The 57,060-nt window shown below is 66.4% G+C and carries 48 protein-coding genes, 1 tRNA gene and 1 riboswitch (2 of these 50 only partly in view); of the genes, 22 read left to right on the top strand and 27 right to left on the bottom strand.

Annotation, left to right across the window (positions count from 1 at the left end; all coding sequences use genetic code 11):
* The 7 genes from AC3A56_RS11685 to AC3A56_RS11655 form a co-directional block, all read left to right on the top strand.
* On the top strand, positions 1-729 hold the 3' end of the coding sequence (locus AC3A56_RS11685) for a M48 family metalloprotease (protein ID WP_200946162.1). It extends 891 nt beyond the left edge of the window; 729 of the gene's 1,620 nt are visible here — the last part of the coding sequence; the start codon falls outside the window, past its left edge; the stop codon is at positions 727-729.
* Positions 730-802: 73 nt separating this feature from the next.
* A complete protein-coding gene (phoB, locus tag AC3A56_RS11680) occupies positions 803-1,492 on the top strand; it encodes a phosphate regulon transcriptional regulator PhoB (protein ID WP_056716704.1) in 690 nt (229 codons plus the stop codon).
* Between the two features lie 84 nt (positions 1,493-1,576).
* Positions 1,577-2,824: a phosphate regulon sensor histidine kinase PhoR gene (gene phoR / locus AC3A56_RS11675; protein WP_487770440.1), complete on the top strand. Its 1,248-nt coding sequence runs from the start codon at positions 1,577-1,579 to the stop codon at positions 2,822-2,824.
* A 54-nt stretch (positions 2,825-2,878) separates the two neighbouring features.
* On the top strand, positions 2,879-4,972 hold the full coding sequence (gene ppk1, locus AC3A56_RS11670; RefSeq protein WP_204109035.1) for a polyphosphate kinase 1: 2,094 nt from the start codon (positions 2,879-2,881) through the stop codon (positions 4,970-4,972).
* 78 nt (positions 4,973-5,050) lie between these two features.
* Positions 5,051-6,568: a Ppx/GppA phosphatase family protein gene (locus AC3A56_RS11665; protein WP_487770439.1), complete on the top strand. Its 1,518-nt coding sequence runs from the start codon at positions 5,051-5,053 to the stop codon at positions 6,566-6,568.
* Between the two features lie 63 nt (positions 6,569-6,631).
* Complete coding sequence (locus AC3A56_RS11660; RefSeq protein WP_487770438.1) at positions 6,632-7,363, top strand: peptidylprolyl isomerase; 732 nt, start codon at positions 6,632-6,634, stop codon at positions 7,361-7,363.
* A gap of 6 nt (positions 7,364-7,369) precedes the next feature.
* The gene (locus tag AC3A56_RS11655; RefSeq protein WP_487770437.1) at positions 7,370-8,101 is read left to right on the top strand and encodes a UDP-2,3-diacylglucosamine diphosphatase; all 732 of its coding nucleotides are present in this window, start codon (positions 7,370-7,372) and stop codon (positions 8,099-8,101) included.
* A 1,073-nt stretch (positions 8,102-9,174) separates the two neighbouring features.
* On the opposite strand, the gene AC3A56_RS11650 is transcribed toward AC3A56_RS11655, so the two are convergent.
* From AC3A56_RS11650 to AC3A56_RS11625, 6 genes are all read right to left on the bottom strand, one after another.
* A tRNA-Ser gene (locus AC3A56_RS11650) sits at positions 9,175-9,267 on the bottom strand.
* A 79-nt stretch (positions 9,268-9,346) separates the two neighbouring features.
* Positions 9,347-9,550 (bottom strand): carbon storage regulator CsrA, encoded by a 204-nt coding sequence (csrA, locus tag AC3A56_RS11645; RefSeq protein ID WP_056716714.1) that lies wholly within the window; start codon positions 9,548-9,550, stop codon positions 9,347-9,349.
* A 271-nt stretch (positions 9,551-9,821) separates the two neighbouring features.
* On the bottom strand, positions 9,822-12,446 hold the full coding sequence (alaS, locus tag AC3A56_RS11640; protein ID WP_487770436.1) for an alanine--tRNA ligase: 2,625 nt from the start codon (positions 12,444-12,446) through the stop codon (positions 9,822-9,824).
* Between the two features lie 84 nt (positions 12,447-12,530).
* Positions 12,531-13,034, bottom strand: coding sequence for a regulatory protein RecX (locus AC3A56_RS11635; protein WP_487770435.1), 504 nt, complete (start codon positions 13,032-13,034; stop codon positions 12,531-12,533).
* A 235-nt stretch (positions 13,035-13,269) separates the two neighbouring features.
* Positions 13,270-14,307 (bottom strand): recombinase RecA, encoded by a 1,038-nt coding sequence (gene recA, locus AC3A56_RS11630; RefSeq protein WP_007806195.1) that lies wholly within the window; start codon positions 14,305-14,307, stop codon positions 13,270-13,272.
* A 145-nt stretch (positions 14,308-14,452) separates the two neighbouring features.
* Positions 14,453-14,962, bottom strand: a complete 510-nt coding sequence (locus AC3A56_RS11625) for a CinA family protein (protein ID WP_082542815.1) — start codon at positions 14,960-14,962, stop codon at positions 14,453-14,455.
* An 87-nt stretch (positions 14,963-15,049) separates the two neighbouring features.
* Here AC3A56_RS11625 and mutS point away from each other — a divergent pair, with 87 nt between their 5' ends.
* Positions 15,050-17,641 carry a DNA mismatch repair protein MutS gene (gene mutS, locus AC3A56_RS11620; RefSeq protein WP_487770434.1) on the top strand — a complete coding sequence of 864 codons (2,592 nt, stop codon included), beginning with the start codon at positions 15,050-15,052 and terminating at the stop codon, positions 17,639-17,641.
* Positions 17,642-17,764: 123 nt separating this feature from the next.
* Here mutS and AC3A56_RS11615 read toward each other — a convergent pair whose 3' ends face one another.
* Positions 17,765-18,949 (bottom strand): trans-sulfuration enzyme family protein, encoded by a 1,185-nt coding sequence (locus tag AC3A56_RS11615; protein ID WP_487770433.1) that lies wholly within the window; start codon positions 18,947-18,949, stop codon positions 17,765-17,767.
* Between the two features lie 93 nt (positions 18,950-19,042).
* Here AC3A56_RS11615 and AC3A56_RS11610 point away from each other — a divergent pair, with 93 nt between their 5' ends.
* The gene (locus AC3A56_RS11610) at positions 19,043-19,519 is read left to right on the top strand and encodes an Lrp/AsnC family transcriptional regulator (protein ID WP_204109057.1); all 477 of its coding nucleotides are present in this window, start codon (positions 19,043-19,045) and stop codon (positions 19,517-19,519) included.
* Between the two features lie 72 nt (positions 19,520-19,591).
* Here AC3A56_RS11610 and AC3A56_RS11605 read toward each other — a convergent pair whose 3' ends face one another.
* The 4 genes from AC3A56_RS11605 to AC3A56_RS11590 form a co-directional block, all read right to left on the bottom strand.
* On the bottom strand, positions 19,592-20,248 hold the full coding sequence (locus tag AC3A56_RS11605) for a response regulator (RefSeq protein ID WP_056716726.1): 657 nt from the start codon (positions 20,246-20,248) through the stop codon (positions 19,592-19,594).
* 195 nt (positions 20,249-20,443) lie between these two features.
* Entirely contained in the window at positions 20,444-20,851 is a 408-nt protein-coding gene (locus AC3A56_RS11600; protein WP_487770432.1) for an RNA-binding S4 domain-containing protein, read from the bottom strand.
* A gap of 20 nt (positions 20,852-20,871) precedes the next feature.
* Entirely contained in the window at positions 20,872-21,462 is a 591-nt protein-coding gene (locus tag AC3A56_RS11595) for a response regulator (RefSeq protein WP_056716731.1), read from the bottom strand.
* A 66-nt stretch (positions 21,463-21,528) separates the two neighbouring features.
* The gene (locus AC3A56_RS11590; protein WP_487770555.1) at positions 21,529-22,422 is read right to left on the bottom strand and encodes an AEC family transporter; all 894 of its coding nucleotides are present in this window, start codon (positions 22,420-22,422) and stop codon (positions 21,529-21,531) included.
* Between the two features lie 132 nt (positions 22,423-22,554).
* Between AC3A56_RS11590 and AC3A56_RS11585 the strand changes: the two genes are divergently transcribed.
* From AC3A56_RS11585 to AC3A56_RS11570, 4 genes are all read left to right on the top strand, one after another.
* Positions 22,555-23,691: a phosphotransferase enzyme family protein gene (locus AC3A56_RS11585; RefSeq protein ID WP_487770554.1), complete on the top strand. Its 1,137-nt coding sequence runs from the start codon at positions 22,555-22,557 to the stop codon at positions 23,689-23,691.
* A 153-nt stretch (positions 23,692-23,844) separates the two neighbouring features.
* Positions 23,845-23,940, top strand: a riboswitch (TPP riboswitch).
* 55 nt (positions 23,941-23,995) lie between these two features.
* Positions 23,996-26,179: a TonB-dependent siderophore receptor gene (locus AC3A56_RS11580; RefSeq protein ID WP_487770431.1), complete on the top strand. Its 2,184-nt coding sequence runs from the start codon at positions 23,996-23,998 to the stop codon at positions 26,177-26,179.
* A gap of 2 nt (positions 26,180-26,181) precedes the next feature.
* Positions 26,182-26,763 (top strand): nicotinamide riboside transporter PnuC, encoded by a 582-nt coding sequence (gene pnuC, locus AC3A56_RS11575; RefSeq protein ID WP_487770430.1) that lies wholly within the window; start codon positions 26,182-26,184, stop codon positions 26,761-26,763.
* Positions 26,764-27,038: 275 nt separating this feature from the next.
* A complete protein-coding gene (locus AC3A56_RS11570; RefSeq protein WP_200946224.1) occupies positions 27,039-27,668 on the top strand; it encodes a DUF4124 domain-containing protein in 630 nt (209 codons plus the stop codon).
* Between the two features lie 51 nt (positions 27,669-27,719).
* Here AC3A56_RS11570 and AC3A56_RS11565 read toward each other — a convergent pair whose 3' ends face one another.
* The 7 genes from AC3A56_RS11565 to AC3A56_RS11535 form a co-directional block, all read right to left on the bottom strand.
* Positions 27,720-28,412: a histidine phosphatase family protein gene (locus AC3A56_RS11565; RefSeq protein ID WP_487770429.1), complete on the bottom strand. Its 693-nt coding sequence runs from the start codon at positions 28,410-28,412 to the stop codon at positions 27,720-27,722.
* A 106-nt stretch (positions 28,413-28,518) separates the two neighbouring features.
* Entirely contained in the window at positions 28,519-30,150 is a 1,632-nt protein-coding gene (locus AC3A56_RS11560; RefSeq protein ID WP_487770428.1) for a serine hydrolase, read from the bottom strand.
* A 1-nt stretch (position 30,151) separates the two neighbouring features.
* Complete coding sequence (locus AC3A56_RS11555) at positions 30,152-31,060, bottom strand: MurR/RpiR family transcriptional regulator (RefSeq protein ID WP_487770427.1); 909 nt, start codon at positions 31,058-31,060, stop codon at positions 30,152-30,154.
* A gap of 10 nt (positions 31,061-31,070) precedes the next feature.
* On the bottom strand, positions 31,071-32,381 hold the full coding sequence (locus AC3A56_RS11550; RefSeq protein WP_487770426.1) for a peptide MFS transporter: 1,311 nt from the start codon (positions 32,379-32,381) through the stop codon (positions 31,071-31,073).
* A 36-nt stretch (positions 32,382-32,417) separates the two neighbouring features.
* Entirely contained in the window at positions 32,418-33,440 is a 1,023-nt protein-coding gene (locus AC3A56_RS11545; protein WP_487770425.1) for a dipeptide epimerase, read from the bottom strand.
* A gap of 40 nt (positions 33,441-33,480) precedes the next feature.
* Positions 33,481-35,508, bottom strand: a complete 2,028-nt coding sequence (locus tag AC3A56_RS11540; RefSeq protein ID WP_056716745.1) for a serine hydrolase domain-containing protein — start codon at positions 35,506-35,508, stop codon at positions 33,481-33,483.
* A gap of 37 nt (positions 35,509-35,545) precedes the next feature.
* Positions 35,546-37,879: a TonB-dependent receptor gene (locus AC3A56_RS11535; RefSeq protein ID WP_487770424.1), complete on the bottom strand. Its 2,334-nt coding sequence runs from the start codon at positions 37,877-37,879 to the stop codon at positions 35,546-35,548.
* Between the two features lie 223 nt (positions 37,880-38,102).
* Here AC3A56_RS11535 and AC3A56_RS11530 point away from each other — a divergent pair, with 223 nt between their 5' ends.
* Both AC3A56_RS11530 and AC3A56_RS11525 read left to right on the top strand, forming a co-directional pair.
* Complete coding sequence (locus AC3A56_RS11530) at positions 38,103-38,555, top strand: MarR family winged helix-turn-helix transcriptional regulator (protein WP_487770423.1); 453 nt, start codon at positions 38,103-38,105, stop codon at positions 38,553-38,555.
* 64 nt (positions 38,556-38,619) lie between these two features.
* Positions 38,620-39,180: an isochorismatase family protein gene (locus AC3A56_RS11525; RefSeq protein ID WP_487770422.1), complete on the top strand. Its 561-nt coding sequence runs from the start codon at positions 38,620-38,622 to the stop codon at positions 39,178-39,180.
* A gap of 85 nt (positions 39,181-39,265) precedes the next feature.
* Here AC3A56_RS11525 and AC3A56_RS11520 read toward each other — a convergent pair whose 3' ends face one another.
* Positions 39,266-40,072: an isocitrate lyase/PEP mutase family protein gene (locus AC3A56_RS11520; RefSeq protein WP_487770421.1), complete on the bottom strand. Its 807-nt coding sequence runs from the start codon at positions 40,070-40,072 to the stop codon at positions 39,266-39,268.
* A 156-nt stretch (positions 40,073-40,228) separates the two neighbouring features.
* Here AC3A56_RS11520 and AC3A56_RS11515 point away from each other — a divergent pair, with 156 nt between their 5' ends.
* Together AC3A56_RS11515 and AC3A56_RS11510 are read left to right on the top strand one after the other, a co-directional pair.
* A complete protein-coding gene (locus AC3A56_RS11515) occupies positions 40,229-41,149 on the top strand; it encodes an alpha/beta hydrolase family protein (RefSeq protein WP_487770420.1) in 921 nt (306 codons plus the stop codon).
* A gap of 80 nt (positions 41,150-41,229) precedes the next feature.
* Positions 41,230-42,690, top strand: coding sequence for a serine hydrolase domain-containing protein (locus AC3A56_RS11510; protein ID WP_056716761.1), 1,461 nt, complete (start codon positions 41,230-41,232; stop codon positions 42,688-42,690).
* A 51-nt stretch (positions 42,691-42,741) separates the two neighbouring features.
* Here the strand turns inward: AC3A56_RS11510 and AC3A56_RS11505 are convergent, their stop codons facing one another.
* The gene (locus tag AC3A56_RS11505; protein WP_487770419.1) at positions 42,742-43,611 is read right to left on the bottom strand and encodes an aldo/keto reductase family oxidoreductase; all 870 of its coding nucleotides are present in this window, start codon (positions 43,609-43,611) and stop codon (positions 42,742-42,744) included.
* 103 nt (positions 43,612-43,714) lie between these two features.
* Here AC3A56_RS11505 and AC3A56_RS11500 point away from each other — a divergent pair, with 103 nt between their 5' ends.
* Positions 43,715-44,611 carry a LysR family transcriptional regulator gene (locus AC3A56_RS11500; protein WP_056767491.1) on the top strand — a complete coding sequence of 299 codons (897 nt, stop codon included), beginning with the start codon at positions 43,715-43,717 and terminating at the stop codon, positions 44,609-44,611.
* 128 nt (positions 44,612-44,739) lie between these two features.
* Here AC3A56_RS11500 and AC3A56_RS11495 read toward each other — a convergent pair whose 3' ends face one another.
* Positions 44,740-46,212: an amidohydrolase family protein gene (locus tag AC3A56_RS11495; protein WP_487770418.1), complete on the bottom strand. Its 1,473-nt coding sequence runs from the start codon at positions 46,210-46,212 to the stop codon at positions 44,740-44,742.
* A gap of 274 nt (positions 46,213-46,486) precedes the next feature.
* Here AC3A56_RS11495 and AC3A56_RS11490 point away from each other — a divergent pair, with 274 nt between their 5' ends.
* Positions 46,487-46,774, top strand: coding sequence for a hypothetical protein (locus tag AC3A56_RS11490; RefSeq protein ID WP_487770417.1), 288 nt, complete (start codon positions 46,487-46,489; stop codon positions 46,772-46,774).
* A 117-nt stretch (positions 46,775-46,891) separates the two neighbouring features.
* A complete protein-coding gene (locus AC3A56_RS11485) occupies positions 46,892-47,746 on the top strand; it encodes a protein NO VEIN domain-containing protein (protein WP_200950237.1) in 855 nt (284 codons plus the stop codon).
* A 457-nt stretch (positions 47,747-48,203) separates the two neighbouring features.
* Here the strand turns inward: AC3A56_RS11485 and AC3A56_RS11480 are convergent, their stop codons facing one another.
* Positions 48,204-48,893, bottom strand: coding sequence for a hypothetical protein (locus AC3A56_RS11480; protein ID WP_487770416.1), 690 nt, complete (start codon positions 48,891-48,893; stop codon positions 48,204-48,206).
* 203 nt (positions 48,894-49,096) lie between these two features.
* On the opposite strand from AC3A56_RS11480, the gene AC3A56_RS11475 reads away from it, so the two are divergent.
* Together AC3A56_RS11475 and AC3A56_RS11470 are read left to right on the top strand one after the other, a co-directional pair.
* Positions 49,097-49,939 (top strand): HNH endonuclease, encoded by an 843-nt coding sequence (locus AC3A56_RS11475; RefSeq protein WP_487770415.1) that lies wholly within the window; start codon positions 49,097-49,099, stop codon positions 49,937-49,939.
* Positions 49,940-49,990: 51 nt separating this feature from the next.
* On the top strand, positions 49,991-51,127 hold the full coding sequence (locus tag AC3A56_RS11470) for a DUF3800 domain-containing protein (RefSeq protein WP_487770414.1): 1,137 nt from the start codon (positions 49,991-49,993) through the stop codon (positions 51,125-51,127).
* A gap of 293 nt (positions 51,128-51,420) precedes the next feature.
* Here the strand turns inward: AC3A56_RS11470 and AC3A56_RS11465 are convergent, their stop codons facing one another.
* From AC3A56_RS11465 to htpG, 5 genes are all read right to left on the bottom strand, one after another.
* Positions 51,421-51,741, bottom strand: coding sequence for a helix-turn-helix domain-containing protein (locus tag AC3A56_RS11465; protein WP_487770413.1), 321 nt, complete (start codon positions 51,739-51,741; stop codon positions 51,421-51,423).
* 272 nt (positions 51,742-52,013) lie between these two features.
* Positions 52,014-53,111 carry a S41 family peptidase gene (locus AC3A56_RS11460; RefSeq protein ID WP_487770412.1) on the bottom strand — a complete coding sequence of 366 codons (1,098 nt, stop codon included), beginning with the start codon at positions 53,109-53,111 and terminating at the stop codon, positions 52,014-52,016.
* Between the two features lie 79 nt (positions 53,112-53,190).
* Positions 53,191-53,856: a response regulator gene (locus tag AC3A56_RS11455; RefSeq protein WP_487770411.1), complete on the bottom strand. Its 666-nt coding sequence runs from the start codon at positions 53,854-53,856 to the stop codon at positions 53,191-53,193.
* Positions 53,856-55,373: an ATP-binding protein gene (locus AC3A56_RS11450; RefSeq protein WP_487770410.1), complete on the bottom strand. Its 1,518-nt coding sequence runs from the start codon at positions 55,371-55,373 to the stop codon at positions 53,856-53,858. Before AC3A56_RS11450 ends, AC3A56_RS11455 begins: the two co-directional genes overlap by 1 nt.
* Before the next feature lie 13 nt (positions 55,374-55,386).
* Positions 55,387-57,060 carry the 3' portion of a molecular chaperone HtpG gene (gene htpG / locus AC3A56_RS11445; protein WP_487770409.1) on the bottom strand. Its footprint extends 195 nt past the window's final position, so the window shows 1,674 of its 1,869 coding nt (coding positions 196-1,869); the start codon falls outside the window, past its right edge; its stop codon occupies positions 55,387-55,389.

The raw sequence follows: 57,060 nt of genomic DNA, 5'->3' as shown, positions 1-57,060 counted from the left end.
CCCACCACCCTGCTCGCTGCCCATCGCGCAGGCGATCTGGACACCTACGCGCTGATGCGCGAACGCGCCCGCGTGCTGGCCGGCGACGCCACGCGGCTGGCCACGTATTACGCGTCCAGCCTGCAGACGCGACGCGATTTCGACACCCCGGCAAATCACTACGGTTACGCGCTGGCGCTGACGCGCAGCGGCCGCGGCGCGCTGGCCATGGGACAATTGCAGCCACTGCTGGACAACCACCCGGGGAACCTGCTGCTGAAGCTGGCCGTGGCCGATGCCCGCCTGCAGGCCGGCCAGCGGGCCGCCGCGCTGGCCATCTACTCGGAACTCAACACCCAGTCCCCGCGCAACCGTGCGGTCGCGCTGGCGTATGCCCATGCGCTCACCGCCGGCGGCGACAAGGACCAGGCCCGGCTCGCCGCCGGCAAGTTGCGGCCGCTGCTGGACAATGCCAGCGAACCGGAGATCTACAGCACCTACGCCCGCGCCAGCGACAAGGCTGGCGACAGCGTGCGCGCCGGCGAAGCCTACGCCGACGCGAGCTATTACTCGGGCCGACCGTACGACGCCATGGAGCAGCTCAAGCGGCTGCTCAAGCGCGACGACCTGGACTACTACGCCCGCGTGCGCATCCAGGCGCGGATCACCGAGCTGACGCCGCTGGTGCTGGAACTGCACAAGCGCAAGATCAGGACCGCGGACAGTCCCGGCGATGATTCGCGGCAATAAGTGCCGCACTGTCATCGCCGCGTAACATGGATTCGCTGCAATACTTTCGTCATCCGCCACGGCAGACCACCGCGTGCACAAACGCATCCTCATCGTTGAAGACGAAACCTCGATTCGCGAAATGATCGCCTTTGCCCTGCGCAAGGCCGGCATGGAAACCATGCAGGCGGTCGACGCCCGCGCCGCCCAGCTGGCATTGTCCGAACAGGTGCCGGACCTGATCCTGCTGGACTGGATGCTGCCTGGCATGAGCGGGTTGGAACTGGCGCGGCGCCTGCGCAAGGAAGAGCTCAGCCGCGAAATCCCGATCATCATGCTGACCGCACGCGGCGAGGAAATGGACCGCGTCAACGGCCTGGAGGCCGGCGTCGACGACTACGTGGTGAAGCCGTTCTCCACCCGCGAGCTGGTCGCCCGGATCAAGGCCGTCCTGCGGCGCAGCCAGGGCGATGACGGCACGGGCGTGATCGAACTGGGCGGTCTGCGCATCGACGGGGCCGCACACCGGGTGTTCGCCGGCGAGGAGCCGGTGGCGATCGGCCCCACCGAGTATCGGCTGCTGTATTTCTTCATGACCCATGCCGAGCGGGTCTACTCGCGTGCGCAATTGCTGGACCACGTCTGGGGCGGCAGCGTCTACGTGGAAGAGCGCACCGTCGACGTGCATATCCGCCGGCTGCGCAAGACGCTGGAGCCCTGGAAGCTGGATGAACTGGTGCAGACGGTGCGCGGCACCGGCTACCGCTTTTCCACCAGCATCTGAACGGCACCGCCTCGCTTGCGTCGCCAGGATCTTTTGCCGATGCTGGCGGTCGCCGCATACGCCCCCGGATGACCCCGTTCCCGCATGCCTGACTGGAAACTCCCCACGTTCCTCGCCTCGATCCTGTGCGCCGGGGCGGCACTGGGCTGGCTGGCCGGAAGTTCCGCCTGGGTCGGGCTGGCCATCGCCGCCATCCTCGGAGTCGTCTTGCTGCTGACCCGGCTCCGTCATCTGCAGCAGGCCATGATGGCCGCACCCGCTGCCGCCGGCGCCACTCACGATGACCGACTCATGACCCGCGCGCACCAGCTTGCCGCGAACCTGCGCGACCTTCGCCGGGCCGCGGACCACCTGCCGGATGCGGTGGTGCTGCTCGACCGTCACCAGCAGGTGCGCTGGTTCAACCACGCCGCGGGCAACCTGCTGGGACTGGATCGGGCGGGGGATCGCGGCCAGTCGCTGACCGAGCGACTGGCCGGCTCCGAACTGGCCGACTGGCTGCGCGACGGGGCGCAAGACCAGCTCGACGACGTCGCCGCCCCCGGCAACAAGGCGAGCCAGCTCAACGTCACCCTGCTGCCGTTCGGCAAGCATCAGCAATTGCTGCTGGCGAACGACATCACCCACCTGAAGCGACTGGAACAGGTGCGCCGGGATTTCGTCTCCAATGTTTCCCACGAGCTGCGCACGCCGTTGACGGTGATCCACGGCTATCTCGAATTGCTGGACCCCGAAGACGTGCCCGAGCTGGCGCCGGTGCTCACCGAGATGCGGGCGCAGTCGAAACGGATGGGCCAGATCGTCGAGGACCTGCTGACCCTGTCGCGACTGGAGACCCAGCACGAGGTGGTCGACGAACGCGTGCCGATGGCCGCCCTGCTGGCCACCGTGCGCAAGGAAGCCGAGGCGCTCAGCCAGGGCCGCCACCAGATCAGCCTGGAATCCACCGCCAACGCGGACCTGTTCGGTTCACCGAAGGACCTGCACAGCGCCTTGTCGAACCTGGTCAGCAACGCGGTGCGCTATACGCCCAACGGCGGCAGCATCGCGATCCGCTGGCGGCGCGAACCCGGCGGCGCGGTGTATTCGGTCAGCGATACCGGCTTCGGCATCCCCGCCAGCCACCTGGCCCGGCTGACCGAACGGTTCTACCGGGTGTCCTCCAGCCGGTCGCGCGACAGCGGCGGCACCGGACTGGGGCTGTCGATCGTCAAGCACGTGCTGAACCTGCACCAGGCACGCTTGCAGATCGAAAGCGAAGCCGGTGCGGGTTCCACCTTTTCCTGCCACTTCGGCGATGCACGGTTGCTGGCTCCCGACGCCGGCGAGTGAAGCCGCTGCCACGGGCGCGATGTATTTGGCGCACGTCATGGGCCAGAATGAAGCATGCCCACACCACCGAGTTGCCCATCGCCCGATACCGGTCCCGGTGCACCGGAGTTGTATCTCAGCCGCGAGCTGGCCGCGCTGGAATTCAATTTCCGGGTACTGGCGATGGCGCGCGACCCCAGCGTGCCGCTGCTCGAGCGCCTGCGCTACCTGAGCATCGTGGCGAGCAACCTCGACGAGTTCTTCGAGGTGCGGGTGGCGATGCTCAAGCACCACCACGCGTACGGTTCGGCCGCACCGGGTCCCGACGGGGTCAGCTCCGGCGACCTGCTGGCGCAGATCCGCAGTCGCGTGCTCGACCTGGTCGCCGAGCAGTACGCAACCTGGCAGGAACAGATCGGTCCCCAGCTGGATGCCGAGCAGATCCACATCCTCACCCGAAAACGCTGGAACCCGCGCCAGCGGCGCTGGCTGCAGGGCTATTTCGAGCATGAGGTGCTGCCGGTGCTGTCGCCGCTGGGACTGGACCCGGCGCATCCGTTCCCGCGCATCCTCAACAAGACGCTGAACATCGCGGTGGTGCTGAAGGGGCGCGACGCCTTCGGCCACGAGGGGCACATGGCGCTGGTGCGGGCACCGCGTTCGCTGCCCCGGATCATCCGCGTGCCGGCCGAGGTCAGCGGCCCGGGCGAGCACTTCGTGTTCCTGGCCGAGCTGCTGCAGGCCTTCGTCGACCTGATGTTTCCCGGCCTCAGGGTGGTCGGCTCGTACCAGTTCCGGGTGACCCGCAACAGCGAGCTGATCGTCGAGGAGGCCGAGGTGGAGAACCTCGCGCTGGCCCTCAGCGAGGAGCTGGTCGGGCGCGGCTACGCGCGGCCGGTGCGGCTGGAGATCGCCAACGATTGCCCGAAGGCGATCACCGCGATGCTGATCGAGAACTTCCAGCTTGAAGAGACCGACGTCTACCGCTGCGACGGCCCGGTCAACATCATCCGCGCCGGCCTGATCTACGACTGGCTGGACCGGCCGGAGCTGAAGTTCCCGCGCTTCAATCCGCAGCTGCCCTCGGCGCTCGAGAGCAACCGCAACAAGTTCGACCTGATCGGCCAGCACGACGTGCTGTTGCACCATCCGTACCAGAGCTTCGCCGCGGTGATCGACCTGCTGCGCCAGGCCACCGCCGACCCGCAGGTGCTGGCGATCAAGCAGACCCTGTACCGCGCCGGCGAGGACACGCCGCTGGTCGACCTGCTGGTCGAGGCGGCCCGCCACGGCAAGGACGTCACCGTGGTGATCGAGCTGCGCGCGCGCTTCGACGAGGAGGCCAACATCCGCCTGGCCACGCGGCTGCAGGAAGCCGGCGTGCAGGTGGTCTATGGCGTGGTCGGCTACAAGACCCACGCCAAGATGATGCTGATCGTGCGCCGCGAGGGCGAGGCGCTGCGCCGCTACGTGCACCTGTCCACCGGCAACTACCACCAGGCCAACAGCCGGATGTACACCGACATCGGGCTGATGACGGCCAACCCCGAGATCGGCGAGGACATGCACAAGGTCTTCCAGCAGCTGTCCGGCCTGGGACCCATCATCGACCTGAAGCGCCTGCTGCATTCGCCGTTCACGCTGTATCCGAAAGTGCTGGAGAAGATCGAGCGCGAAACCGCCCACGCGACCGCGGGTCGACCGGCGCGCATCGTGGCCAAGCTCAACGCGCTCAATGAAGCGCGGGTGATCTCTGCGCTGTACCGGGCCTCGCAGGCCGGCGTGGAGATCGACCTGATCGTGCGCGGCGCGTGCACCCTGCGCCCCGGCCTGCCCGGCATCTCCGAGCGCATCCGGGTGCGCTCGATTGTGGGACGTTTCCTCGAGCACAGCCGGGTGTACTGGTTTGCCAACGATGGCGACGCGGAGATCTATTGCGCCAGCGCGGACTGGATGGAGCGCAACCTGATGCGGCGTATCGAGGTGGCCTTCCCGATCCTGGACCCGGACCTGGCGGCGCGCGTGTTCGAGGAAACCCTGGCCAACGGCCTGGCCGACAACACCCAGGCCTGGCTGCTGGGCAGCGATGGTCGCTATGTCCGAGCCACTCCCGGCGAGCACCCGCCGTACAGCGCCCAGCAGGGCCTGCTCGAACGCTACTGCAAGTGAGCCGATCGCCATGAACCGATGCAAGCCTTTCACGCGCGCGTGCGAGAATCCGTCCTTTGCCATCGCGGGAGCCCCGGCGTGAGCCCAGCCGAACAGACACCGATCCGCGATGGCGAACTCATCGCCGCGATCGACATGGGTTCCAACAGCTTCCACATGGTGGTCGCGCGGATGGAACATGGCGAGCCGCGCGTGATCGATCGCCTGCGCGACACCGTGCGGATGGCCGCCGGCCTGCGCGCCGACGGCAGCCTGGACGCCGAACGACGCGCACGCGCGATCGCCTGCCTGGCCCGCTTCGGCCAGCGCATCGCCGGCCTGCCGTCGATACGGGTGCGCGCGGTGGCCACCAACACGGTACGCCGGCTCGCCTCGCCGCAGACCTTCCTGACCTCGGCCGAGGCCGCGCTCGGCCATCCGATCGAAGTGGTCTCCGGGCGCGAGGAAGGCCGCCTGATCTTCCTCGGCGCCGCCCACGACCTGCCCGTTTCGCGCGAGCCGCGACTGGTCATCGACGTCGGCGGTGGCAGCACCGAGTTCATCATCGGCCGGGGCCTGGCTCCGCTGCACACCGAGAGCGTGCAGGCCGGCTGCATCGCCTCGACCCTGCGTTTCTTCCCGGGCGGCAAGATCAACCGCAAGCGCTGGCAGCGCGCGGTGAGCGAGATCGGCGTGCTGCTGCAGCAGTTCGCCGAGGACTACCGCGAATCCGGCTGGCAGGATGCCTACGGCTCCTCCGGCACGGCCAAGTCGATCGGCTCGGTCGTGCAGGAAATGAAATTCTGCGACGACGGCATCACCTCCGCCTCGCTGGCCTCGCTGCGCGACGTGCTGATCGAACACGGCCAGATCAACACGCTCAAGCTGCCGGGCCTGGTCGAGGACCGCGCGCCCGTGCTCGCCGGCGGCGTGGTGATCATGGAAGCGGCGTTTGCCGCGCTGGGCATCGACCGGCTGCGCGTGTGCGAAAGCTCGATGCGCGAAGGGCTGCTGTGGGACTTGCTGGGCCGCGCCGGCGGCAGCGATCCGCGTACTGCCAGCATCGAGGCACTGGCCAATCGCTATGGCGTGGATCGCGCCCAGGCACGCCGGGTCGAATCGACCGCACTGATGCTGTTCGATCAGGTGGCGCGCAGCTGGAAGCTGGACGCCGATGCGCGCGAGTGGCTTTCCTGGGCCGCGCGCGTGCATGAGATCGGCCTGGCCATCGCGCACAGCCAGCACCACCATCATGGCGCCTACATCCTGCGGCACGCCGACTTGGCCGGCTTCTCGCGGCAGGAGCAGCAGCTGCTGGCCGCGGTGGTCGACATGCATCGGCGCAAGCCGGACAAGCCGGTGATTACCGCCCTGCCGCAGCGTTATCGCACACTGGCCCGATACACCACGGCGCTGCTGCGCCTGGCCGTGCTGTTCCGCCGCGCGCGTCGTGCCGAGTCGCTGCCGCAGATGCGCCTGGCCGCCAGCAGCCGATCGCTGCGACTGACCTTGCCGCACGCATGGTTCGAGCAGCACCCGCTCAGCGAGGCGGACCTGCAACAGGAACAGGCGCCCATGGCCGAACTCGGCCTGCGGCTGGAACTTACCGGCAGCTGACGCGAACCCGCGCCGCGGCGTCGCCGCGTATGATGTCCCGAGGCCCCGACCATCTTTATGCCCATGCTGAAATCCCTGCTCGCCATCCTGCTTCTGTCACTGCCGCTGACGCTGACCGCGCAGACGGCCAAACCGGCGCCGGCCGCCGCGCCGGCGCCGCCACCGCAAGTCGTGCTGACCACCTCGCAAGGCGAGATCACGCTGGAGCTGTATCCGGACAAGTCACCCAAGAGCGTGGCGAACTTCCTGCAGTACGTCCGCGACGGCTTCTACGACGGCACGCTGTTGCACCGGGCGATTCCCGGCTACCTGGTGCAAGGCGGCCTGTATACCCGCGACCTGCAGCCCAAGCGCACCCGCTCGGCCATCGCCAGCGAGGCCGACAACGGCCTGTCCAACCTGCGCGGCACGGTGGCGGTCGCCCGTGGGGCAGACCCGAACTCCGGCACCGCGCAGTTCTTCTTCAACCTGGTCGACAACCGGCGGCTGGATTTCGCCGGCAACCAGAGCGGGCTGACCTGGGGCTACACCGTGTTCGGCAAGGTCATCAAGGGCATGGACGTGGTCGACAAGATCGCCGCCATGCCGACCCGCGCGCTGGGGCCCTTTGCCGGCGACGTGCCCAATCCGCTGGTGTTGATCGAAAGCGCCCGGGTGATCGGCGAACAGGCACCGGCCTCCGCCGCCAGCGCCGCGAGTCCCGCCAGGGCAGCCTCGTCGGCGACGCCCGCGAACGCGGCAAAGTCCGGCAAGAAGGCTTCCAGGAAAGTTGCCAAGCCCGCCGGCAAGGATTGATCCGCCATGAGCACCTTGTTCATCGCGGACCTGCATCTGGACGCCAGCCGACCGCAGATCACCGAGCTGTTCGAAAAATACCTGGCCAGCGACGAAGTCCGTCAGGCCGACGCCCTGTACATCCTGGGCGACCTGGTCGAGGCCTGGATCGGCGACGACGATGACGCCGAACTGCCCGCGCGCATCGCCTCCGCAACGCGCGCGGTGCGCGACGCCGGCGTGCCGGTCTATTTCATGGTCGGCAACCGCGACTTCCTGCTCGGCGAAGCCTTCGCCGAACGTGCCGGCCTGACCCTGCTCGACGACGGTGTCGTGCATGACGTGCAGGGTCGGCCCACCCTGCTGATGCATGGCGACGTGCTGTGCACCGACGACACCGCCTACCAGGCCGTGCGCCGCCAGGTGCGCACGCCCGAATGGGCCGCGCAGATCCTCGCGATGCCGCTGGAAGCGCGCCGCGCGTTTGCCGCCAAGGCGCGCGCGGACAGCAAGGCGCACACCGGCAGCACCATGGAAAGCATCATGGACGTCAACGCCGATGCCGTAGCCGATGCGGTGCGCCGAGCGGGCGTGACGCGACTGATCCACGGGCACACGCATCGACCCGCCATCCATCGCCTTGAGGTGGATGGAAAACCGACCGAGCGAATCGTGTTGGGAGACTGGTACGAACACGGCTCGGTGTTGCGGGTGGATGATCGGGGCAACGTCGAACTGCGCGGGTTGGCGGTGGGCTGAGCTGCATCGCGCGCATCTTGATCAGCGCTGGCGCCGCTTCGATCAAGTCGCATGAAGGGCCGCAGCGTTCATGCTCGGCTCCCTTCATTGCTTGCAGGGGAGGGTTGGGGTGGGTCGCTCTTGATCTCGCGGTGACGCAGCCAGGTACACAAGACGCCTGCTTCGATGGGCGATGCCATGACGTGGTGTTCGCGAGGGACTGTTTGGCCCATCCTTGGGCCGAACCTCTGCGCGCTGCGCTCCGGCGCCAGCCTGCGGCTGTCGTTGTTTGTTTCACACGATACCAAGCTCACGCCCTGCTCCCTCCCCTGCTTGCAGGGGAGGGCTGGGGTGGGGTTGCTCTTGATTTCGTGATGGCGCATCCGGATACGCAAAACGCCTGCTTCGATGGGCGATGCCATGACGTGGAGTTCGCGAGGGATTGTTCGGCCCATCCATGAGCCGAACCCTTCCGCGCTGCGCGCTCCAGGGCCAGCCTGCGGCTGTCCACAATGTTCCAGACAAAATTGTCGACAACGAAGGCAGGATGCCGTAGTCGAACATCGGCGCAGCCGATGGCCGAAGGGCGAGGCACAGGATGTGCCGAGTAACCGGAGGGTTCGTCTTCCGCCAGATACGCACAACGCCGGCTTCGATGGAGTTTCACTCGGCGTGGTGTTCGGGGATTGTGAATCCCATCCATGGGATTCACCCTTCCGCGCTGCGCGCTCCAGGGCCAGCCTGCGGCTGTCCACAATGTTCCAGACAAAATTGTCGACGACGAAGGCGGGATGTCGTAGTCGAACATCGGCGCAGCCGATGGCCCGAAGGGCGAGGCACAGGATGTGCCGAATAACCGGAGGGTTCGTCTTCCGCCAGATACGCACAACGCCGGCTTTGATGGAGTTTCACGCGGCGTGGTGTTCGGGGATTGTGAATCCCATCCATGGGATTCACCCTTCCGCGCTGCGCGCTCCAGGGCCAGCCTGCGGCTGTCCGAATTTGTTCCAGACAAATTCGTCGAACGGTTGGTTCGTCCACCACCTCTCTCCGCCAGATACGCAAAACGCCCCTTGCGGGGCGCTTTGCGTATCTGGCGGAGAGAGAGGGATTCGAACCCTCGATCAGGTGTTTAGCCCGATACTCCCTTAGCAGGGGAGCCCCTTCGGCCACTCGGGCATCTCTCCGGGGTCTTTGTTCCGCATTGCTGCGGAGCCGGCAAGGATACTGACCGGCGCGGTCGAGGTAAAGGCTTAATTCACTCGATCAGTGTTCGACGGACTCGTCGGGACCACTGCCGGGCTCGCTTTCGCCCTTGATGCGCTGATAGATCTCTTCGCGATGCACCGCCACATTCTTCGGTGCATTGATGCCGATGCGTACCTGATTGCCTTTCACACCAAGAACGGTGACGGTCACCTCGTCGCCGATCATCAGGGTCTCACCGACCCTGCGGGTCAGAATCAACATGATTTTGCTACTCCATAAAAGCTGTTGGTCACAGGCCTGCAGATCGACGTTGCCTCACCCCTGAGCGTCCGTCTTTCCGCAGTTCGACGAATGATCCGTCGAAGGCCCTACCCCGCCTTCCCGGCTCACAGCCAAAACACTCCTTGGCGTCCTGACTGGCGACACGAGCGTTTCCGACCGCGTCGACACTGTTTCGATAGTAACTGAGCACGATTCCCCTGTGCAATCTGCCAGGGTCGTGACGAATGGCACACGCAAAAGCTGATAGGGATCAGTGGGCCGAGATCCACTCCGGCAAGGCCGACAGGATCGTCGGCAGCTCCGGCGCATCCGTGCCGCCGCCCTGGGCCATATCGGGCCTGCCGCCGCCCTTGCCGTCGATCTGTTTCGCCACGTGTGCCACCACGTCGCCCGCCTTGATCCGGGCCAAGGCCTTGCCGTGGACTCCCGCGATCAGCGAGACCCGGCCGTCTGCCGCGCCGGCCAGCAGGATCACGCAGTCGCCCAACTGCTGCTTGAGCTGGTCCACGCTGTCGCGCAGCGACTTGGCGTCGAGGCCTTCCAGCCGGGCCGCGACCACCTTGATTCCATCGACATCCGTGGCCGAACCGGCCAGGTCGGCGGTCGCCGAGCCGGCGGCCTTGCTGCGCAGGGATTCCAGTTCGCGTTCGAGTTTCTTCTGGCGATCGAACAGCTGGCGCAGTTTTTCCACCGCATCGTCGCCGCTGCTGGAAAGCAGCTGCGAGAATTCGGCCAGACGACGCTCCTCGTCGGCGACGTAGGCCAGCGCGCCGGCGCCAGTGACTGCCTCGATGCGGCGCACGCCGGAGGCCACGCCCGCCTCGCTGACCACCTTGAACAGGCCGATGTCGCCGGTACGCCCCACGTGGGTGCCGCCGCACAGCTCGGTGGAGAAATCGCCCATTTTCAGCACGCGCACTTCGTCGCCGTACTTCTCGCCGAACAGCGCCATCGCGCCAAACTCGATCGCCTGGTCGTAGCCCATGTTGTGCACTTCGGCCGCCGCGTTGCGGCGCACCTCGGCGTTCACCAGGGCCTCGACCTGGGCCAGCTCGTCGTGGCTCATCGGCTTGTGATGCGAGAAGTCGAAGCGCAGCCGCTCCGGCGCCACCAGCGAGCCCTTCTGCGTGACGTGGCTGCCCAGCACCTGGCGCAGGGCCGCGTGCAGCAAATGGGTGGCCGAATGGTTGATCACGATGGCCTGGCGGCGCGCGGCATCGACCGAGACATCGACGGTGTCGCCAGTGCGCAGCGATCCGCCATGCCAGGTGCCGGCGTGGCCGAAGAACACGCCGCCCATCTTCAGCGTATCGCCGACTTCGAAACGGCCGGACGCGCTGGACAGCGTGCCGGTGTCGCCGACCTGGCCACCCGATTCGGCGTAGAACGGCGTGCGATCGAGGATCACCAGCCCCTCCTCGCCCTCGCCCAGCTGGTCGACCTGCTTGCCGCCGCGCACGATGCCGAGCACCTTGCTGCCGCTGCCCTGCAGCGCCTCGTAGCCGAGGAATACGGTGGGCTTGAGCTGGCTGGCCAGCTCGGCCGGCATCTGCCCCTTGGCCTCGAACTTGCCCGCGGCGCGGGCGCGCTCGCGCTGTTCGTTCATGGCCTGCTCGAAGCCGGTCATATCAACCTCAAGCCCGCGCTCGCGCGCGATGTCGGCGGTAAGGTCGACCGGGAAACCGTAGGTGTCGTAGAGACGGAACGCATCGACACCCGGGATCACCTTGCCGGATTTGCCGGCGACGTCGTCGAACAGGCGCATGCCGTGTTCCAGCGTTTCGCCGAAACGGTGTTCCTCGGTGCGCAACGCGTCCTCGACGAAGGCCTGCTTTGCCGAAAGCTCCGGGTAAGCTTCGCCCATTTCCTCGACCAGCGGCTGCACCATCTTCCAGAAGAAGTCGCCGCGCACGCCGAGCATCCAGCCGTGCCGCAGCGCGCGGCGGATGATCCGGCGCAGCACGTAGCCGCGGCCTTCGTTGGACGGCAGCACGCCGTCGACGATCAGGAAGGAACAGGCGCGGATGTGGTCGGCGATCACCCGCAGCGACTTGTTGCCCAGGTCCTGCGTGCCGGTCAGTTCGCCGGCGACGCGGATCAGGTGCGCGAACAGGTCGATCTCGTAGTTCGAATGCACGTGTTGCAGCACCGCGGCGAGGCGCTCCAGGCCCATGCCGGTGTCCACGCACGGCGCCGGCAGCGGGCTCAGCGTGCCGTCGGGCGCGCGGTCGAACTGCATGAACACCAGGTTCCAGATCTCGATGTAGCGGTCGCCGTCCTCGTCCGGCGAGCCGGGCGGGCCACCGGCGATGTCCGCACCGTGGTCGTAGAAGATCTCGGTGCACGGGCCGCACGGGCCGGTGTCGGCCATCTGCCAGAAATTGTCCGAGGCGAACGGTGCGCCCTTGTTGTCGCCGATGCGCACGATGCGTTCGGCCGGCACGCCGACCTGCTTGTTCCAGATGTCGAACGCTTCGTCGTCGGTGTGGTAGACGGTGACCCACAGCTTGTCCGCCGGCAGCTTGAAGACTTCCGTCAGCAGCTCCCACGCGTAGGCGATCGCGTCGCGCTTGAAGTAGTCGCCGAACGACCAGTTGCCCAGCATCTCGAAGAAGGTGTGATGGCGCGCGGTGTAGCCAACGGCGTCCAGGTCGTTGTGCTTGCCGCCGGCGCGCAGGCAGCGCTGCACGTCGGCCGCGCGGACATAACCGGGCTTTTCGCTGCCCAGGAACACGTTCTTGAACTGCACCATGCCGGAGTTGGTGAACAGCAAGGTCGGATCGCTGGACGGCACCAGCGAGCTGGACGGCACGATGGTGTGGTCCTTGGAACGGAAATAATCGAGGAAGGCGGAACGGATTTCGGAGGTTTTCATGCGGATCGCGATGGCTGGCGGCAACGGGCCACGCCGAGATCGGGCCAATCGCTCCGTCAACCCATGGCCGCGGGGCGATGGATGTCAGGAAATATCGTCGGCGTCGTCCACATCGGCGTGGGTAACACTCCGTACTGTGGCGGCGGCAAAGCCGCGACGCAAGAGGAATTGCGCCCGGCGGGCGCGTTCGGCGGGATCCGCGCTGCCCGCCCCGCCATAGCGGCGACGCAGTTGGGCTGCGGCCGAGACGTCCCAGTCGACCTCGGCTTCATCCATCAGCTCGCGGATGCGCGCATCGGCCAGGCCGTGGCTTTTCAGCTCCACGCGCAGGCGCATCGGCCCATAGCCCTGGGCGATCCGGCTGCGCAGCAGCACCTCGGCGAAGCGGTCGTCGTCCTGGTAATGCTGCTCGCCGAGGCGGTCCAGCGCGGCGGCGGCTTCGTCGCCTTCGTAGCCGCCCTGGCGCAGCTTGGTCTTCAGCTCCTTGCGCGAATGCTCGCGGCGCGCCAGCAGGCCCAGCGCCTTGTCGTAGGCGCTGCGTTTCGGCTTGGCCGGGTCATTTGGGCCAGGACGCTTTTTCATCTTCATCGCCATGCATACGGGCACCCGATAGGAGCGGATTTCCCCCGCGGTTCCCCCTGAGCGTAGCGCAGCGAAGTCAAAGGGCGGCCCCTCGACTCCCCCCTGCGGATCCACGCTCAGGAGCAACGACCGGGAAGACCTGCATTGTCGCGCCCGAATACGCCAACGACACCGGACCAAAACGCGCATGGCCCGGGCAAGCCGGGCCATGCGCATGCAACAGACCGTCAACCCTCACGGTTCACGCTTCCTCGAGCGCCTCTTCAGCGGCGGCGGCAGCCGGCCGGCCGACCGGCACCAGCAGGCGTTCGCGCAGCTGCTTGTCGATCTCGTTGGCAATCGCCGGGTTGTCGCGCAGGAACTGGCGCACGTTCTCCTTGCCCTGGCCGATGCGGTCGCCGTTGTAGCTGTACCAGGCACCGGACTTGTCGATCAGGTTCTGCGCCACGCCCAGCTCGATGATCTCGCCCTCACGCGAGGTGCCCTCGCCGTAGAGGATCTCGAACTCGGTCTGGCGGAACGGCGGCGCCACCTTGTTCTTGACCACCTTGACGCGGGTTTCCGAACCGATGATCTCGTCGCCCTTCTTCACCGCGCCGATACGGCGGATGTCCAGGCGCACCGAGGCGTAGAACTTCAGCGCGTTGCCGCCGGTGGTGGTCTCCGGGCTGCCGAACATCACGCCGATCTTCATGCGGATCTGGTTGATGAAGATCACCAGGCAACCGGACTTCTTGATGTTGGCGGTGAGCTTGCGCAAAGCCTGGCTCATCAGACGGGCATGCAGGCCGACGTGGGAGTCGCCCATCTCGCCCTCGATTTCCGCCTTCGGGGTCAGCGCGGCGACCGAGTCGACCACCACCATGTCCACCGCGCCGGAGCGCACCAGCATGTCGGCGATCTCCAGCGCCTGCTCGCCGGTATCCGGCTGCGACACCAGCAGGTCGTCGACCTTGACGCCCAGCTTCTCGGCATAGGTCGGGTCGAGCGCGTGCTCGGCGTCGATGAACGCGGCGGTGCCGCCGGCGCGCTGGCAGCTGGCGATCGCCTGCAGGGTCATGGTGGTCTTGCCGGAGGACTCCGGGCCGTAGATCTCGACCACGCGACCGCGCGGCAGGCCGCCGACGCCCAGCGCGATGTCCAGTCCCAGCGAGCCGGTGGAGATCGTCTCGATCGCCTCGTTGACGCGATCGCCCATGCGCATGACGGCACCCTTGCCGAACTGCTTTTCGATCTGGCCGAGGGCGGAGGTGAGCGCCTTGCGCTTGTTGTCATCCATCGTAGGTATTCCGGTTGGGCTGTGAATGGGGAGCATGATGCCCGGGTCGAATCTCACGGGCTGCGATCTGCGCCATCGGCGCGGAGCGACGTGTGCGCGACCAGTATCCCACACTGGTCAAGCCGGTCTGGCGGCCGATCGCGTGTCACTCCGTCAGCGTTTTGCGCAAGCCGATGAGCGCGGCGGCCACCGTTTGTCGGCGCACCGCCTCGCGGTCGCCCGGGAAATGGAACAGCCGCGCATGGGCGTAGCCGCCACGACGCTTCCAGCCGATCCAGACCGTGCCCACCGGTTTGTCCGGCATGCCTCCGGAAGGCCCGGCGATGCCGGTCACCGCCACCGCCACGCCGGCGCCGAAACGCGCCAGTGCGCCGGAGACCATTTCCAACACGGTTTCCTCGCTTACCGCGCCGGCATGCTCCAGCGTGCGGGGATTGACGCCGAGCAGCGCCTCCTTCGCCTCGTAGCTGTAGGTCACCACGCCCGCGTCATACCAGGCCGAACTGCCCGGCAGGTCGGTCAGCGTCTTGGCGATCCAGCCGCCGCTGCAGGATTCCGCCGTCACCAGCATCAGCCGACAGCGCTGCACCTCGGCCGCGGCCTCTGCAGCCAGTGCCAGCAACTCCGCATCGGTAGGAACAGACAACAACTCCATGCGAGACTCCCGGACTTGAACGCTTTGCGCCACGCGCAGAGGCACCGTTCTACCCGTTCCGCGCGACCACGCCAAGACTTGCATTGCATGAGCCAAGACGATCTCACCAAACACACCCCGTTCATGCGCCAGTACCTTTCGGCCAAGGCCGAGCATCCAGACGTGCTGCTGTTCTTCCGCATGGGCGATTTCTACGAGCTGTTCTACGACGACGCCCGCAAGGCGGCGCGGCTGCTCGACATCACCCTGACCCAGCGCGGGCAATCCGGTGGTGCACCGATCCCGATGGCCGGCGTGCCCTACCACGCGGCCGAGAACTACCTGGCGCGGCTGGTGCGGCTGGGCGAATCGGTGGCCATCTGCGAGCAGATGGGCGATCCGGCGCTGGCCAAGGGCATCGTCGAGCGCAAGGTGGTGCGGATCATCACGCCCGGCACGGTGACCGATGCGGCCTTGCTCGAGGATCGCCGCGACAACCTGCTGCTGGCGATCGCCGCCGGCGCCCGCGGCGACTACGGCCTGGCCTGGGTCGACCTGTCCAGCGGCCGCTTCCTGCTCAGCGAAGTACCGAGCGCCGAGGCGCTGGCTGCCGAACTGGCGCGACTGCAGCCGGCCGAGACCCTGGTCGGCGAGGACGTGGCCTGGCCGAAACTGGTCAGCGCCCTGCCCGGACTGCGCAAGCGGCCACCGTGGCATTTCGATGCCGATGCGGCGAAGCGCGAGCTCAATCGCTTCTTCGGCACGCGCGATCTGGGCGGTTTCGGCGTCGACGGCATGCCGCTGGCGGTCGCGGCTGCCGGCTGCCTGCTCGGCTACGTCGAGGAAACCCAAAAGAGCGCGCTGCCCCACCTCACCGGCATGGCGGTGGAAAGCGCCAGCGAGACGATCGCGCTGGACGCCGCCACCCGGCGCAACCTAGAACTGGACACCCATCCCAGCGGCCGCATCGAACACAGCCTGCTCGGCGTGCTCGACGAAACCGTGACACCGATGGGAGCGCGCGCACTGCGTCGCTGGCTGACCCGCCCGTTGCGTTCGCGCCAGGCCCTGCGCCGGCGTCATCAGGCGATCGGCATGCTGATCGACAGTCGCCGCCACGAATCCCTGCGCGAACAGCTGCGCGGCATCGGCGACCTCGAACGCATCCTCGCGCGGGTGGCGCTGCGCTCGGCGCGACCGCGCGATCTGTCCACCCTGCGCGATGGCCTCGCCGCCGCGCCGAAGTTGCGCGAACAGATCGCCGCGCTGGACAGCCCGCTGCTGCACACCCTGGTCGAAAGCATCGGCGACCACGCGGACACGGCCGCCCTGCTCGCCCGTGCCATCGTCGAACAGCCGCCGGTACTGCAGCGCGACGGCGGCGTGGTCGCCGACGGCTACGACACCGAGCTCGACGAACTGCGCCGCCTGTCCACCCACGCCGACCAGTACCTGGTCGAACTGGAGGAGCGCGAAAAGGCCGCCAGCGGCATCAGCACGCTGAAAGTCGGCTACAACCGCGTGCACGGCTATTACATCGAGATCAGCAAGGGGCAGTCCGACAAGGCGCCCACGCATTACACGCGCCGACAGACCACGAAGAACGCCGAGCGCTACATCACCGAGGAGCTGAAGAGCTTCGAGGACAAGGTGCTGTCGGCGAAGGAACGCTCGCTGATGCGCGAGCGTGCGTTGTACGAAGCGCTGCTCGACACGCTCACCGAAAAGCTCGAACCGTTGAAGGCCGCGGCCAGCGCGATCGCCGCGCTCGACGTGCTCGCCACCCTGGCCGAACGTGCCGAGGCGCTGGACTGGAGCGCGCCGGAGCTCACCGACGAGCAGGGCATCTGCATCGAACGCGGCCGCCATCCGGTGGTGGAGAAAGTCCGTGACGAGCCGTTCGAGCCGAACGATTTGAAGCTCGACGACGCGCGCCGCATGCTGGTGATCACCGGCCCCAACATGGGCGGCAAGAGCACCTACATGCGCCAGAACGCGCTGATCGTGCTGCTCGCCCACATCGGCAGCTACGTGCCGGCCAGCCGCGCGGTGATCGGCCCGATCGACCGCATTTTCACCCGCATCGGTGCCGGCGACGACCTGTCGCGCGGCCAGTCCACCTTCATGGTGGAGATGAGCGAGACAGCCAACATCCTGCACAACGCCACCGCCGACAGTCTGGTGCTGATGGACGAGGTCGGCCGCGGCACCAGCACCTACGACGGCCTGTCGCTGGCGCGCGCCGCGGCGGTGCATCTGGCCCGCCATTGCCGCGCATACACCTTGTTCGCCACGCATTATTTCGAGCTGACCGAACTGGCCGGCGAATTCCCGTCGATCGCCAACGTGCACCTGGACGCCGTCGAACTGCACGATCAGAAGCGGGGCGAGCAACTGGTGTTCATGCACGCGGTGAAGGAAGGTCCGGCGAACCGCAGCTTCGGCCTGCAGGTGGCCGCGCTGGCCGGCCTGCCGAAATCCGTGATCGCCGATGCGAAACGCACCCTGACCGAACTCGAACGCGGCATGCACCAGCACGTCAGTGCACCGGCACGCGCAGCCGAAGCTTCGCCGCAACTGGGCTTGTTCGCCGCCGCCCAGCCGTCGGCCGCCGAGCGTGCGCTGGCTGACATCGATCCGGATGCACTGACCCCGCGCGAGGCACTGGAGGCGCTGTACCGCCTCAAGTCGCTGAACTGAGCGCATGAAAAAAGGCCGGCGCCCTGTGACACCGGCCTTTCCAGGCCCTCCCGACCCATCGCCGATGATCAGGATCGGCGATACCCCTCCCCAACTGTTGCCGTCTGCGTGCGGCTGGAATCGTCAGGCCGCTGCGCTGAGCCGCGCCGCGTCCAGCGCCTGACGCAGATCGGCCCACAGGTCGTCGACATGCTCGATGCCCACCGACAGACGCAGCAGACCCGGCGTGATGCCGTGCTGCGCCTGGGTGGCGGCGTCGACGACGCGATGGGTCAACCCGGCCGGGTGCTGGATCAACGTATCGACCGAGCCCAGACTGACCGCCGGCGTGGCCAGCCTCACCGCAGCCATCACCGCGCTGGCGGCGGCATGACCACCATGCATCTCGAACGCCATCAGGCTGCCCGGGCCATGCATCTGCGTCTCGACCAGATGCGCATTCGCCACCGTGCCGAGGCCGGGGTAGCACACCTTCGCCACCACCGGATGCGCCACCAGCAACTTCGCCAGCCTGTGCGCGTTGTCCTGCGCCTTCAGCACGCGCAACGACAAGGTCTGCAGGCCGCGATGCAGCAGGTAGGCGCCCAGCGGATGCAGCAGGCCGCCGGTGGCGGCCCGCACCTGGCGCAGCGCCGCGGCCCATTCTGCGTCGCAGGCGACCACACCGGCGATCACGTCGCCGTAGCCGCCGAGGAACTTGGTCGCGCTGTGCAATACCAGCGTGGCGCCCAACGCGGCCGGTTGCTGCAACACCGGGGTGGCAAAGGTGGAATCGACCAGGACCGGCACCGAGCCGGCCGCCTTCACTACGGCGGCGACATCGATCAGGTCCAGCGTGGGATTGGCCGGCGTCTCGATGATCACCAGCGCCGTATCGGCAGTGATCGCCGTGGCCACTTCGTGCGGCTGGACCCAGTGCGTGGTGATCCCGAGCAGGCCCGAGTTCAGCAGGTGATCGTTGGTGCCGTACAGCGGGCGCACCGCCAGCACATGCTTGCCGCGTTGCCCCGCCGCGAGCAGGCAGGCCGACATCGCCGCCATGCCGGAACCAAACGCGACCGCGTCGGTGGTGCCTTCCAGTTGCGCCAGCGCATGCTCGAAGCGCGCCACGGTGGGATTGTGCAGACGCGCGTAGATCGGATTGGCCGCCGTCGCCGCGCCGCCGACCAGGGCGTCGAAGCTGGCGGTTCCCTCGGCCAGGTCGCGCACCGGATACGTGGTCGACAGATCCAGCGGCGGCGCATGCACGCCAAGCTCGCCGAAATCCTCGCGACCGGCATGTACACCCAGTGTTTCGAGACGCGCCATGAGCCCAACCCATTCGATTGAATGGCTGGATACTAGAATCATCCGCTATGCTTAAAACCCGTTACCGAATTTAATTTCGACAAAGCCCTTTTCATGCGCCTGGACCGAATCGACTTCGCCATATTGCGCGAGCTGCGGAAGAACGCGCGGCTGCCCAACAAGACACTGGCCGAACGGGTGGGGGTGGCGCCATCGACGGCGCTGGAGCGGGTGCGCCGGCTGCGCGAAAGCGGCGCGATCAGCGGTTACCACGCGGAAGTTGCCCCGGCGGCGGTGGGCATCGGCCTGCAGGCGATGATCAGCGTGCGGTTGGCGCGCCACTCGCGCGAGGATCTGGACGCCTTCCACGCCTACCTGCTGACCCTGCGCGAGGTGCTGGCGTTCTATCACGTGGCCGGCGCCAACGATTACCTGCTGCACGTGGCGGTGGCCGACAGCGACCACCTGCGCGATTTCGCGCTGGATGCGTTCACCACGCGACCGGAAGTGGCGCACATCGAAACCAGCCTGATCTTCACCTTCCGGCGCAATCCCGACGTGCCGATCTACCGCGAGGCGGATGAAGGCTGAGAGCTGCGATCATTCCGGACCGCGGGCAGCGAATTTCTTCACCGGCCGAGGCCGTTGCGGAACAGTCCGTGCTCAACCGATACCGTGGGCCAGCTTCAGGACCAGCGGTGGCGGTGTTGCCGGCGCGGCCAGCTGGGCGGTCACGTCCGCATCCGGCATCGCGATGTCCGGAATGTCGGTCAGGTCCTCGGCGGTCAACTCGACCGCCTCCAGCGCAGCGGGCTGCTGCTCGACCAGTGGCGAATCCTGACGTGCGGGCAATCGTCCCGACTGCACCAGCTGGCCGATGCGCAGATACACCTCGTCGCGGTCGAAGGGCTTCTGCATGAAATCGTCGGCGCCGAAACGCTGTACGTAGAACTGCTCGGTGGCCTGCGGGTTGCCGCTGATCATCACGATCGGGATGTCCCGCGTCAGCGGGTCATGGCGCAGCGCGCGCAGCACCGCGAAGCCGTTCATGCCCGGCATCACGATGTCCAGGAAAATCAGTGACGGCTGCTCGCTGCGCGCCAGCTCGATCGCCGCCTTGCCGTCGCCGGCTTTCAGCACGGCATAGCCGTCCTGCCGCAGCATCTTGCCCAGCACGGCGCAGATCGTGGGGGAATCGTCGACCACCAGCATGCGCGCACCCAGCGGTGCCTGCGCTTCAACGCGATGGATGGCCTCGACATGGTTGCCCAGCAGGCGCTTGAAAAAGCCGATGCCATTCTTCAGTGCGTGTCCGTCCATGCAAGCCTCCGCGGCCATGTGGTGGCTGGATCGCCAACCCGGTGGATTTGAAGGGATAGTCCTCCATCCACGCAGGGCATTCTGCGATGCACTGCTCAGAGCCCACGAAGAAACGCCGTTTTCCACGGGTTTTACCCGCGAATTCGCGACTATTGAAGGCCGTGCCGCCCCGACTGGCGTCTGATCCGCGGCGGCTCAATGATCGTGCTTGAGCCGGCGCAGATCACGTCGCGCCTGCTTGTCCGGTCGCTTCGGCGGACCGCTGGCACCGATCAGGCGATGCAGCTCGCGCGCCGCCTCGCGTGCCACGCGGCTGGACTCGGTCTCACGATAGAGAAGCTGTGCGGCACTGGCCGGCCCCCGCCGATCGGACAACGCCAGCACCTCGACTTCCATCCGTTCCTCACCACGGCTGATCTTCAGGCGATCGCCCGAATGGAGTGTTCTTGCCGGTTTGCAACCGGCGTCATTGACGTCGATGCGACCACCGTCGATGGCCTGCTTGGCGAGGCTGCGGGTCTTGAAGAAACGTGCGGCCCACAGCCACACGTCGACGCGTGTGGTGGCTGGCGCGGGTATCGGAGACTTGCTCATGGCGCCCATTGTCGCGCCATCGACGTGCTTCAGTCGTGCGTGGCGGCCGGTGCGACCATGTCGTGCGGGTCGGGCATGGCGATATCGGGAATCGCCGCATGCTCGGCCTCGGTGTGCTCGGGCTCGCCCGCGGGCGCTTCCACCTCCGCCCGCGGGCGCACGACCAGGCGTCCGCTGCGGGTCAGGTGTTCGATGCGGGCAAACACTTCACCGCGGCCAAACGGCTTCTTCATGAAATCGTCGGCGCCGAAACGCTGCACGTAGAACTGCTCGGTGGCCTGCAGGTTGCCGCTGATCATCACGATCGGGATGTCGCGGGTCAGCGGGTCGTGGCGCAGCGCGCGCAGCACCGCGAAGCCGCTCATGCCGGGCATCACGATGTCGAGGAAGATCAGGTCGGGGCTTTCCCGACGCGCCGTCGCCAGTGCCTGCTCGCCGTCGGCCGCCTTCAACACCATGTGGCCGTTCTGCATCAGCATCTTGCCGATCACCGCGCGGATGGTGGCCGAATCGTCGACGACCAGGATGCACGCGCTCTTGGGTTCCCCGGTGCGCGGCACGGCACGACGTTCGCCATGTTCGCTGCCGAACAGCCGCTTGATCAGTTCGAAACCAGCCATGCCCCGAGCTCCCCTGCCCCGTTCGGGCTAGTTTCGACGTACTCCGCGTCGGACGCAAGAAATGCGTTACCCGCCAAGCAGCGCGTTGCCCAGCGGAATGGTCAGCAGGGACAGCACGATGCCGGCGCCCAGCACGGTATTGGCCAGGGTCGGTTCCAGCCCGTATTCGTCGGCCAGGATCGTGGCGGACACCATCGGCGCCATCGCCGCCTGCAGCACGCCCACGGTCAGCACCAGTCCGTCGACGCCGGCGGCAGCCCCCATGGCCCAGCACAGCACCGGCGCCAGCAACAGCTTCCAGGCCAGGCCCCAGCTGGCTGCGCCCAGTTGCCGCTGGCCGGGGTGGAACCTGAACTGCAGGCCGACCGAGAACAGCGCCAGCGGGGTCAGCGTGGCGCCGATCGGCACAAACACCCCGTCCAGCAGTGGCGGCCAGCCTGCGCACATACCGGCCACGATGCCGATCAGCAGCGCGATGGTGGGCGGGAAGGTGCAGATGCGGCGGGCTACCAAGCCCAGCTCCGGCTTGCGCCCCGAATACAGCGAGGCGACCACGATGCCGCCGATCGCCAGCACCGGGAAGCAGCCCAGCTGGTCGGCCACCACGGCCAGCGCCAGCCCCTGCTTGCCGTGCAGCGCCTGCATCAGCGGATAACCCATGAACGAGGTGTTGCCCAGCCCGCACACCAGGATCAGCGCGCCGGTGCGCTGGCGCGACCAGCCCAGCCGCGGCCCGAGCAGGCCGAACAGCAGCCACGCGCCGCCGAAGGTCAGCCACATCACCGCCACCAGGAACCACAGCTGGGGATCGAAGCTGACCTTCGGAATCAGTTCCAGCACCAGCGCCGACAGCGCCACGTTCAGCACCCACCAGTTGATGCCCTGCACGATGCCGGCCGGCGGCTTCGCGTAGCGCGCCACCAGGGTGCCGAGAATCAGGCAGACGAACAGCAACAACATCGCACTCATCGAACGGGTGCCGCGGGGAAAGTCCGGCAATTAGACGCGAAGCGGGCACGACTGAAAAGCCGCCATCGCGGAACCGTCGGCGATAATCCGCCGCTTGCGATTGCCCATGGCACCATGGCCCCGATGAATGACCTCACCCACCTCGCCCACGGACTGGCCGGCGACAACACGCCGCCGGATTGGCCACCGCTGCGCGCGGACGAAGTCGAAGCCGTGCTGCGCGACTATCCCGCCATCGGCGACCCGGCCCGCATCGCCTGGCACAGTCCGCGCCCGCTGTCGGCGGCGTGCCTGGTCGAAAGCCCGCGCGGTACGTGCTTCGTCAAGCGCCATCACCAGCGCGTGCGCGGCGTGGAAACGCTGGGCGAGGAACATCGCTTCATCGCGCACCTGCGCGAGCGCGGTACGCCGATCCCCGAGGTATTGCGCCACGCCGGTGGCGGCACGGTCACCGCACGCGGCGAGTGGGTGTACGAAGTGCACCGCTGTGCCGCCGGGATCGACCTGTACCGCGAAGCGATCTCGTGGGAACCGCTGCCCAACCGCCAGCACGCGCTGGTCGCCGGACAGATGCTGGCCAGCCTGCACGAGGCCGCCGCCGACTATCGCGCCGCCCAGCGCAGCACCCACATCCTGGTCGCACGCAGCGAACTGATCTGCGCCGTCGATCCCGTCGCGACGCTGGCCGCGCAACTGCCGCAGCGGCCCGCGCTGGCCACCTATCTGCGCGATCGCCACTGGCAGGACGAGCTGGGCGAACTGCTGGCCCCGTGGCACGCCGCCGTCCAGCCAGGGCTTGCACGGCAGCCGCCGCTGTGGACCCACGGCGACTGGCACGTGTCGAACCTGTACTGGAGTGACGACGGCGTCGGCGCACGGATCAGCGACGTGCTCGACTTCGGCCTGTGCGCGCGCAACTTCGCACTGTTCGACCTGGCCACCGCGATCGAGCGCAACGCGATCGCCTGGCTGGAGCTGGATCGGCGCAGCGACGTCGCCCACCCCGACATCGCCCGGGCGCTGATCGACGGTTATCACCAGCAGCGGCCATTGAGCCGCGACGACCGGCAGCTGCTGGCCAGCCTGCTGCCGCTGGTGCACGTGGATTTCGCGCTGTCCGAAGTCGAGTACTTCCAGGGCATCACGCAGTCCCCGGCCAACGCCGACGTGGCCTGGGACACCTTCCTGCGCGGCCATGCCGCGTGGTTCCACACGCCGCCGGGACAGGCCCTGCTGCAGCTCATCCGCGACCTCGACTGAGAGGTTGTGCGTTTTCAACCTCTCAGTCCGGCCATGGATGGCCGGGCGCGGAGCAGCCACGCAAGTGGCTGATTCGCGTGAGCGCGTCCGGGCATGTACCGGACACGCGATGGAAGCCCGAGCAGTTCCGCTCGATCCGTGGTTCAATACGCGTTCTTGAAGCGGGGGTGCCCGGCGTAGCCGGGCTGAGAGAGTCCCTTGGAACCTGATCCGGCTTGTACCGGCGTAGGGAGCTTGCAGATCCGGCGCGTCCTTGCGACTGCCGGGTCGCCGTCGCTTCGTCCGCACTCCCTTGACGACGACGATGACGATGCTTCTTTCCCGCACTCCCCTGCTTCTCGCCCTGCTCGCGGTGATCGCTCCCGTGCATGCCACGGACACCGCCGGCGAACCGCAGGCCACCCGCCTGTCGCCGGTCCACGTGAACGCGAACGGCAGCAACGGCTACCACGCCGACAACTCGCAACTGGACACCTTCGGCAGCTTCGGCAACGCGCCGCTGCAGGACACGCCCGCCGCGATCACCGTGATCACCCGCGACCAGATCGACGACCGCCAGCCGCATACGCTGAGCGAACTGGCGCGCAGCGACGCCGCGCTCGGCGACAGCTACGCGCCGGTCGGCTACTACCAGGATGTCGCCATCCGCGGCTACGCGCTCGACCTGGCCACCGGCTACAGGCTCAACGAAATGAGCCTGGCCGGCGAGCAGCCGATCGCGCTGGAAGACAAGCAGCGGGTGGAAATCCTCAAGGGTCTGGGCGGCCTCGAAGCAGGCGTGGTGGCGCCGGGCGGCCTGGTCAACTACGTCAGCAAGCGGCCGACCGACGTGCGCAGCGCCACCGTCGGCACCGACTCGCACGGTTCGCGCTACCTCGCCATGGACGTCGGCGGCTGGCTGTCGCCGACGTTCGGCGTGCGGGTGAACGCGGCCCATGACGGCGTGCAGTCCTACGTCGACCACGCCGACGGCCGGCGCAACTTCGTCTCGCTGGCAGCGGACTGGAAGATCAGCCCGAACGCGACCCTGCAACTGGACAGCAACTACCAGTCCAGCTCGCAGCGTTCGGTGTCCGGCTACCAGCTGCTCGGCGGCCGCACGATTCCCGCGCATCCCGAGCGCACCCGCATGCTCGGCTTCGAACCGTGGCAGCAGCCGGTCGGCATCGACGCCAGCAACAGCACGCTGCGCCTCGACTACCGCCTGGCCGATGCCTGGACGGCCCAGCTCTCGGCCAGCCACAGCCGCGCGGTGATCGACGACAACGTGGCGTTCGCCTACGGCTGCTTCTACTCGACCGACTGCGCCAGCGGCGCCACGCCGGGCTGGTTCTTCGCACCCAACGGCGACTACGACGTCTACGACTACCGCAGCCCCGACGACACCCGCGCCAACGACGAGGCGCGCGCGGTGCTGAAGGGCGCGTTCGACACCGGCGCGGTCAGCCACGAGATCAGCCTGGGCGCCAGCGCGTTCCGCCGCACCATCGACCGTCGCGCCGACGTGTACGACTACGTCGGCACCGCCAACATCGATCAGGTGGACCCGCCGTACTTCGCGCCGTCGCCGAACCAGCCGGGCGCCTCGGTGCGTCGCCTGACCAGCTGGCAGCACTCCGTGTTCGCGCTGGATCGACTGCATCTCGGCACGCAGTGGCAGTTGCTGGCCGGCGGGCGTTTCGTGCGACTGCACGAGCGCGCCAATGATTCCGACGGCGTGCCCGAGCGCGACACCCGACTGGGCAAGTTCCTGCCGCAGGCAGCCGTGCTGTACCAGCCCACCACGCGGCTGACCACTTATCTCAGCTACAGCGAGAGCCTGTCGCTGGGCAACGAGGCGCCGTACTGGACCGCCAACGACGGCACCACGCTGGCCCCGCTGCTGGCGCGCCAAACCGAGGCGGGCGTGAAGTACGCCGCCAGCGATGCCCTGAGTCTGTCGGCGGCGCTGTACCGCATCAGCCAGCCATACCAGTTCGCCCGACCGGACAGCAGCGCCGAGGGCTTCACCTTCGTCCAGCAGGGCAACGAGGCGCATGCCGGACTGGAACTCAACGCCGCCGGCCAGCTGACCGATCGCCTGCGCCTCACCGCCAGCGTCAACCTCATTCGCGCACGTGCGTATGACACCGGCGCGCCCGCTTACGAAGACCACCAGGTGGTCAACGTGCCGCGCCTGCGCAGTGCGGTGTACCTGGACTATCGCCTGCCGTTCGCCGACCGGCTCAGCCTGCTCGGCGGCTGGCGCTACGCCAGCAGCAACGTGGCCACGCCCGACGGCGTGACGCGGGTGCCGGCCTACCACGTGTTCGATGCGGGCCTGCGCTACGCCAGCCATTGGAACGGTCACGCGATGACCTGGCGGCTCAGTGTCGACAACGTGTTCAACCGCTTCTACTGGCGCGACACCGGCAGCTCCGGCGGCGACAGCTACCTGTTCCCGGGCGCGCCGCGACTGGCGCGCCTGTCGCTGACGTTCGCGTTCTGAAGATGACCTGGGTCGAACTCATCGCGGCGATCGTCAGCGCGCTCGGCGTCTGGCTCACCGCCCGGCGCCAGCCATGGTGCTGGCCGATCGGGCTGGTGTCCGTGCTGATCTACGCCTGGGTGTTCGTCGATGCCAGGCTGTATTCCGATGCACTGCTGCAACTGGCGTTCGCGGGATTCATTGGCTACGGCTGGTACCGCTGGCTGCAACACCTGGGCGAAGACGGACTCGTCCAGGTGGCGCCGCTGACGCGGCGCCAGGCGATCATCCATCTCGCCATCGGCGGCGTCGGCGCGATCGCGCTCGGCGCCTTCATGCATCACCTCACCGACGCCGCCCTGCCCTGGCTGGACGCGGCGCTGACCGCCTTCAGCCTGGTCGCCCAGTGGTGGCAGGCGCGGCGGCACGTGGCCGCATGGTGGCTGTGGATCGCGGTGGACGTGATCTACGTGGGCGAGTACGTCTACAAGCACCTGCTGATCACCGCGGTGCTGTACGCCGGCTTCGTGGTGCTGGCGGTGATCGGCCTGCGCGCGTGGCAGGGCGCCGGCCGCCAGCCGGCCAAGGCGTCGCCCGCCGCTTGAACGGCGCGACCTGGCCGCGCTACCGTCGACGCGTCGCCCTCGCGTTCAGCGCGGCCTAACCCGCGCGGCGGCAACATCCAGCCGATGCCAGAAGCGTGGGCGGTAGAAACCAAGCGGCTGCGGCTGCGTGGTTTTGGCCAGCTTTTCCGCTCACTTTCGTTGAATAGCTACGGCTATTCGCCTCAAATGATCGAAAAACCTGACTCAAAACCACTTTGCCTCGCTCGCTTGGTTTCTACCGCCCACGCTCCTAGTCACCCAGGATGGACGTCCCCATGAAAGTCCGGCCGAACCGAATTCCCCTGTCATGCCTGGCGCTCCTGCTGCTGGCCGCCGCGGGCACCGCGGGCGCGCAGAACATCTACAAGTGCACCGTCGGCGGACAGGTCAGCTACACCGACCATCCCTGCCCGCAGGGCAATGGCGAGCTGCTGCACCAGGCCGACGACACTGAAGTCATCGACCGCTACCTGCGCCTGGGCCAGGACAAGCTGGCGAAGAGCTATGCCGATTCGCACCACCTCGAAGCGCTGTACCAGCAGCGCATCGAGGCCCGCCAGCAGGCGCAGGACGAGAAGGAACAGCGCCAGGCCGACGAAGCCTACGCCGCGCAGCAGCGCGCCGAGCAGGAACGGCAGCAGGCGCTGGTCGACGAGGCCGCCGAGCGCAACCGCCTGCAGGGCGAGAACGAAGTCCTGCGCCAGCAGAACGACGCCTACCAGGACCAGCTGCAGCAACAGCCGGCGTACAACCCGCCGCCGGCGTACTGGGTACCGTATCCGAACCGTCGTCCGGGCCGCGATCACGACCACCACGGCGATGGCGACGGTCATCACCGCCCGCCGCCGAAGGAACCGGTGTTCCACCCGTGCAAGCAGCTGGCCGGTGGCCGCGTGCAGTGCTGAGCTGACGGGATGAAACGGCATCAGGCGTGATCGCAACGCCGGTGTTCGTCGCTACGGCAACGCCGGAATCGCCAGGCTGCGTTCGGCATCGCCGGTGGCACCGGTGCGCAGGCTCGGCGGGATGTGCCCCACGTCGCCCACCGAGATGACCTTGAAGCGACCGTCGGCCTCGACCAGGATTCGGGTGATGCTGGCGTTGCCCACCGACATTTCCAGCCAGGCCTTGCTGTCGACACCCAGTGCACGGACCACCATGTTGCGGATCACGTTGCCGTGGCAAACCATCAGCTCGGTCTGCGCGTGGCCGTGCGCCGGCTTGAAGTAATCCGCGAACAGGCGATCGAATTGGCGGGCGCAGGCGGCAAGATCCGACGCCTTCTCGTCGGCGATGATTTCCTTGCGTCGTGTCGGCGGCGTGCATTCGGCCAGGTCGTCGACCACCTCGAAATGCCGGCCCGGAAAGTCACCGGCGATGACGGCCGCGGTGTCGCGCGCACGCTGCACCGGGCTCACGTACATCGCATCGAAGCGCTCCGGCAAGGCGGCCAGCCGCGCGCCGGCCAGATGCGCCTGGGCCACGCCGATCGGCGCCAGGTGCGGGCCCAGTTTCGGGTCAGCCTTCGCATCGGGCAGGTAGTAGCCGTGGCGCACCAGCACGATGGTGCGCGTGGCGGGCGCCTCGGTCGCGCCGATTGACGCCACCGGCAGCAGGCACAGCAGCATCAGCAGAAGTCGTGGAAACATGGGCGTGCCCCGTTGCGGTCAGTGCGCCGAGTATCCAACGCCAACACGCAAGGAACCAGCTCAGGCCGCCAGTCGGCGCGGCAGCAAGGTCTTCGGACGAAGCGCGCTACTTGCCGGCAGCCACCGGGACGAAGCGCAGGTCCTGGTAGTCCCAGCTGAAATCGGCGATCGGCGACACCGCCTTCATCCTCATCTGCGCGATGCTGCCATCGGGGTTCAGCGCGAAGCTCACGTAGGCATCCTCCACGTCGGGCATCGCCCAGCGCGTGCGGAAGGTGTCTTGGCGCACGTGCTCCAGTACGCCGTGCAACCCGGGCGAGCGATCGAAGCTGATCGTCAGCGCGCCGTCCGCATCCTGGCGCAGGGTAGCCGTGCCGTACCACGGGTCGCGATACACGCCGGCGTATGCCGAAAGCGGCAGCGACGGAGCACCGCGGGACTGCGTGTCACTGCCCGCAGCCTTCAGCGCCGCCGCAGCGCTCGCCCTGATCCCCTCGAACATCCTGCCGTAGCCGGCGATCCAGTCCGGCGAGGGAAGCCCCAGCAAGCTGTCCAGCAGATGCTCGCGCATCGCCAGCAAGGTGGCGGGATCTTCGGCGTTGAGCATCACGGCGAACGCCGCGTGCCGTTCCGGAATGATCACCACCGCGGAATAGCCGCCCAGCACGCCGCCCAGATGGGTGATGATCCGGTGGCCGCGGTAGTCCTGCACCTCGAAGCCCAGTGCGTAGGCGTTGAATTGCGGTTGCGCCAGCGCGACCTCGGCCGGCAGCGGAGAGATCGGGATCAGCGTCTGCGGCGTCCACAGCATCTTCGCGGCCGCGGCGCTGAAGATCGGCCTGGCGTCCTTCCGCCGACCGCCATCGAGCTGCAGCCGCAACCATTGCCCCATGTCGGTCGCACTGACCTGCAGCGCACCGGCGGCCGCGAACACGCTACCGGTCATCACCGTGGTCAGCACCCGCTGGGGGCCGACGCCGCGCACCGGCGTGGTGTTCTTGCCGTGCAACGCGGCCTGGTCGGCGGTGCGGGCATCGATGCTGGTCTGCGTGTCGCGCATCTGCAGCGGGTCGAGGATGTGCTGCTGCACGAAGTCCTCCCAGCGCTGGCCGGAAACGGCTTCGACGAGTTGCCCGGCGACGATGTACAGCACGTTGTCGTAGTCGTAGCCGCCGCGGAACGAGCGCACCGGTTTCAGGTAGCGGATGTCATGCACCAGTTCCGCGCGCGTGCGGTCGCTGGTGGGAAACATCATCAGGTCGCCCTCGCCCAGGCCCAGCCCGCTGCGATGCACCAGCAGGTCGGTCACCGTCATCTCGGCCGACGCATAGGCGTCGTACATGCGAAAGCCCGGTAGCTTGTCCACCACGCGGTCGTCCCAGTGCAGCTTGCCCTGGTCGACCAGGATCGCCAGCGCTGCCGCGGTGAAGGCCTTGGTGTTGGAACCGATCGGGAAGATCGTGTGCGCGTCGACCCGCGCGGCCTCACCCAGCTTGCGCACGCCGTAGCCGTGCGTGGTGATGGTCTGGCCGTCGACGATGGTCACCGCCATGCCCGGTGTGCCGAAGGCCTTCATGGCCCGCGCGGCGAAGGCATCCAGATCCTGCACCGGCGCGGCAGCCAGCGCCGGTGCGCCGGCGACGACCAGCGCGATGAGCAAACCGGTGAGGCAACGGTGCAGCGACAGTCGCGGAATCCTGCAGGTCATGCTCTTGCCTCGCTCGGTGATGTCGCCCATGTCAGCGCCGCTTTGCCGGCTTCTTCGCCTTCTTGTGCTGCCCGGCACGGGCCGGCTTGCCCTCGCCCGACATCGAAGGCCCGTCGTAGCCGATGAATTTCTGGCGCAGCTCGGTGATGTCGCCGACCCGTCCGAGGATGTCGCCCATCTCGCGGATCACCGCGTTGATCAGGAGGCTGAACAGGCTGGTGAGCGTGCCGAAGCTGTGCCAGGCGCGGCCGGTCTGCATCGGGATCATCAGCACGTGCGAGGTCAGCTGGCGCGCCCAGTAGCACTGCGTGTCGGTGATGATCAGCAGCGGAATGCCGCGCTCGACCACCTCCTCGGCGAGCAGGCGGAAGTGGCGCGAATAGCGGCGGATGTCGATCAGCACCACGCAACTCTGCTCGGTGGAATCCAGCAGCATGCCGGTATAGGAGCCGTCGGCGCCCGATTCGAACGACACCCGCGGCCGCACGTGCTGCAGCGAGGAAGCAAAGCCCAGTCCCAGGAAGGAGCCGTGCTGGAAGCTGGCCACCGACACGCGATCGGCCGACACCAGCATCTTCACGATGGGCGCCCATTCCTCGCCCCGCGCCAGCGCGTAGACATCGTTGAGGCTGCGGATCTCCGCCTGCAGGCTCTCGCTGATGTAGTCGGCGTCGGCTGCCGGCTCGGAGGTCTTGTACAGCTGCATCCACGGCGCATCGCCGCGCAGTTCCTCCTTCAGGTCGCCGACGCCCGCATAACCCAGGTTGCGCAGGAACCGGCCCACCGTCATCGCGCTCACGCCCACGCGCTTGCCCAGCGACGCGGCCGTCTCGAACGGGATGCCGCTGATGTTGTGCAGCAGGTAGCTGGCGATCTTCTGCTCGGCCGTGGTGAAGCTGTCCCAGCGGCTCTTCAGCTTTTTTTGCAGGTCCTTGGTCATCGTCATCCGTTTATCTGGCCAGCGCCATGGCGGCGCCCGCCGTTCCATGGGTTTCCACGTCGCCCAGGCGACGGCCAAGCATATACAACAGCGCGGCCGACACGCCGGCCACCGCCGCGATCAGGGCGAAGAACCAGGCGTGGCCGAGCCGGCTCCACAGCGTGCCCAGCGCGCCGGCCAGCAGGTTGCCGAAGAAGCCCGCGAAGAACCAGGTGGCGATGCTGGTGGCGCGAAAACCCTCCGGCGCCATGCGCCCGAACAGGGCCAGCCCCACCGGCAGGATGTACAGCTCGCCGGTGGTCATCAGCACGAACCAGGCCGCCAGCCAGCCCCAGTGCGCGCGCACGCCGTGCGCCTCGCACCACGCCGACAGCACGGCCAGCATCAGGTAGGAACCGCCCACGATGGCGGCGCCGAACGCCATCCGCCCGAGCAGCGGCGTCTCCACGCCGCGTTGCGCCAGCCGCGCCCAGCGCGCCACCAGCAGCGGGGTGAAGGCGAACACCACCACCGAGTTGATCGACTGGAACCAGGTCATCGGGATGACCCAGCCCGAGGCCAGCTCGCGGTCCACGCTCTGGTCGATCCACAGCGCGATGGTGTTGCCGACCTGCTCGTAGGCGCCGCGGAACACCACCACGATCGCGGCGACGCCAAGCAGCAGCGCGAAACGATCGATCACCGCCCGATCCACCGGCGGCCGTGCCGCCCTTGCCTCGGCGCCGCGCTTCGGTTCCGGCGGCAGGTAACGGGCGCCGGCCAGGTAGATCACCAGCGACAGCAGCATGCCGAAGCCGGCCGCGGCGAAACCCCAGTGCCAACCGTACGCCTCGCCCAGCGTGCCGCAGATCAGCGGCGCCAGGAACGCACCCAGGTTCACGCCCACGTAGTAGATGTTGTAGGCGCTCTTGCTGCGCGGATCGCCATCGCGGTAAAGCCCTTCGATCTGGCTGGCCAGGCTGGGCAGGAACAGCCCGTTGCCCAACGCGATGGTGGCCAGCGCCGGATAGAACAGCGGCTCGGAGGCCATCATGAAATGACCGAGCGCCATCGTGGCGCCGCCGATCATCACCGCGTTGCGCTTGCCCAGCCAGCGGTCGGCCACCATGCCGCCGAACACCGGCGTGAAATACACGAAGGCGGCATAGGCGCCGTAGATCAGCGAGGCGTATTGCTGGTCCAGGTCCAGGTGCTTGGTCATGTAGTAGACCAGCAGCGCGCGCATGCCGAAGAAGGAGAACATCTCCCACATTTCGGTGAGGAACAGCACGCTCAGGCCGCGCGGATGGCCAAACCAGTTTTTCTCGCGTGCTGGAATCATGCTGTCGGACACGGTGCGATGTCTCTCCCCTGTGGTCTAGGCGGCCGCCGCCAGCGGCCCGCCCCATATCGCATCGTCGCACCAGATGCGGCCCTGTTCGTAGATCGCCGACGGTGCCGGGTCGCGCCGCAAGTAGATCGGCCCGTCCAGGTCCACCACCTTGCACGACTGGCCCAGCACGAAGGCCGGCGCCATCGCCAGCGACGAGCCGGACATGTTGCCCACCATCAGCTCGAAGCCCAGCTCGCGCGCCTGGGCGGCCATCGCCAGCGCCTCGGTGAGGCCACCGCACTTGTCCAGCTTGATATTGATCATGCCGACCCGGCCCACCAGTGACGGCAGGTCGTGATGATCCTGCACGCTCTCGTCGGCGGCGATCATGATCGGGCTGTCCAGCCCGTCGAGCCAGGCCTCATTGCCGATCGGGAACGGCTGCTCCACCACTGCCACCCGCGCCTCCACCAGCGCCGGCAGCAGGCACGCGAACGAGTCGCGGGTGAAACCCTGGTTGGCGTCGACCATGATCCACGCATCGGGGCACGCCGCGCGCACCGCACGCACGCGCTCGGCGTTGAGCTCGTCATTGGTGAGCTTGAGCTTGAGCGCGCGCGCGCCGGGAAAGCCCCGCGCGATCCCGGCCATCGTCGCCGGCGCGTCGGCGCCGAGGGTGAAGGTGGTCACCAGCGGCTGCGGCGCCTCGCCGCCGGCCAGCATCCACACCGGCCGGCCGCTGCGCTTGGCTTCCAGATCCCACAGCGCACAGTCGACCGCGTTGCGCGCGCCGCCGGCCGGCAGCAGCTGCAGCAGTTCCTGCCGCGTCAGGCCGCCCTCGATCCGTTCGCGCAGCGCCTCGACCTGCACCTGCATCGCGGCCGGCGTGTCGTTGCGGTAGTAGACGCCCAGCGCCTCGCCACGACCGAACCGGTCGCCCTCGTGCAGGGTCACCACCAGCGCCTCGAACTCGTCGAAGGTGTAACCGGTGATGTGGAACGGCTCCTTCAATGCCCACTTCTCGAGCCGCGTGTGCAACTGCAGCCGTGCGTGTCCCTCGGTACCCATGATCTCTCCTGCCTGATTGATGTCGATGCGCAGCGGTCCGTCAGAACCTCACGTTGAAACTGACCAGCCCGAACGCCACGATGAACCAGGCCAGGTAGATCGCCGCCAGCGCCAGCAGCGTTTCGCCGGCAAGCACCCAGCGGCCGCGCCGCGGTGCCATCCAGGCACGCACCGCATGCACCAGCACCGCCAGCGCACCGAGCAGGCCGAACACGCCGAGTACGTAAAGCAGGTAGAGCCAGCCCGTGCCCGAGCCGTCCAGCAGCTTCGACTCGTCGGCCGAGGTCACCGCGATGAAGGTCAGCCAGCCCAGCACCACCACCAGCAACGCCAGCACGCCGAGATGCGACAGCAGGCGCGTGCGCAGCTGGAGCGCCGTCAGCTGCAGCGGCCGCCGGTAATGCCGGCGCACCCAGCCGCCGACGAACCAGCTCAGCAGCGTTGCCAGCAGGATCGCCACCGACGCGCCCAGCAGCGGGCCGACCGTGCCCAGGCTGCGAGCCGCGGACACGCGCTGGAACAGGAACACCGGCACCTCGGCATCGGTAGCCCAGTAACGGATGCCGCCGTTCGCGTCGGCAACGAAGGCCAGTTGCGACTTGCCGTTCACTTCGCTGTAGTGCAGCGGCCCGGTCTCGTGCCACTGCAGCGGCTTGCCCGCGTAGTCGGTGAGCATCGACACCGCCAGCGTGCCGTCGGGTTTCGCCGCCACGTTGACCTGGCCGAACAGGTACAGCATGCGCAGCGCACTGTCGTTGCGGCGGCTGGCCTGGTACCAGCCAGTCACGCGCGCGGCATCAGCCTTGGCGGTGTCCACGGTCGACGGTGACGGTGCTTCCTTGGGGAAATAGCGGTCGAGAAATGCCTGGAAGATCGCCTTGCGGATCACGTGCACGCTGCCCGCATCGCCGGCGCTGTTGAACGACATGAAGATGCCGACGTTCGCATCCAGCAGCAGATGCAGGTCGCTGTGGAACACCATGGTGTCGCCGCCGTGGCCGATGATGCGCTGGCCGTTGCGATCCTCCTGGTAGAAGCCCAGGTCGAAGCCGTTCAGGCCCGGCGCCGCCGTGTACTGCGGGCTGTGCATCAACTCGGCGGTGGCCTGCTTGAGGATGCGGGTGTCGCCGAAACGGCCGCCCTGCAGCTGGGCGATCATGAAGTTCGCCATGTCGGTCGCGCTGCTGCTCAGCGCGCCGGCCGGCGCGGGATCGACCAGTTCGAACGGCTGCGGCTTGCCGTCGGAGGCGCTCTTGTAGCCCTTGGCCATCAGCGGCGCCAGCTGCGGCGGCAGCGGCATCGCGAAGCTCGAGTGATGCATGTCCAGCGGGTCGAGGATGTGCTGCCGGATGTAATCCTCGAAGCGCTCGCCGGAGACGCGCTGCACGATGTAGCCGGCCAGTCCGCAACCGTAGTTGGAGTACGCCACGATCTCGCCCGGCGGGAAGATCCGCGCGGGGATATGCGTCTTCAGGTAGCGCTCCAGATCGACGTCCTCGGGCTTCTTCGGCAACAGTCCGCGGGCGGTGTCCTCGAAGCCGGCGGTGTGCGTCATCAGCTGACGCAGCGTCACCGGCTTGCCGTCGCGCGCCGGGATGGTGAAGTCGAGGTATTCGTTGACGTCGTGGTCGAGGTCCAGCTTGCCCTGCTCCACCTGCTGCATCACCGCCGTCCAGGTGAACAGCTTGGAGGTCGAGCCGGGCCGGAACAGCGTGGTCTCGGGCGACACCGGCGTGCGCCTGGCCAGGTCGGCGTAGCCGTAGCCGCGGGCGAACAGCAGCTGGCCGTCCTTGACCACCGAGATCACCCCGCCGGCGACGTCGCCGCGCTGGATCATGTACGGCACCATGCCGTCGAGGAAGGTGGCCAGGTCGTCGGCGGTCAATGCATGCGCGACGCCAACCGGCGGCGCCAGCGCCGCGGCCGGCGCGGCGGCGACGGGCACGGCCGGCACCGGCAGGATCGAGCTTGCGGGTGCGGGGTTCGGCGACGACGGCACCTGCGCCATCGCGATGCCGACGGCACAGGTGATCGCTAATGCCGCGGCGAATTTCGCATAGCGGTTCATGGACGCACTCCGGATACGGTTCGGTGGAAGGGCATGCTCAGAAATCGACGCTGGCGGACAGGCCCACCGTGCGCGGCATCACGTAGACGGCGGCGAACGGACTGGCGTGGGGATCGGTGGTTTCCGACGCCAGCGAGGTGATGCCGCGTTCGTTGGTCAGGTTCTTGACGTAGGCCTTGACCGTCCAGTTGCCGAAGTTGACGCCGGCGCGCAGGTCGATGCCGTCGTAGTCGGGCACGTCGCGGCGCGGACCAGGCGCGGCGACGAAATCGGTCTTGCGCTCGCCCACGTAGCGATAACCCGCGCCGACGAAGCCGGACCAGCCGCTGGCCAGCGGAAAGTCGTAATCCACGCCGACGCTGGCGTTCCACTTCGGCACGTAGGGCAGCCGATCGCCCTTGTAGCCGAACAGGCCCGGCGGCGTGTCCGCGTCCAGCTTCGCGTCGGTCCAGCTGGCATTGGCCGACAGCAGCAGGCCCCGCGCCGGCGCGTACTGCCACGCCGCCTCGACGCCCTGGCTGCTGGCCTTGCCGCCATTGCCCATGAAGCCGATGCCGCCGGAGACGACGGTGAGCTGGATCTGGCTCCAGTCGATGTAGAAGGCGGACACGTCGAAGGTCATGCGCCGCTGCATCGTGGTGGCCTTCAGGCCCAGCTCGTAGCTCACCAGCTTGTCCGGACCGAACGTCAGCGGCGCGCCCAACCCCGGCGGCACGCCGACATTCGGGCCGCCCGGACGGAAGCCGGAGGCGATGCGCCCATAGACCATCAGGTCGTCGCTGAAGCGGAAACTGGGATTGAGCAGGTACGTGGTCGGGTTGTCCGATCCGCGGATGGTGAATTGCGTGGGTCCGAGGATCAGCCCGTCACCGGTTTGCGCGTAGGTGGTGCGGTCGCTGCTGTAGCGCGCGCCCAGCAGCACGCTGAAACGCGAGGTGGCGTGCCAGGTCACGTCGCCATAGGCGGCCCACTCGGTGAAGATCGCCGGCCCCATCGACAGGTCGGCCAGCGTCGGCAGCGCGATCGGTTCGCCGGTGCTGGCATCGAAGCTCAGGATGTTCTGGTGGGCGGTGGTCTTTTCGCGCGTGTAGAACACGCCGGCGCGCCATTCCACGGTCTGCGTCTCCGGCGACTGCAGGCGCAATTCCTGGGTGAACTTGTCCAGCGTCATCGGGTTGACCAGCGAATAGCCACCGTTGGGCAGGCCGAACAGCGGGTTCAGCAATGGCCCGTAGGCCGCCGTGACGTCGGCGTTGGAGTTCATGTCCAGCGTGCCGTAGCTGGTCGACGAAAACAGTTTCGCCCCGCCGAAGTCCGCGTTGAGCGACGCGTCGTAGAGCCGGTACTTCAGCCGGAACTGGCCGGTGCCGGGCGAGCGCACCTGCTGCAGGTCGCCGTGGATCGGCTTCAGCGTCAGCGCATCGACGTCGACGCCGCCATCGACCAGGCCGGCACCGTCGCTGCCCAGGTTCTGCGCCAGCGCCGACAGGCGCAGCGAAACCGTGTCGCTCGGCGTCCACAACAACTGCGCGCGCGTGCCGCTCACCTTGGCGCGGTTGACGTCGTGCTTGCCGGTGAGGACGTTGTCGACATAGCCGGGATCGTGGCGTTCGTACGCATTGATCCGCAAGGCCAGCTTGTCCGCAGCCAGCGGCACGTTGAACATCGCATGCACGTCCGAACCGGTGCCGCCATCCTCGACGCTGCTGACGCCGGCACGCAGGCGACCGTAGGCGCGGGTGGCGTCCGGCGGCGTGGTGACGAACTTGACCAGCCCGCCCAGCGTGTTCGATCCGTACAGCGTGCCCTGCGGCCCGCGCAACACCTCGACGCGCTCCAGGTCGGCCGGATCGATGTCCGGCGTCAGCACGCTGCCGGCGGCATACACAGTGCTGGAGCCGAACGGCACGTCGTCGATGTAGGTGCCCACCGTCGAGTTCGGCTGGCCACTGCCGGAGGTGATGCCGCGCAGCACCAGCTGGGTCCTGCCCTGCCCGCTGGAAATCACATTGAGCCCGGGTACCCGCGTGGCGTAGTCGGCAAAGTTGACCGCGCTCTCGCGTTCGAGCTGCAGGCCCTGCAGCGCCGACACCGCCATCGGCACATCCTGCAAGCGTTCGCTGCGCTTGTTCGCGGTCACGATGACCGTGCCCAGGTCGGTGGGTGCCGAGCTGGCGGAGGCCGGTGACGATTGCTGACCCGCCCCGGCGCCCGAGGCATCCTCCGGCGGGGTGCTGCCGGACGCGGGCGCGCCGGCATCGGAACCATCCGGCGACGATGGCTGGGCCGCGATGCCCAGCGGCGACCACAGGGCCACCGCGATGGCAACGCAGATTCCCCGACGAGCATGCTGCAGATAGCGAAAATCCATGACTCTCTCCCCCGAGATGGTCGCGTGGACAGCCCACGATCCGCAGTGTTATTCCATTAACATCGTCGTGTCAATGATATTTTGATATCAAATTGGCGAACTACCGCCTGCCAGGCACCGATGGCCAGGGGCATCCACGGCGGCCCCGACCCGGTCGATCGACCGCCATTCATTCATGAAGTTTGCCTTTGTAGTTTGGCTTTCCATCTGACAGACTGCGCGGATGAACAAGCCATCCGTCAATCCGGCGTCGGCCGATGCCATGGCGACGGCCGTCGAGTTGCGCGTGCTGGTGGGCAAGCTGCGGCGGCGCCTGCGCGAACAGATCAACCTGGGCGGCCTGCCGTGGTCGCAGGTGTCGGTGATCGGGCACCTGGAGCGCGACGGGCCCGCCACCGTCACCGCGCTCGCCCACGCCGAAGGCATGCGCCCGCAATCCATGGGTGCCAACGTCGCGGCATTGCTGGAAGCCGGGCTGGTGCGCGGCACGCCCGATCCCGACGACGGGCGGCGAACCCTGCTGTCGCTGCCCCCCGCCTGCCGCAAGCTGGTCAAGGCCAGCCGCGCGGCGCGGGAGGACTGGCTGCTCCACGCCATCCAGACCCGGCTGGCGCCGAAGGAGCAGGCCCGGCTTGCCCGCGCCGTCGACCTGCTCAAGCGTCTCGTCGAGCCGTGACGGCAAGGCCGCAGCACATCTCCCCTGCGCGAAACCTGCGCCCGCTTTCCCCAAGGACACCCTCATGGCCATCACCACGCTCGACCCGATCACCGCGCTGATCGTCATCGACCTGCAGAAAGGCATCGTCGTTTATCCCACCGCCCATCCGGCCGCCGAGGTGGTGACCCATGCCGGCGCGCTCGCCGAGGCGTTTCGCCGCCACCGCCTGCCGGTGATCCTGGTCAACGTGAGCGGCGGCGCGCCAGGGCGGACCGAACGCCCGCGCAACCTGGATGATCTGCCCGCCGACTGGGCCGAGCTGGTGCCCGAACTGGGTCGGCAGCCGCAGGATCACGTGGTGACCAAGCACACCTGGGGCGCATTCACCGGCACCGGCCTCGACACGTACCTGAAAGCGCAGGGCGTCACCCAGATCGTGCTCGCCGGCATCGCCACCAGCATCGGGGTCGAATCCACCGCGCGCCAGGCGCACGAACTGGGTTACCACGTCACCCTCGCCGTCGACGCGATGACCGACATGAGTGCCGAGGCCCACGCCAACAGCATCGCCCGCATCTTCCCGCGACTGGGCGAAACCGGCAGCACCGGCGAAATCATCGACCTGCTCGACACGCACGGGTAACCCGGACGGGTTCCGCGGCAAATTCCGCTGGAAACCCGTCGCTCCGGCGGGCGTCTGCCCGGACTCCAGACCCTTTCGTCCGCGCTCACCGGCCGGCGAACAGGGCCTGCAGCTGCGGATACGGCATCGCGCCTTCGGCCATCGATTCGGAACGGCCGCTGTCGAGGAAATCCTGTGCCAGCTTCCCCGCCTGCCCCCACAGCATCTGCGCAATGCCCGAGCCCGCGCTCAATCGCCGCACGCCCAGCCGCTCCAGCTCGGCCGCCGGCGCCAGCCCTGGATACGCCATCAGGTTGACCGGCAAGCCGGCGCCTTCCACCACGGCGGCGATCTCGCCGGCATCGCGAAGACCCGGCACGAACAGGCTGTCGGCGCCGGCCGCGCGATAGGTCGCGCCACGCGACAACGTTTCCCCGACCCGCTGCGGCGCGTCGACCAGGCTGGCCAGGAACACGTCCGTGCGGGCATTGATGAAGATGTCCGCGCCGGCGTTCGCGGCAGCGTTCCGGATGGCTTCGATCTTCGCGGCAAGCTTCGCCGGCGCATCGCGACCGTCCTCGATGTTGATGCCGGCAATGCCCGCGTCGATCAGGCGGCGGACGGTTTCACCCACCGTCTTTGCGTCGTCCGCATAGCCGTTTTCCATGTCGACCGACAACGGCACGCGCAATACCCGCGCGATGTTGACGGCGGCGCCGATCGCCGCATCGGCCGGCATCTTTCCGCCATCGGGGTAGCCCAGCGCCCACGCCACGCCCGCACTGGTGGTGGCGATGGCCCGTGCGCCGAGGCTCTCGAACAGGCGGGCGCTGCCGGCATCCCAGGCATTGGGAAAGCGCAGGAGTCCGGGGCCGCCATGCATCTGGCGGAAGGTGGTGGCGTGCTGTGACATGGGGGTCTCCGTGACTGGCCTTGGGGAAGTCGAAGGGTAACGCCAGATGCCCGCCTCCATGACACCTCTTCGCCACCGCAGGGCGCGGGGGCGCTCCGCATCGCCCGCGAAAGGAATACGCTTCGCGAACCGCTGCATCCACCCGGGGGAAAACGCATGAACAGCCGCTCGATCCATACGTTGCTGGCCGCCTGCCTTGTCGCTGGCGTGGCATGGAGCCTGTGCCACGCACAGGCTCCCCCGAAGCACGCCGACACCCCGCTGGAATCCGCCGCGCCAGCCAACACGCGGGCGACGATGGAGACGATGCAGATCCCCAGCCACGGCGCGCTGATGAATGCGCTGGTCTACGTCGCCGCCGGTACCGGCCCGCATCCGGCGGTGATCCTGCTGCACGGCTTCCCCGGCAACGAACGCAACCTTGACCTGGCGCAGGACATGCGCCGCGCCGGTTGGGACGTTCTCTACTTCAACTACCGCGGCTCCTGGGGCACGCCGGGCGACTTCTCGTTTTCGCACGGCATCGAGGACACCGCCGCGGCGCTGGCTTACCTGCGCCAGCCCGAGGTGGGCAGGAAGCTGCGGCTCGACCCCGCGCGCATCGTGCTGATCGGCCACAGCATGGGCGGCTTCATGACCGTGCAGGCCGCCGCGGCCGATCCCGCGATCAAGGCCTTCGCCACGCTTTCCGCAGCGGACATGGCGGGGCACGCCACCCGGCTCGTGCGCAAGGACGGCGATAACGCGGGCATCAAGGCCATGGCCAGCGGCCTCGCCAACGAAGGCATGGCGCCGCTGAGCGGCTGCACCCCGGACGGCCTGGCGCGCGAACTGATCGATCACGCAGCGGGCTGGGCCTTCCCCGCGAAGGTCGCCGCGCTGAAGAACCGCACCGCCCTCATCGTGACCTCCGACGACGGCCTCGCCCCGGACAACCAGGCGTTCGCCGCGGATCTGCGCAAGGCCGGCGACAGCCACGTCACCACCGTGCACCTTTCCACCGACCACGCCTATTCCGACCGGCGCATCGAACTTTCGAAAGCCGTGCTCGCGTGGCTGGCGTCGCTGCCGAAGTAACGGTGCACCAGGCCGCTTCATGCGCCCCCTCTTTCAGTCAGAATGCCAATCCTCCCGACCACTGGCGACGAGCACCCACCATGTCCCTGACGCGCAACCTGCTGCTTGCCGCACTGCTCCTCGGCGCCACGACGCCGGCACCTGCACCCGCGGCCGAGCTGAAGCCCGCTCAGATCGCCGCCATCGATCGCTATGTCACCGCCGAGATGGCGCGCCAGCATGTTCCCGGTGCCGAAGTGGGCGTCTATCGCGATGGCCACGCGCTGCTGGTGAAAGGCTACGGTCTGGCCAACATCGAATGGCAGGCGCCGGTCACGCCGACCACGCTGATGCAGTCCGGCTCGGTCGGCAAGCAGTTCGCCGCCACCGCGGTGATGATGCTGGTGGAACAGGGCAAGGTGAGCCTGGACGACAGCATCACCCGATACTTCACCGATGCGCCGGTGAGCTGGAAGCCGATCAGGGTGAAGAACCTGCTGTCGCACACCTCCGGCCTGGCCGAGTACGAAGATCCCTCGCGCACGCAGCCCGGCGGCCTGTTCGACCCGCGCAAGGACTTCACCGAAGACGAGCTGGTGAAGAAGATCGAAACCCTGCCGATCGAGTTCAAGCCGGGCGAGCGCTGGGACTACCGCAACACCAACTACGCCCTGCTCGGCGTGCTGATCCACAAGGTCACCGGCCAGGACTACCGCGATTTCATGCGTGAGCGGATCTTCGCGCCGCTGGGCATGATCTCCACCCGCGGCATCTCCGAGCGCGACATCATCCCCGGCCGCGCAGCCGGTTACCAGATCGTCGGCGGACAACTGAAGAACCAGACCTGGGTGTCGCCCAGCCTCAACTCCACCGCGGACGGCACGCTCTACTTCAACGTGGTCGACCTGGAAAAATGGGATCGCGCGCTGTACGGCACCAGCCTGCTCAGCCGCAAATCGCTGGAGATGATGTGGACGCCCTTCGTGCTCAACGACGGCCAGCCCAACGCCAGCCACTACGGCTTCGGCTGGGCCAGCGACAGCATGAACGGCCATCGGGTGATCCAGCACAGCGGCGCGTGGCAGGGCTTCACCTGCACCATCAACCGCTACGTCGACGACAAGCTGACCGTGGTGGTGCTGACCAACCTGGACGCCGCTCACGCCAGCCCCGTCTACATGTCCCACGTCATCGCCGGCCTGGTGGAGCCGGCGCTGATGCCGAAGCCGAATCCCGCGATCAAGGACGACAAGCCCGAGATCGCCGCCCACGCCCGCGACGTGTTGCAACGCATACTGGCCGGCGAGAACCTCGCCATCGAGTTCGACCCCGACGCCGGCTACGCCTTCGACCCCAACGACGCGACCGACATGCGCAGCCAGTTGCCCGCGAAGTGGGACGCCGCGCCGCTCCGGCTGATCAAGCGTGGCGAACACGACGGCGCCGTGCGTTCGGTGTATCGCGTGGGCCAGGAAGGCGATACGCGGATCATGCTGGTGGAACTGGACGCGAAGGGAAAGCTGCTGAACCTGGCGGTGAAGTCCGATCCGGACAACCGCTAGCGCCGCGACAAGCGGCGCATTCGTTCGTGTCGTGGAAGAGCGGAAGCCGGATCAGGCCTGGCCGATGCCATCCAGTTCGGCCATCACCTCATCGCCCAGCCGCAGGCTTGCCGCCGCCAGGTTCTCCTGCAGGTGGGCGACTGACGACGTGCCGGGGATCAGCAGGATGTTGGGCGACCGGGCCAGCAGCCACGCCAGCGCCACCTGCATCGGCGTGGCCTCCAGCCGCGCCGCCACCTCGGACAGCGTCCGCGACTGCAGCGGACTGAAGCCGCCCAGCGGAAAGAACGGCACATAGGCCGCACCCTGACGGGCGAGTGCGTCGATGAAGTCGTCGTCGTCGCGATGCGCCAGGTTGTACTGGTTCTGCACGCAGACCACCGGCGCGATGCGCTGCGCCTCGGCGACCTGGCTGGCCGTGGCATTGCTGAGGCCGAGGTGGCGGATCAGCCCCTGCTGGCGCAATTCGGCAAGCGTACTGAACTGCGCTTCGATGCTGCCTTCGCTGGGCGCATGCACGTCACCCATCACGCGCAGGTTGACCGCATCCAGCACATCCAGGCCGAGGTTGCGCAGGTTGTCGTGCACTGCCTGCACCAGTTCGGCTGGACTCTGCGCCGGACGCCAGGACGCATCGTCGCCGCGCCGCGCTCCGACCTTGGTCACGATCACCAGCTCGTCGGCATACGGGTGCAACGCCTCGCGGATGATCCGGTTGGTGACGTGCGGTCCATAAAAGTCGCTGGTGTCGATGTGATTGACGCCGGCCTCCACCGCGGCGCGCAGCACCGCCAGCGCCGCCGCGTGATCCTTCGGCGGGCCGAACACGCCCTTCCCCGCCAGCTGCATGGCGCCGTAACCCATGCGGTTGACCGTACGGTCGCCGAGCGAAAACGTGCCTGCCTGTGCGAGCTTGCTCATGATGTTTCTCCGGGGAGGATGAAGGGACGGGATGAACTATAGGAAGGCCACGCCTTCCTGATAATCCGCCACAATCCATACGGGTCGTGCGGAGAACGGGACAATGGCGACAGAGTTGCAGGATCTCCAGGCGTTCCTCGCCGTGCTGCGAGCCGGCGGGTTTCGGCAAGCGGCGCGCAGCGGCGGCGACTCCGCCTCCAAATTGAGCGAGGCGGTGCGTCGGCTGGAGAGCCGGCTGGGCTTGCGCCTGCTCCATCGCACCACACGCAACGTCTCGCCCACCGAAGCCGGCGCGCGACTGGCCGAACGACTCGCGCCCGCCCTGGCCGAAGTGGAAGCGTCGCTGGACGTGGTCAACCACTTCCGCGACCGCCCCGCCGGCACGCTGCGAATCAACGTGCCGGCGAACGTGGCGCGCACGGTATTGCCCGGCATCGTCACGCCCTTCCTCAAGCGCTACCCCGAGATCCGGCTGGAAGTGATCGTGGAAGACAGCTTCGTCGACCTGATGGCCAGCGGCTGCGATGCCGGTATCCGCTACGACGAGCGGCTGGCGCAGGACATGATCGCGCTGCCGATCGGCCCGCGCACGCAACGCCTGGTCACCGCCGCCGCGCCCGCTTACCTGCAGGCACACGGCACGCCCGAACACCCGCGCGACCTGCTGCAACACGCCTGCCTGCGCGGCCAGTTTTCCGGTGGCGCCGTACCGCTGTGGGAGTTCGAGCGCGACGGCGAAATCGTGCGCGTCGACCCGTCCGGTCCGCTGCAGGTACGCACGGGTGCGGCCTTCGATCTGGCCGTGCAGGCGGCGCTCGACGGACTCGGCATCGTCCACCTGTTCGAGGATTGGCTGCAGCCGCACCTGGACAGCGGCGCACTGGTGCCGGTGCTGGAACCGTGGTCCCAGCGCTTCAGCGGGCCGTTGCTCTATTACGCCGGTCGGCGTCACCTGCCCTCGCCGCTGCGGGCCTTCGTGGATTTCATCCGCGAAGGCTGATGCCCGGTCACGCCTAACCCGCGTCGCGATTCTTGGGATCGCCTTCCGGGGCGAAACGCTCGTTGCTGCCGGAATGCCATCCGCTCTGGATGACATTCACCCGAATGTCGGTGGACGCACCGACGCGATCAGCGCAGCCCCACCGTACCGTTGGCCGCCTCGACCAGCTTCGCCGGGTCGTAGCCCACGCCATCTTTGAACACCAGCACCACGTTCTCGATGTCCTTGATGTTGTCCGCGGGGTTGCCCTTGACCAGCACCAGGTCGGCCGCCTTGCCGACGTCGATCGAACCGATCTCCTTGTCCACGCCCATGAAACGCGCGCCGTTCAAGGTGGCGATCTGGATGGCCTGCACCGGCGTGAAGCCTGCTTCAACCAATAGCTCCACCTCGCGCTGGTCGCCATAGCCGGCGATCACGCCGCCGTAGCCGGTGGGATCGAGACCGGCCAGCAAGGTGCCACCGGCCTTGACGAAGGCGTGCTCGAAAGCCATCTCCAGCTGGAACAGCTTCGGCCACGGGGAATCCTTCATCGCCGCGACGTGCTCGCGCGTCTTCAGGTATTCCTCCCGGGCCTGCGGCAGCATCGCATCGAGCACCCGCGCATCCAGCGGCGCGCGGCCAGGCACGAAGGTCTCGAACACCGGCAGCGTGGACGTCACCGCGACCTGCTTCGCCACCAGATGCCTGATCAACTGCCGGATCTCCGGACCGTCGACCTTCAGCGTGGCCAGGTGCGCGCTGGCCGCCTTCGTGTCCGGGCACACATCCGGCGGCTTGCCGGCGCTGAACTCGGTGTCCACGAACAAGCCGTGTTCGAGGTTGTCGATACCCAGATCCGCCGCCTCGGTGAACCCGATCGAACACAGGTGGCCGGTCACCTTGATACCGCGCGCATGCGCCGCCGCGATCGCCGCCGACAGCTCGGCGCGAGTGATGTGCATGTACGCCTTGAACGAGGTCGCGCCCTCGTCCATCCAGTAATTCACCGTATTGCGCGCATCGTCGGCATCGACCAGCTCGTGCATCTGCGGCATCAGGCTGCCCTTGCCCTCCAGATACGGCCCGGTCGTGTGCATCTTCGGTCCGGGAATCAGGCCGGCATCGATCGCCTTCTTCAACGCCAGATCCGTATACGGCTCCACGCTGCCGGTGGTGCGGATCGTGGTGACTCCGCCAGCCAGGTACAGCTTGGGGAAACTCGACGCCTGCTCAGGCGCGAGCAACTCCTTCGACGCCGGATTCACCCTGGGCGCCGGATAGAACATGTGGTCGTGCATGCCGACCAGGCCGGGCATCAGCGTCTGCCCGCTGCCGTCGATCACCGTCGCCTCCTTGGGCACATCCACGTGGCGCCCGACCGCCGCGATGCGCCCGTCACGCAGCAGCACCGTCTGGTTCTCCCTCGCACCGGTGCCATGTCCGTCGATCACCCGCACATGCGTGATCGCCAGCAGCGGCTGTGCATGCGCGACGTAGGCCTGCACCTGCGGCGCCAGCGTTGGCATCGCCGCGCGGGATGGCGTGGCCAGGGCAAGGCCCGCCAGCAAAAGCGCGACGGCCAACACCGTGCGCGAACGATCCATCGACAAACCGTGCATGGTCAGCTCCCCAGAGTGAAACGCTGCAAGCCCCCGCTTGCCATCCAGCCGAGTATCCGCGCTAGCCGACACATGCGGAAGTGCGCCTGACCAATTTGCAGTCGTGTCTGGACAGCAGTGCACTGGCACCGTCGCCGCAGAGCCGTTGCGCTAACCTCCCCACCAGCCATTGCTGTATTACGCTGCTCCCCGCAACCATCCGCCACCATCGCGGGCATCCGTCGACTTCATCCGGAAGGCTGAAGCGCATCGCTCCCCTCAAGCCCGAGAGCCCATGAGCAAGATCGGCACCGCCCTCTGCCTCTCCTACCTGCTGGCCATCCTCGTCTGCCTGGGATGTGCCATGGCCGCCCACGGCGACCCCAAGGGTCAATTCGTCTTCGCGCAAATCCCGATCGCCCTGCAAGGCAGCCTGGCGGCTGGGCTGGGATTCGGTCCGGCGCTGGCCAGGCTGTCTTGGCCTGAGGCTTATCTATATCTGGCGGGGCCGACGTTCGTGTTGCTCTATGCCTTTGGTTGGCTGCTCACGCTAGTCCCGAAGCGCCTCTCAACTCGGCGTTGAGACGAGGTTCCGCTTCACCTGCACGTGGCAATACAAACCTCATTGCGAAAAGCGCACCACAGGTTCCGTTTTGCCCTAACCTGGCCGCACATCAATGGGCATGGCGGGAGCCGAGGCATGGCAACGGGTGAAGACTGGTCGCGATTGGAGGTGGAGAGTTGTGTGGCCGACTATCTGCACATGCTCGCACTTGAACTCAACGGGCAGCAGTTCAACAAGTCCAATCGCATCCACGAGTTAGTGCAGCGGCTGGATGGCAGAAGCAATTCATCCGTTGAATACAAGTTCCGCAACATCAGTGCGGTCATGAATGAACTTGGCTGGCCAACGGTCACGGGCTACAAAAGCTTGGCGAACTACCAACTATTGCTGATGGAAGTGGTGGAATCCCAGCTTCAGAGCAATATCGCCCTGCAGGACGCAGTACAAGCTGCCGTCGAACGTCCCGCGACTGTCGCGTCCATTGAAAACCCGACAGCCATCTGGGTTCCCATACCAAAAGCAGCAACCCAAGTAAGGGAATCGCCCGCAGGCTACGCGGCTCGCTTTTCTCCGGCCAAACGTGACTATCTGGCGCAAGAGGCACGCAATCGTTCGTTGGGTCTCGCCGGCGAGCAGTTCGTGATGGAACTTGAAGCCCGGCGTCTATACGCAGCCGGCATGAAGTCGCTGAGCGAACGCGTCGAACACGTCTCAGCCACGCAGGGTGATGGCCTCGGCTACGACGTACTGTCCTTTGAGGAAAACGGTCGTGAGCGGTTGATCGAGGTAAAGACCACGTCTTTCGGCGAACTGACACCCTTCTTCGTCAGCCGAAACGAACTGGCACGTTCGGAGACCGATGCCGAATCCTATCGGCTGTACCGCCTTTTCGACTTTCGCGAGCGCCCCCGCCTGTTCGACCTGCCCGGCGCCATCGCCGTACATTGCCAACTGGACCCGGTGTCCTATCTAGCACAGCTGACCAGCTAGTCGCGGGCAGAGCATCAACAGTGCACCAGGCCCCTTGTTTGCCTGAGTCTTGCGACGCATTGGGCTACCGACTCCAGCGAAATGCAAACCTAGAGCGCGTTTAACTTCCTTCGTTCCAGCCCCACCGCGGCACGCCGAGTTGGCAAATCCGAAGGGCAAAGAAAGAACTCGAACTTCGGCGTTATTTGTTCGGAGCGCCGAGAACAAAGCTCAATCGGTAGAGAAAGCAACTCGGCGGTTGGAGAAAATAGCCCGGCACACCGAGCACCTGAATTCGACGCGTCGAGCAAAAAGCTCGGGACACGGAGCTATTTGCCCGGGCTGCGGAGGAAAAAGCTCGACCGACCGAACGGGCGAACTCGACGCACCGAGTAAAAAGCTCGGGCTGCGGAGCTATTTGCTCGGGTCGCGGAGAAGAAAGCTTGGCGTGCCGAGAAGGATACCGACCAGCAATGGTTCATTCCTCATACGCCGCTTCAATCAGGAGCGCCTCATAGGCATCCCAGCGCGTACCCAGCCCCACCAGCCACCACGAGAGAAGATAGACCAGAAAAAGCGCCCACAGCAGCAGACCGCCAACCACATGTACCTGCGCTAGTGCCTGCCAATCGCCAAAGCGCCAGTCCTTGAGCTGCAGGTAGAGAATCGCCAATAGTGGCAAGATGCCTAGACGCTGCACACTGCCTGTGAAGAGCCCCATCCGATACGAAAGGGACGACTTCCGTGCGCTCAAGTAGCGAAGTCGACGCGCCAGCTCGACCCTTGGGAAATGCCTCATATTAGCCACCAGCATTCGCCACTGGTCATAGTCCCGATCCAGCTCGCGAGACAACTTGTCGTGCCCGCGATGGAACGTCCGCCACTCACGTCGGACAAAACAAAACACGCCGACTCCCAGCACGACCAGCAAGATCACAGCGCATGCACCGAGGGCAAACGCCGCAGTCCGAGACTTCGCGAATTGGGTCGCAAGCAGCAACGGTAGCCACGACACCATCGTCGTTCCCAACGCCAAACGTTCCACCAAGCCCGGCTTGTCATCCCTGACGTCCTTGACGTACTGATCGATCTCTCTTTCAATCAGTGCGTACGTAAGTGATTCGCTCGTCATATGCGTCCCTGCGGGAGATTTCGGCAATCCCATCATGGCGCAACGTCCGGTACACCGCGAGAGCAGATCACGCTGCTCCCTGCTTACTCGCCTCTTTTCCGTTAACCTGGTGCGGGGGAGATGGCATGGCTTACTGGTGGGTCAACCACAAACAGACACGCGACCACGAGGTTCGTGGCGGCTATCTGTGGTCGCCCTACCGCAACACGAACGGCGCGTTCAACTAAACCTACGAGAACATGAAGCTCGTTCGGCCTGGTGACGTGGTGTTCTCGTATGCCAATGGCCGCGTCGGCGCCGTCGGCCGTGTCACTGTTGCTGCCTCGCCCAGTCCTAAACCGCCTGAATTCGGCAACGTGGGCGACTACTGGGCTCATGAGGGCTGGTTCGTAGAGGTCGACTTCAAAGACGCAAACCGTCCGCTAGTACCCAAAGAACACATAGAGTCTGTGGTGCAGGCGCTTCCAGATCGCTACTCACCTCTCTCGAAGAGAACCGGCGATGGCGTCCAGAACTGCTATCTCGCAGGTATCTCCGATGCGCTCGGACAAATACTGATGGCGTTGCTGGATATGCCGGAGGTACGAGAACTCGATCAACTACCTATCTATGCAATCGACCACGAACCCAATGCTTATGTGCTGGATGATATCCACCGCCTCGAGACGGATGCATCGATCCCGGAAACACAGCGCTTGCAACTCACCCGGGCTCGCGTTGGCCAAGGCTTCTTCCGCAAGCAGGTAATCCTGCTCGACCCGGTATGCCGCGTCACCGGCGTCACCGATACCCGCCTGCTGATCGCCAGCCACATCAAACCCTGGCGCGAAGCCTCCAACCCAGAACGCCTCAGCGGTTACAACGGCTTGCTTCTCTCACCGCATGTCGATGCGTTGTTCGACGAGCAGTTCATCACTTTTGAAGATGATGGTCAGATGCGCGTGCATTCATCGCTTTCGCGTGAGGTACTCGACAAGTGGTCTATCGACCCAGATAAACGCGTTGCTCGGTTCCGGCCGGAGCAGGCTTCATTCCTTGCGCACCATCGGACGCTATTCTGTCGAAAGGCGGTATCTGCGTAACCGCTCCTAAGTGCACTCTGGCCCAGTTTTTCGCTGCAGGGGGAACAAACAATGGCAACGGATGCGTCAGTCGAAGACTTCAGCGATGACGAAAACGGCTCAGGCGGGGAGCCTCAGGATCCAGCGGTCCTGTTAAAAGCCCTAAGGAAAGCCGAGAAGGTTGCGAAGGAGCGCGCTGTACTTCTCGAAAAATTGGCCGGCAATATTACCGACACCCTCACCGCGAGGGTGGCTTGGGTTCTAAATCATCACCCAGCTACGCGAAATTCAGATGTTCGGTTGCAAGTCACTTACTGGAAAACATTCGACTATCAGTGGGTATCTGGCTCTTCCGTTGCATTGGAAGATCTATACTGTTTGAGCCGATTGACCGACATCACACGCGCTCGTGCCAAGATTCAGAACGAATACCATCTCTTCAAGGCAACTGATGAGGTCCGGCAGCGTCGAGGTACTCGGGAAGAGCGTGAGCGGGAGCGTCAACGAAATGACCAACCTGGCTTTCCGACGCTAACGGTCTACGCGGATGAAAGTGGTAAGACCGATGAATTTTTGCTCGTCGGAAGCTTGTGGTTTCTGGCCGGCCTGGATGTCACTGAACTAGCAGAGACACTCGAAGCTTGGCGTGAGGTGACCGGCTTTAACCATGAGCTACATTTTTCGGAGATCCACAGTGGCAACGTTGAGCGCCACTTCGAAGTCCTTGAGATTCTTTACGCTCGATCCGCGTCTGTGAGCTTTCGAGCGATCTATGTCCGTCGCCGTGGTCACTCAGATGCTGCGCGCGCTCTAGACGATCTCTTCTTTCATCTTTTGGTCCGAGGTGTCACTCACGAACACGAAAGTGGCCGGGCTGAGCTGCCTCGCGCAATCAGTATTTGGAAAGATTCAGAAGAGGAGTCAAGAGATAAATTGATGACCGCAAACCTATTGATGCGCCTAAAGGCAGCATCCCAATCAGAGTTTGGCGGAGCGCTTCAGGTTTCCAGTGTTGAGGTAATCAGCTCAAAAAAGATCGACTTTATCCAGTTGGCAGATCTTTTCATTGGCAGCCTCAATCGCTACCTCAATCACGACCCTGATCGCACGAGTGACAAGCCTAAGGACCGGTTCGCTCGTGCCTTCCTCGAAAGGTTTGGCACCCAAAGTGATCAGATCGAGGATATGGTTATCGTTGACCGCTTGTAAGCACCGGGACGGCAAAAGCGAACGGCGCACCTACTCAGGTGCTATCGCGCGGAACAGGGGTCGGAGCGACGGTGTACCGGCCTTCGCCGGGATGACGAATTGGGTGGGTCGTGGGGGGCCGGCTTCCATCCCCGGCTCTTAAACGCAGGAATGCGGAGAAAAAATCCCGCCGGATGGCAGGCTCTTCTTGAATCAGCAACAGGGTATTTCGCAAACCGCAGGGGAAGAGCCACTCCCACCATGCAGGCAACACCACCCAATCAAGCGGCGCGGGTGAAACGTACGAGCGCCCTTTAGAGAACAGCCTCCAGCCCCTTGCGATCAATCAGGCCCAACAACTTCAGCGAAGGCCCACTGGGTTTCTTCTCGCCGATTTCCCACTTCTTCACGGTGGAAACGCTGGTGTTGAGCACGGCGGCGAAGACGGCCTGACTGAGCTTCGAGTTCTCGCGGATCAGCTTGATCTTGCTCGCGCCAATGACCGGTACGGCGAGATGGCTCAGTGCGTCGTACTCGTGCATGCGGCGCTTGCTGATCACCCCGGCCTGGTGCAGGCCCGTAGCCGTCCCGTGGACTTCGGCAAGAATGCGGCTCGTGCGGATTTTGTTGGTCATGACCTATCTCGACAATTTCGGGCGAGGGCAAGGATGCCCGAGTTGAGGCAACGCAGGAGCAGTTACCTGATGTCCGCCGAAGGCGGACGAAAGCTCCTGGCTACGAACGACAAGGACAAGTGCGATTACCAGCTTCGCTGTTTTAAAGCTTCTCCGGCTTTCGCCGCGATGACGATGGGGGAGATCAAGCGATCCCGGCTTTCGCCGGGATCGCGGTCAGGTACGAAAGGGCGACGATGGTACTGAATCACCGCAGCAAGTGTCCGATCAGCTCACTCCAAGTCCTTCAAACGGTGCTTCAGCTTTTCCTGCCAATCCTCATCCTTCTCCCCGGCAATCAACGCCTTCAGCGCGACCACCTGCGCCACGTCCAGCGCATTTTTCGCCGAGGAGCGCACATCCGGCACCACGCCAACATTTTCCCAGTCGGTGTGCGTGACCGGGCTGATCGGGCGTCCGGAGGGAACGAACATCATGAAGTGCGCAGCCAGCCGGTGCGGGGCGCCGCCGTGGGCGCCGCCGCCGGTGGTTTCGCCGATCAGGGTGGCGCGCTGGTTGTTCTTCAGCGCATAGGCGAAGTCCTCGCAGCCGGAGAACGTGTCGCTGCTGGTGAGCAGGTAGACCTTGCGCGCCTGGCCGTAGCGGGGGCCGGGAACGGTGGCCGTGGTCCAGCGCTGCTCGGTGCGGTTCTCGTCGCGCCAGTAGACGTCGTTGAGATGGGTCGGCTTGTCGTACAGGTAGCTGGCAAACAGCATCACGCTTTCCGGATCGCCGCCGCCGCAGTGGCGCAGGTCGATGATCAGGGCACCGGTGTCGCTCATCAGGGTCATGGCGGCGGCGATGCGGGTGGCGACCATCGCCGGCCGGCCGAACTGATGCAGGTCGATGTAGCCGATGTCGCCCTGCAGGCGATCGACGCCGTTGATACCGAAGTTGAAGCGCTTGCCTTCGGCCAACTCGGCGGCCTTGTTCTCGGCGGAGTCGGACTGGTCGTCGCCCTGGGCGATCGCGTGTTCGAAGTAGCGCACTTCAAGGTGCTTGTCGTTGCTGCCGTGTTGCAGTGTCTCGGTCAACTTGTCGGCGAGCTTGTCGGCGCTGGTGATCGCATCGAAGTCGCCGTGCTGCAGCTGGGCGCGCAGGCTCTTGCCGATCGCGGCGGCCTTGTCCGGAAAGACGTAGGACTGATTCAGGTTGGCGATGATGCTTTCCACCACCTCGCTGCGCATGGCCTTGTCGACCGTCATGTCTTTCTGTGGCGGCCCGGATTGCGCGTGGCCGGGCATGCCGAACAGCACCAGACCGGCGCCGGTCAGCGCGACGGCGCCGGCCAGCGCGGCGATGCGTGTTGCGGTTTTCCTGTGCTTGCTCATCTGTGCATTCCTCGTCAGGTTCGTCGGTAATCGACGAGCGCAGGGTGGCGAAGGAATGTGGAGAGATTATGGAAGCGGCTCAGAGCTCCAGCCGATAGCCGAGCCCGTAGACGGAGTGGATCACGTCGACCTCCGGCAGGTGCACGGCGAGCTTGCGGCGCAGGTTCTTGATGTGGCTGTCGATCGCGCGGTCGGTGACTTCAAGGTTGTCGCGACTGACGAGGTCGAGCAGTTGCGCACGCGAGAAGATCGTGCCCGGGCGTTTGGCCATCGCAGCCAGCAGGCTGAACTCGGTCGGCGTCAGCTCCAGCGGTCGCGCGTGGATACGCGCCGTACGCGAATCGGCATCGACTTCGAGCAGTGGCGTGCGTGCCGCTGCCGGACCCGAGCGACGCAACACGGCCTTGATGCGCGCGACCAGCTCGCGCGGGCTGAAGGGCTTGCACAGGTAATCGTCGGCGCCGGTTTCCAGACCGAGCAGCCGGTCGATCTCCTGCACCTGTGCGGTGACCATGATGATCGGCACCGCGGAAAACCCGCGCACCGTCCTGCACAGCGACAGACCGTCGAGGCCCGGCAGCATGAGGTCCAGCACGATCAGGTCGGGCACGTGATGCCGGATACTGGCCAGTGCGACGCTGCCATCGCCGATCACCTGCGCCTGGTAGCCGGCCGCGCTGACGTAGTCGGCCACGATCGCGGCAAGTTCGCTTTCGTCTTCGACGATGAGGATGGTGGCGCTCATTAACCTTCCAGCGGCAGCACGATGATGACGCGCAGGCCGCCGAGCGCGGAGGCGGCGAAGCTCAGGCGGCCGTCGTGCGCTTCGACGATGTGTCGGCTCAATGCAAGGCCCAGGCCGGTGCCGCCGAACTGCCGGTTGCGCGATGGCTCGACGCGGAAGAAGCGCTCACCCAGATGCTCGACAAGGCTGGCTGGAACGGCGGGTGCCGAGTCGTCGATGGTGATGCGCAACTCGTGTTCGAACCGCTCACCACCGACTTCGATGCGCCCACCCGCGTCGGTGTAGCGCACGCTGTTTTCGAACAGGTTGACGAGCACCTGGCGCAGCCGCGTCGCATCCGCGAGCACCGTGGACGACGACGGCGCGGCGCCGACGGACGCGGTGAGCCCGGCCGCCCGAAATTTTTCGCCGAAGCTCGCGAACACGTCCGTCACCGCGGCCCAAGCATCCACCATCGCCTTGTCGTACTGGAGCTGGCCCTGATCGGCGCGCGCCAGTTCATGCAGGTCATCGACCAGCGCGGTCAGCGACAGCACCTGCTGCAACATCAGCGCGACGGTCTCGGGCGTGGCGACGCGGATGCCGTCCTGCAGCGCCTCCAGCTGTGCGCGCAGCACCGATAGCGGCGTGCGCAGTTCGTGCGAGGTGTCGGCGACCCATTGCTGGCGCCAGCGTTCGGTGTCCTTCAACCTGGCGGCGACCCGGTTGAACGTGGCTGCCAGCTCGCCCAGTTCGTCGCTGCGCCGGGTTGGCAGCTGCACGTCGAAATGCCCCTGCCCCAGCCGACGCGTGCCGTCGACCAGTTGCCGGATCGGCTTGCGAAAATGCGCTGCCAGCAAGGCGGCAGCAAGCGCGCTCAGCAACACGCCGATGGCGGCAATGAGCAGCAGGTTTTTCTGTTGCTCCAGCAGAAACGCGATGGCCAGGTCGTCGTCCGGGTTCTGCGATCTGGCCACGACGAGATAGCCCACCTCGACGCCGTCGACGACGATCGATCGCTGCACGGTATCGATCGAGGCGATCGCCACCAGTGCCGGACTCGCGATGACCCCGGCGAGATGGCGTCGGCGAACGTCCAGCAAACCGATGCGGTAGTCGAGGTTGGGGGATGCCCGGTCACGGGCAACCGATGTGCCATCCGCTTCGGCGGCCATCGCGCGGTCGAGGAACCAGCGTCGGCGCTGATCGGGGCTGGCCGGCAGAAACGACCAGTCGCCGTGCTTCCGATAGCGGGCGGACAGCTGCTCCACCAGCCCACTGACCTCCTGCATATCGGTCGAGGGACGTGGCGCGCGGTTCGACAATTTCCAGCGCACCAGCTCCACGCCGATTCCTGCCACCACGAGGAAGGCCAGCAGTACCGCGAAGAACAGCCGTTTGCCGATCGACACTTTCACCGCTTGATCCCCGAGACCGTCGGCGCACGCTAGGGGAGAACGGGGATGGAGGCAAGGTGCCCGGTTGCGCCCGGGTTCCGCCAAGGAAAAGCCCGCCGACGGGCGGGCTTTTCTCGGCAAATTGCAGCGCGCCTTAGCCCAGCAACACCCGGTTCATCCGCTGCACGAAGGCCGCCGGGTCGGGCAGCTGGGCGCCGGCGGAAATCTCCGCCTGCTCCAGCAGCAAGGTCGCCAGGTCGCGGGCCTTGGCTTCGTCGGCTTCCGTCTCGACGCGTTTGACCAGCGCGTGCTGCGGATTGATCTCCAGCGTGGGCTTGGACTCCGGCATGTCCTGGCCGGCTTCGCGCAGCAGGCGGGCCAGGTGCGGGGCCATTTCGTAATCGGAAAGGGCGAGGCAGGACGGTGAATCGGTGAGGCGGGCCGACACCTTCACTTCGCCCACGCGGTCGCCCAGCAGCTCCTTGAGCTTCTTCAGCAGCGGCTCGGCTTCCTTCGTGGCCTCTTCCTGCTTCTTCTTGTCGGCTTCGTCCAGCGGCACGTCGCCCTTGGCCACGCTCTTGAGCTTCTTGCCTTCGTACTCGCTCAAGCTGCCGATCATCCATTCGTCGATGCGGTCGGACATCAGCAGCACTTCGATGCCCTTGGCCTTGAACGCTTCCAGCTGCGGACTGCCGAAGGCGGCGGCGTAGCTGTCGGCGGTGATGTACCAGATCGCGTCCTGGCCCACGGCCATGCGGCCGATATAGTCATCGAGCGAAACATTCTGCGCGGTGCCGTCGCCCTTGGTGGAGGCGAAGCGCAGCAGCTTGGCGATGCGCTCGCGGTTGTTCGCATCTTCGCTGATACCTTCCTTGAGCGTATTGCCGAAGGCCTTGTAGAAGGTCTGGAATTTTTCCGGTTCGTCGCGGGCCAGCTTCTCGATCAGGTCGAGCACGCGCTTGACGCAGGCGGCCTTGATGCGGTCGAGCTGGCGGTTGTGCTGCAGAATTTCGCGGCTGACGTTGAGCGGCAGGTCGTCGGCGTCGACCACGCCGCGCACGAAGCGCAGGTAGTTCGGCAGCAGCTCTTCGGCGGCGTCCATGATGAAGACGCGCTTGATGTAGAGCTTGAGCCCCTTGCGTTCGTCGCGGCCGCCCATCATCAGGTCGAACGGCGGCTGCGATGGCAGGTACAGCAAGGTGGTGAAGCTCTGGCTACCTTCGACGCGGTTGTGCGTCCACGCCAGCGCGTCGTTGAAATCGTGGCCGAGCGACTTGTAGAAGCTCTGGTAGTCCTCGTCGCTGATCTCGGACTTCGGCTTGGTCCACAGCGCCGAGGCGGCGTTGATGGTTTCGAATTCGTCGGTGGGCTTGTCGTCCTTCTCCTTGGGCATGCGGATCGGGAAGGCGACGTGGTCGGAGTAGCGGGTGATCAGCGAGCGCAGCTGCCAGCGCTTGAGGAATTCGTCTTCGTCGGCCTTCAGGTGCAGGATGACGGACGTGCCGCGATCGGCCTGCTCGATCTGCTCCAGCGAATACTCGCCCTTGCCGTCGCTCTCCCACTTCACGCCCTCGCCTGCCGGCGCGTCGGCGCGACGGGTGATCACGGTGACCTTGTCGGCCACCACGAAGGCGGAATAGAAGCCCACGCCGAACTGTCCGATCAGCCGCGCGTCGGCCTTCTGCTCGCCGCTCATCGCTTCCAGGAAGCGGCGCGTGCCGGAGCTGGCGATGGTGCCGATATTGGCGACGACTTCATCGCGGGTCATGCCGATGCCGTTGTCGCGCACGGTGACGGTGCGCGCATCCGGATCCCAGCTCACGTCGAT

It is taken from the genome of Rhodanobacter sp. Soil_C_14 (assembly GCF_057657335.1).
This window is presented reverse-complemented; position numbering and strand designations above follow the sequence as displayed.

What these genes read in the sequence shown, in the direction of transcription:
- phoR (WP_487770440.1), top strand. Translation starts at nt 1,577, where the DNA reads ATGCCTGACTGGAAACTCCCCACGTTCCTCGCCTCGATCCTGTGCGCC.
- ppk1 (WP_204109035.1), top strand. Translation starts at nt 2,879, where the DNA reads ATGCCCACACCACCGAGTTGCCCATCGCCCGATACCGGTCCCGGTGCA.
- AC3A56_RS11660 (WP_487770438.1), top strand. Translation starts at nt 6,632, where the DNA reads ATGCTGAAATCCCTGCTCGCCATCCTGCTTCTGTCACTGCCGCTGACG.
- AC3A56_RS11655 (WP_487770437.1), top strand. Translation starts at nt 7,370, where the DNA reads ATGAGCACCTTGTTCATCGCGGACCTGCATCTGGACGCCAGCCGACCG.
- csrA (WP_056716714.1), bottom strand. Translation starts at nt 9,550, where the DNA reads ATGTTGATTCTGACCCGCAGGGTCGGTGAGACCCTGATGATCGGCGAC.
- alaS (WP_487770436.1), bottom strand. Translation starts at nt 12,446, where the DNA reads ATGAAAACCTCCGAAATCCGTTCCGCCTTCCTCGATTATTTCCGTTCC.
- AC3A56_RS11635 (WP_487770435.1), bottom strand. Translation starts at nt 13,034, where the DNA reads ATGAAGATGAAAAAGCGTCCTGGCCCAAATGACCCGGCCAAGCCGAAA.
- recA (WP_007806195.1), bottom strand. Translation starts at nt 14,307, where the DNA reads ATGGATGACAACAAGCGCAAGGCGCTCACCTCCGCCCTCGGCCAGATC.
- AC3A56_RS11625 (WP_082542815.1), bottom strand. Translation starts at nt 14,962, where the DNA reads ATGGAGTTGTTGTCTGTTCCTACCGATGCGGAGTTGCTGGCACTGGCT.
- mutS (WP_487770434.1), top strand. Translation starts at nt 15,050, where the DNA reads ATGAGCCAAGACGATCTCACCAAACACACCCCGTTCATGCGCCAGTAC.
- AC3A56_RS11615 (WP_487770433.1), bottom strand. Translation starts at nt 18,949, where the DNA reads ATGGCGCGTCTCGAAACACTGGGTGTACATGCCGGTCGCGAGGATTTC.
- AC3A56_RS11610 (WP_204109057.1), top strand. Translation starts at nt 19,043, where the DNA reads ATGCGCCTGGACCGAATCGACTTCGCCATATTGCGCGAGCTGCGGAAG.
- AC3A56_RS11605 (WP_056716726.1), bottom strand. Translation starts at nt 20,248, where the DNA reads ATGGACGGACACGCACTGAAGAATGGCATCGGCTTTTTCAAGCGCCTG.
- AC3A56_RS11600 (WP_487770432.1), bottom strand. Translation starts at nt 20,851, where the DNA reads ATGGGCGCCATGAGCAAGTCTCCGATACCCGCGCCAGCCACCACACGC.
- AC3A56_RS11595 (WP_056716731.1), bottom strand. Translation starts at nt 21,462, where the DNA reads ATGGCTGGTTTCGAACTGATCAAGCGGCTGTTCGGCAGCGAACATGGC.
- AC3A56_RS11590 (WP_487770555.1), bottom strand. Translation starts at nt 22,422, where the DNA reads ATGTTGTTGCTGTTCGTCTGCCTGATTCTCGGCACCCTGGTGGCGCGC.
- AC3A56_RS11585 (WP_487770554.1), top strand. Translation starts at nt 22,555, where the DNA reads ATGAATGACCTCACCCACCTCGCCCACGGACTGGCCGGCGACAACACG.
- AC3A56_RS11580 (WP_487770431.1), top strand. Translation starts at nt 23,996, where the DNA reads ATGACGATGCTTCTTTCCCGCACTCCCCTGCTTCTCGCCCTGCTCGCG.
- pnuC (WP_487770430.1), top strand. Translation starts at nt 26,182, where the DNA reads ATGACCTGGGTCGAACTCATCGCGGCGATCGTCAGCGCGCTCGGCGTC.
- AC3A56_RS11570 (WP_200946224.1), top strand. Translation starts at nt 27,039, where the DNA reads ATGAAAGTCCGGCCGAACCGAATTCCCCTGTCATGCCTGGCGCTCCTG.
- AC3A56_RS11565 (WP_487770429.1), bottom strand. Translation starts at nt 28,412, where the DNA reads ATGTTTCCACGACTTCTGCTGATGCTGCTGTGCCTGCTGCCGGTGGCG.
- AC3A56_RS11560 (WP_487770428.1), bottom strand. Translation starts at nt 30,150, where the DNA reads ATGGGCGACATCACCGAGCGAGGCAAGAGCATGACCTGCAGGATTCCG.
- AC3A56_RS11555 (WP_487770427.1), bottom strand. Translation starts at nt 31,060, where the DNA reads ATGACCAAGGACCTGCAAAAAAAGCTGAAGAGCCGCTGGGACAGCTTC.
- AC3A56_RS11550 (WP_487770426.1), bottom strand. Translation starts at nt 32,381, where the DNA reads ATGATTCCAGCACGCGAGAAAAACTGGTTTGGCCATCCGCGCGGCCTG.
- AC3A56_RS11545 (WP_487770425.1), bottom strand. Translation starts at nt 33,440, where the DNA reads ATGGGTACCGAGGGACACGCACGGCTGCAGTTGCACACGCGGCTCGAG.
- AC3A56_RS11540 (WP_056716745.1), bottom strand. Translation starts at nt 35,508, where the DNA reads ATGAACCGCTATGCGAAATTCGCCGCGGCATTAGCGATCACCTGTGCC.
- AC3A56_RS11535 (WP_487770424.1), bottom strand. Translation starts at nt 37,879, where the DNA reads ATGGATTTTCGCTATCTGCAGCATGCTCGTCGGGGAATCTGCGTTGCC.
- AC3A56_RS11530 (WP_487770423.1), top strand. Translation starts at nt 38,103, where the DNA reads ATGAACAAGCCATCCGTCAATCCGGCGTCGGCCGATGCCATGGCGACG.
- AC3A56_RS11525 (WP_487770422.1), top strand. Translation starts at nt 38,620, where the DNA reads ATGGCCATCACCACGCTCGACCCGATCACCGCGCTGATCGTCATCGAC.
- AC3A56_RS11520 (WP_487770421.1), bottom strand. Translation starts at nt 40,072, where the DNA reads ATGTCACAGCACGCCACCACCTTCCGCCAGATGCATGGCGGCCCCGGA.
- AC3A56_RS11515 (WP_487770420.1), top strand. Translation starts at nt 40,229, where the DNA reads ATGAACAGCCGCTCGATCCATACGTTGCTGGCCGCCTGCCTTGTCGCT.
- AC3A56_RS11510 (WP_056716761.1), top strand. Translation starts at nt 41,230, where the DNA reads ATGTCCCTGACGCGCAACCTGCTGCTTGCCGCACTGCTCCTCGGCGCC.
- AC3A56_RS11505 (WP_487770419.1), bottom strand. Translation starts at nt 43,611, where the DNA reads ATGAGCAAGCTCGCACAGGCAGGCACGTTTTCGCTCGGCGACCGTACG.
- AC3A56_RS11500 (WP_056767491.1), top strand. Translation starts at nt 43,715, where the DNA reads ATGGCGACAGAGTTGCAGGATCTCCAGGCGTTCCTCGCCGTGCTGCGA.
- AC3A56_RS11495 (WP_487770418.1), bottom strand. Translation starts at nt 46,212, where the DNA reads ATGCACGGTTTGTCGATGGATCGTTCGCGCACGGTGTTGGCCGTCGCG.
- AC3A56_RS11490 (WP_487770417.1), top strand. Translation starts at nt 46,487, where the DNA reads ATGAGCAAGATCGGCACCGCCCTCTGCCTCTCCTACCTGCTGGCCATC.
- AC3A56_RS11485 (WP_200950237.1), top strand. Translation starts at nt 46,892, where the DNA reads ATGGCAACGGGTGAAGACTGGTCGCGATTGGAGGTGGAGAGTTGTGTG.
- AC3A56_RS11480 (WP_487770416.1), bottom strand. Translation starts at nt 48,893, where the DNA reads ATGATGGGATTGCCGAAATCTCCCGCAGGGACGCATATGACGAGCGAA.
- AC3A56_RS11475 (WP_487770415.1), top strand. Translation starts at nt 49,097, where the DNA reads ATGAAGCTCGTTCGGCCTGGTGACGTGGTGTTCTCGTATGCCAATGGC.
- AC3A56_RS11470 (WP_487770414.1), top strand. Translation starts at nt 49,991, where the DNA reads ATGGCAACGGATGCGTCAGTCGAAGACTTCAGCGATGACGAAAACGGC.
- AC3A56_RS11465 (WP_487770413.1), bottom strand. Translation starts at nt 51,741, where the DNA reads ATGACCAACAAAATCCGCACGAGCCGCATTCTTGCCGAAGTCCACGGG.
- AC3A56_RS11460 (WP_487770412.1), bottom strand. Translation starts at nt 53,111, where the DNA reads ATGAGCAAGCACAGGAAAACCGCAACACGCATCGCCGCGCTGGCCGGC.
- AC3A56_RS11455 (WP_487770411.1), bottom strand. Translation starts at nt 53,856, where the DNA reads ATGAGCGCCACCATCCTCATCGTCGAAGACGAAAGCGAACTTGCCGCG.